This window comes from Mesorhizobium sp. WSM3860 (assembly GCF_002294995.1).
Classification (GTDB): Bacteria; Pseudomonadota; Alphaproteobacteria; order Rhizobiales; family Rhizobiaceae; genus Mesorhizobium.
The window spans coordinates 224,101-277,346 of record NZ_NSGF01000007.1 but is presented as its reverse complement, the minus strand read 5'-3'; the positions used below and the strand labels follow the sequence as shown (position 1 = coordinate 277,346).

Sequence of the window (53,246 nt, the reverse complement as noted above, 5' to 3'; positions counted from 1 at the left end):
CTCCCGCCCGGCCATGCGCCGGGCAAACTCCGCCCGCTGCTGATGCGACCGCAGCAGGCTCCACAGGATCTCGTCCGTCTCGATCGCCTGCGCCTCCATGACCGCGTCGGCGGTGAAAGCATGCCCGGTATGGCACCGATAACGCAGCATGTCACCGTCTTCGATCTCCCACAGCGGCCCGTGGCATTCGGGACATGTAAACACCGACAGTTCGCCAAGTCGATCTCCGTCTTTCATGGTCGAATGCTCCTGCGCGGCGATGGCCGCTTCCAACCGCACGCCGGACGGCGCCGGCAAGGTTTGGCCCGCCGGCTCGGCCGCCAGCTTCGTCAACAAGCCGCCGAGTTTGGCGGCGGGTTCGCAATGATCGATGTCGACATAACCCAGCGCGCTTTCGACCATGGAAGGCACCAGCGCATCCTTGGGATGCTGGATCACCGCGAGCCCGCCGACCGCCTTGATCGCTCTCAGGCCGGCAGTGCCGTCGGAAAGCGAGCCCGACAGCAGCACGCCGACGACGCTTGCGCCGAAGGTCAGCGCCGCCGAGCGGAACAGTGGGTCAATCGCCGGCCGGGCGAGGTTTTCGCGCGGGCCGCGGCGCAGCATCATGTGATCGTCATGTAGAAGAAGATGGAAGCCGGGCGGCGCCACATAGATGTTGCCGGCCTTGTAGGACTCGCCGTTCTTGGCGACGGAGGCTTTCAGCGCTCCCGCACGGTCGAGGATTTCCGGCAGATAACTGACCTGGCCAACATGGACGACGACGAACACGGCCGCCGGCAGATCCGCAGGCAAGTCGCTCACGATCTTCTTCAGCGGCTCGATGCCGCCCGCCGAGGCCCCCATGACGATGATGAAGCGATTGCGCGCCTTAGCTTGCCGCGAACTCGTCTCGGCCTCGCGGGCAGGTGAGATTCGGTTTCCAAAGTCGGCCATGGCACCCCTGACGGGTCGCCCCCCGGCCCATAACACAATGGGCGAAGGCAGGACTCTGTTCCATGGCGGGGCGCAATCGAGAATGATGGCCCCAACGAAAGCGACGATCACCAGAACCGGCAACAGCACCACCATTAGCCGAACGGCGTGATGAATGCCGCCTCTGCTTCCCCGGGGACGCCGCAAGACCGGTCCGCCTTTCCGGCTATCGTGCGAGCCGCACGGTGGAACCTTCCGGGCCCTCTCCCGCGCGAAATTTGACGGAACAAGAGCGTCAAGCATTTGTTCTCTGAGATCAGGTTCGGCGGTGGGCCCCGCAACCAAGGAGAGATTGCCATGAAGGTCGCCAACTGCATGACAAAGGATGTCGCCGTCGCCAATCCCGAACAGTCAATCCGCGAGGTGGCGCAGATGATGGGCCAGCTTGATGCTGGCGTGGTGCCTGTCGGTGAAAATGACCGGCTGATCGGGATGATCACCGACCGGGACATGGTCATTCGCGGGATCGCTCTGGGCAAAGGTCCCGATACCACGGTGCGCGACGTCATGAGCCAAGAGGTCAAATACTGCTTCGATGACGACGACGTCGAGCATGTGCTCGCTAACATGGGAGACTTGCAGGTGCGTCGGCTCCCGGTTCTCAACCGAGACAAACGGCTCGTCGGCATCGTCTCCCTTGGAGACCTCGCGAGAAAGGGCGAAACAACGGAGGCTGGACAGGCTTTGAGCGGCATTTCCGCGCCGGGCGGCGAGCATTCGCAAGCCGTCCATTGACGATGGCGATATCGAGGTTTGTTTGACCGTCGGTTGATGCCCGCCAGGCACGACTGGGCTGCGGCGTCCACATCGCGGCTTCGCAGCCTGCTAACGACCGGTTGCGATGATCCCTCTCAGGTTTGCGCTATGCGCCAACGCTGTCTGGCCAACGCGCCTAATCTCTAGGCAGAGGGTCGCGTGTAGTATCGCGTTCATCCGGCCTTGGCTTGACCGTCACCTCTCCGTCTTTCCGACGTCCGGCTTCATAACCCGCCTGAGGTCGGCCCGGCTTCCGCTGCTCACCGAATAGGCGCGCGTGATTTCGGCGCCGAACAGAAAGATCTGAGCCGAGTAGTAGACCCATAGCAGCACCACCATCAGCGCGCCGGCGGCGCCATAGGAAGTCGCGATCGAACTGCTGCCGATGTACCAGCCGATCAGCGACTTGCCGATGGTGAAGAGAAGCGCGGTGACCAGCGCACCGACAGCGACATCGCGCCATTTGAGACTGCGGTCCGGCAGGACCTTGTAGATCGCCGCGAAGAGCAGCGCGATCAACGCGAACGAAACGATCGTGTTGATCGAACTCACGATCAGTTCGCCGAACGGCAGGTGTTGGTTGATGACATCGGCCAACACCGAGATAGCCGTGCTCGCCGCGAGCGACACGAGGAGCATGAAGCCGAGCGCGGCGACGAGACCAAGGCTTGCCGCCCTCGCCCGCACCAAACGCGAGAGCGACATGGCCCTTGGCTCGACCTTCCAGATCTCGTTCAGCGACTGCTGCATCTCGCCAAAGACGCCGGAAGCTGTGATCAGGAGGGTCACCAGCCCGATAATGGTGGCAAGCGCGCCGGACCACGGACGCGAAGCGGTCTCGATCGTCGCCTTCAAGAGGTCGGCGCTCTGCGGACCCATCACGCCCGATATTTGGGCTGAGAGCGCGAGCTGGGCGGCGTCCTTGCCGACGACGAGACCTGCGACCGCCACCACGATGAGAAGGATCGGCGCAAGAGAGGTGGTGGCATAGAAGGCAATCGCCGCCCCATGGCTCAGCGCGTTGTCATCCATATAACCGCTGACGCTTTCCTTCAGCAGAAGCCAGGCTTCTTGAAGCCAGCCAGTCTTCGATTTCCTGTCTTCTGCCATGCGCTCGACACCGAACTGAAGCGGGCCGGGTGGGACAAGAGCTCGACTGCCTTTTCGTTGGCCAGGATGTGAAGCCGGAAAAACCACCCTGTTCTCTTTGCCACCTGGTCCGGCTGACGCGGCCCGCAGAGGTCAATGGCGGCGCGGGCGGGAGGTTCCGATCTATTCGCTTGCGGGGTCTTCTTGGACATCGCACTGGATTTTCACGCCGCCGATGCCGCCGTGAACGCGACTGCGCCATCAGGTCGAAGCTGGCGCTTGCTGAAGGCTAAAAGAATGCCCGGCCAAAGCCGGGCACGAGACTTTGTAGGAGCCGATGATGGGACATCCGGCCTCGCTAAATGTATGCGCACCTTATGACGGGCTCATGAAGGCCGCGGTCCTCCAGGAACAAACCCCGGCTTGGCGCGTATTGGCTGAACAGCCGGGTTGAGATGGGGGCACAATGTCAAGTCGCAAGAAGCGTCATATCCAAAATGCATTCTCGCTCTACGGAGACCTGATGCTGGCACCGGCCGTCGTCGCCATGCGCCTTCCGATAATCGCTTTAGATGCAGGCAGCCGTGCCCCGAAAGGGATTGAGGCGATGCTAGCGGTCAACGAGAAGGCGTTTGCTTTCGCCGAAGGCACGGCCGCTGCGCAATTGGTTATCTTACGATCGGCTTTAAGGTTTTGGCCTGAAGTTCTATCCGGCCGGAGCCCGTCTTTTCTAAGCGGCGGTGCTATTAAGGACTCTATGGTCGCAGCACTGAAACCTGCCGGCCGCCGGGTTCGGACAAATTTCAACCGGCTCTCCAAACTGGGCTGATTGGGGCCAGATTGATGTTCCGGGCCGAGGCGGTCGCGGAGCGCCGGAAATTCGAGCTTCTGATGGCGATAGCAATCGAGGCAGCCGGCCGTGACAGACTTGCCCACGTCGATCAGCTCTTGGGGTGTCCAGCCGGTCATGTTGGGAAACTCAAGGCGAACTCGGCCTTTTGGCTGAATTCTAATTTATTAGCAGATGCGCATATATTCCCTCGCCGGCATCGTGTTTCCTATAGCCCCTGCCGGCCAAGGCCCGGTAGCCACCCCTATAGCCACCCAAGGCTACCGGGCCACCTACCCGTCATATAGGCGCCCTGGGCTGCCCTGCAACGCTGCGTTGCCTCGCTTTGGGCCAGCGAAATGGAAGACCCGGAACAAACGCTCGTCGCTCCAAGTTCGGGCGCTCTGTAGAGCGATCATGAAGACATACCGAGTTGAAGAGATGGCTGGGGACCAGGTGGTGGCTTATCATGTTGCCAATGCCCGTACGCCTTGGGAGGCTCAGAAATTTACCGGCAACTGGCGAGACGGGATGAACATTTCTGGGTGCGGGTGACCGATGAAGGAAACCGCGCGATTTACAAATATGCCTTCAGGCCTGACGCACCGAACCTTTGAGGTTCCGTTCGGTCGGGCTTGGGAAAGGGAGGCGGCGCATTCGGATCGGGGCAATCGACGTTTGGCACCTTTCCGCAGGGTGATGCGGGATCATCGCCGGCACCAGCATATCGCTCCACGAGTTTTGCGAACCCGTAGGCAAAGGCGGCGAGAAGCGCCAGGACAACCGCTATCCGAACGGCCATTGGAGATTATACCCCGGTCGGCCTGCGGATAGTAATCACTACTGCTATCTCGGCGAGAACGCGTGCTCACCTGAGGAGCTCGAACGGGCTCCGAGGGAAACGCCCCCGCGCGGCGCGGTGAACCTCGGCCGGAGAGACACGCCGCGCGACCCAACCGGGACGACTGGTAGAATGTCCCCCTCCTCCGATACGGCAAAAGTCCGAGAGGCTGACGCTTTGGTCCCCATGCTGAAACCTAAGCCTCCCTGCATCATTTGATAGAGCCGGTTAGGAAGTGCGTCACCTTCCTGGTCGGTAGCAGCTAGAAAGATGCCCGCCATTTCCTGCCTGAAATGACGGGCATCGTCTTTATCGGGACGCCGCGCCGTTCACGATCGAGACGACGATCACGGCCGTGACAGCGGACAGGCGGTCACGCTTGACCAGGACGGGCTTTTCATAGGTGCGCTTCATGGCGAATCCCCCTTGCTGAAGTTGGCCCGCCCATCTGGCTGAGGCAGCAACCGACCGTCATTTACAAAAGATGGAGGTCTGGAAGTAGCGATGAAAGGGCCGACGCACGAGGAAGCGGCGCTGATCGAAGACAGGCCATGCGAAAGAAAAGCCCGCCGACTAAAGCCGACGGGCCATCTTCCCTCAAAACTGTGCGCCCCTTTCCCAGATGGTCCGCCCGATTCCGGGAACCCCGCACAAGCGTTTCCTAATACAGTCGCACCCAAACGGCTGTAGCCCAGCGGCAACAATGACGAATATTCACAAGGGGCGGGCGGCAGGCAGTCCAGTCCGTTCAGATCGTCGTTACCTACCTAAAGGCAGCCTGGATAGCGAAACGAGTTCATTCTCGTCCACAATGCCCGCCATGAAGTTGGCGATGATGCGAGAGGCCAGCGCCTCACGCTGCTCGGTAGTTTGGCCATCATATTTCAAGCGGTTGAAAACCCGGGCCAGAAATTCCAGCTCTTCCGGATCGAAGATTTCCGCTTCCAGTGCTCTTTGGCGGATCGCCATGGCTGTGGACTCCTATTCGTGCCTGGCTCTGCCGGCAGGCTTGCGCATGCGAACCCCAATGCGAAACTCGATTTGATTCAATATGGAGCAGCCGTAAGCGTTCCCTTAGCGTGCTCTAAAAGAACGGCCCGCCCCTGATGAGAGCCAGGGAACGGGCCTGCGGAGAATGGGAGGCTCCGCCCGGCGGCTGTGCACACGATCGGGAGGGAATTGCGCCGCCGCGCCCCAAACCTCTTCGAATGCGAGGTGTTCCGCGATGGGGAACATTTTCTTGATGATCCGTTTGTCTCAGGCAGATTCAGGGATGGATCACGCGCTTGACGATCTTGGTCGCATCCTGAGGCCCCGCAAACCACTCTGCGGGATCGCTACGGCGCCTGTTCGTTGACGCCTTCGCAGGCTGACAATTACTCTGTTCCATTTCAGGACGGAAAATGCTGGCACCAGCCTTGCAAATAAGATGATGCCGGTACCCCTCCCGGGTCGGCACTCGTCGGGCTTGGGATTGGGCTATGGGGCGGCGAGCCCGGCGAGTTCTCCAACTTGCCGCGTTCTTAAATCTGGGACGGCGTGGCGAACACAGGGGGATCCTTCAGTCCCGTCGGCGGAGAGAGATCCGGTACCCGCCATACACTCCCCCGGGTGGCGGTACCTTCGCGACGCCGCATTCGCACATTGCGGATACGCGCCAACAAGGTTCAGTGGACCAGAAAGCCCGTCGCGCAATGGCGCAAGCGCGACGGGCTTCTGTTGCTTACGGAGTAGAGCGGCCGCATCCTGAATGGGAGAAAACGAGGGGCGGTCGCATGATACCACAACCCAGCCGAACCTTTTGGGTTCCGTCAGCCTACTCGAATATTAGCGCCAGCTTGTAGCCAATAATCTTGGCTGCACTGATCCGGCTCCTTCTCCTTTTGAATGCGTTCCGGCCATATTAGCAGGGGTGTATGCTCCATGGTCAGCCGGTGCCGTGTTTCGATTCCGAGCCCCCGCCGGTTAGGCCCGGCTCAACGCTGGCCTCCTCGGCCAGAGGGCCGGGCCGCTCCGAGCTCCGGGCATCGGCGCGACATGTACGCCTTTTGGGGAACTACTTTCTTTGCAGACAGCAATTAAAGTAAATTCCAGGAAAGGAGTGCTAAAATGCCGAATGAGAGCACAAGGCTTATTGAAAAGGATTCCGAAAAGCTTGTTTCAGAGGCCAAGGCGCGCCGCGATTTTCTCAAGCAGGCTGGACGCTTTGCTGCGGTAACGCCTCCGGCCATTACATTGCTCCTCGGTACAAGCTTGAACTCCAGGGCGATTGCCAAATCGGGAGGAACACGCCCGGGCAATGGATGGGGTGACAAGAACCACGTTCACGTCGGCCCCAAGCCAAAGTTTCTTAAATCCGGCAACGGAGGGTCGCGGGGGGACAGCTATGGCGGCGGAGCCCACGGGGGCTCGAGGTCCGGCGATCCCAACTAGTGTTGGTCACGCGCGACTTCTTCCACTCGACTGAGGTCGGACAGGCCGGCGCATTGGTCCCTACGCTGAAACAACTTGCCCAATGCATAATTTGGTAGGGCCGGCGAGGAAATGCGTCACCTTCTTCGTCGGCAGCAGAGAGATAGATGCCCGCCATTCCCCGGAATGACGGGCATCTGTTGCGTCTTTGCAGGGTAAAGCGCTCTCCCAGTGCTGCATCGCCTGGAGTATCATTCAAACAAGCTCTTCCGAACGCGCTCATTTTGCTCGGAGCCCGTCAACGAATTTCCGGTTTGGTGGACTTGTTCCAGCCGAGGGCACCAGGCTCGCTTCAGCGCACCTTCTCAAGTTCTTCCAACAGCTGGTCAGCGTCAGTCACACCGCGTCCGAAAAGGCTCATAACTTTGATCGCAATGTTTTCGCGCTCATCCTCGCGTTCGATCTTGTGACTTGAGCAGTAGTCACTCACCGCCTTGGCCAGAATGTTGACCTCGGCAGGTTCAACTATACCGTATCGCGCACTCTTGGGCGGAACAGCATTGTGATCGCTTCCACACATCCGTTTACCCCCACCCCGATACGCCACAACGGGTAGAAGATACACCCAAAAAAAGTCAGCTACGAGTCAATTAGATCCGACTGAGGTCCCGGGCAAAATGGCCGATTGCGCTACTGGGCAGCGGCGTGAGGCCACTCAGGCGCCCACCCAACTCTTGTCCGGCGTCATTGCGTGGTCTGTGAACGTCGTCCCGGCACGAGCCTATCGGCTTGGTTCGCGCATAATATTATAGAGGAGCAGGCCGGCCAGTAACGACACGACTGCGCTAAGCATATCATGGCCGGTCAGCCCTGATGAATATGCGAAAGTTGATGCCAGCTCGGCCATCGTTCCACCCAAGGCGTGCGGGATTGCCTGAGGAGAACTTTTAGACGCCGCTAAAGTTCCTAGTGAGCGCTGGCGGGCTGTCTCCTCATGCCGCGAAGGTCTTTCGGGTCGTATCGGGTGCAGTGTGAACGGCGTCAGAGACGGCACATCTTCGGCCGAAGATCCCATTCCCAAGCGGAGGAACGCTAGACCCGTTGCCGTGACCCGCCAAAGTTAGACAACGGGCCTAGCTATCGGTTCGCTTCTCAAGTCGGTGACACTATCGCCGCAAACCGAACCCAACTCCAACGCCCAGGGCAAAGCCCGCCCAGTCATCTACGCAGTTCATTAGCAGGCCCGCAGTAACAAATGTTAATGGTGCTCTGCCTGCATACACATTTGCAACCGTTTCACGAGGCTCGAGAGCGCACCTCGATCCCGCCCGCCCAACGTGAAGGCAAAGGCAAGATAAAGCTTACCGGGAGGTTCCCCGCGTAGCTGAGGACAGCCGTGACCGTGGGCCGATTGCTTGGAGCCGTCGTCGCGCTGCCTGGCAAAGTGCGGAGGAAAAGCTCACGCAAGCGACCTTGGCCCGTCGCAGCGCCCAGGGGATCCGCGCAACGGGCCAAGTAACCCGGCCTTCGGCTTTGTTGAGGCCGGTCCTCCCATCCTCCGCCGTGGCGGGCGGAGTGACGTCAATCCCGCACGAGCAAGCAGCCCGTTTTCGATAACTTTTGTTAGTCCCGTCTAAAATTGCCGCTCGCCACGCCTGGAACATTCCTGGCCGGCCGCTGTTATCCCCTGCCGGAGAAACAAGCGATGGCAGACGACAAGAGCAAGCGTGGCGCCGGTGACCGCAACCGGGTATCAGCGGACGCGGACTACGAAGTCCGGCATTTCGCCAACAAGGTCGGTCTGACGGTTCAACAGGTTCGCGATCTCATCAAACAGCACGGCAACGACCGGAAGACCTTGGAACGCGAGGCCGAGAAGCTTCGAGGATGACCAAGATATCGGACCCGGGGCCGCCGACTGTCGGAAAGCGGCAATGGTGGCGAACCGGACATGCGGGCAGAGCGGCAATCGCCGTGATCTCGGCCAAATCCATCTGGCATGAAGCGAGCGCAGCACGAGCCGCTTGAACTGGACGCAAAATAGCCTCGTCAATCATCCTCATCGCTTGTGACACGACGATATCGGAAGCGATTGCGGATGTGGGCGTTGAAAAAGCGGCCCTTGGCAAAGGCTGATCGAAATGCCGCAAACGTCTCCGGCGGTACCCCCTCGAACTCATAGCGTTTCCCGCTGGCCACAAACCACACGGAGAGAATCCTGTTGGCCGGATCGTATTCTGTTTTCTTGATCGAGGTGGACGGCATGGCGCACGCACCGCTGGTCTGGCATACTGCGAACGATCCGGCCGGCCTTTTGTTTCCGGAGCTAGTGAATGGGAGCTAAGTCTCGCAACCGACGACGCCGCTCCCAGATGCGGACCGGCAGCGGTAAAGCTAGCGCCGCTTTCCATCGGCATCGAAAAAGCCCGCAGACCGAAGCCTGCGGGCTGAGTTTTCTGGAGGTTGGTGCCTGAGCGCGCAAACCTGGCAACGTGCGCGAACAGGCATTCAATCAACAGAATCGGATCGAGCCTGTTCCCTAAAATTCTGGACCTCGGGCACCGGTCCCAGCGAATGCGGGACAAATGTCGTACGGGCTAACTCAAAGGTCGGGGGAGGAAACATCTTGCGAGAAATTCCTCGCGACCGGCGAGAACGAGTCCCTTCCATCCTCGGGCCATCCGACAGACGGAGAGTTTGCAAAGCTTGCCAGGCAGGCCGGCGGTTTGGCATGTCGATGATCTGATCGCGCTCTCCTTTGTCATTTCGGATGAACGCTGAGGGGTCGCTGATGGAAACAGCGCCGGCGATCTAGCCTCAGCCCAGAGGCAGCACGGTCTGTCGGCTAATTGAAATGGCGCCCCAAATCTACTCGCCGACGGATGAATGCCGAACGTTTTTGGCAGATCGTTTGGCAAAGTCCGCCAACGGCGAAATTCTGGGTCGATGCAAGCAAGTCGACGCAACGGTTACAGCCTCAATGCCCTCTGGATATGCAGCTGTAACGGTCTCCCGCGGCACGAAAGGGACGAGCTACATCGTTCCGCGTACGCGCGCTGAACGCGGCATCGGACTCTCCGGGGTTTATTGCTGGCTGCCTTTGGCTTCAAGCCGTCAATCGGATTTGCCCGAGTTTTCAAGTCCAACAATTGCAGCCAGGATGGCATCGTAGGCGCTCCCGATCTCCTCCTCGATCTCGTGCTCGGAAACACCTACGGCCTTCGCATCTGCAAATAGCTTGGTCGTCAATTCCGCGACGGAAATGATGTCAGCGCCGACGCTGCCGCGCATCACGTTGTCGGTAATCCATTCGCCAAAGAATTCTGCCCCGCGTTCGCTCATAGGCGATGCCGGGCCTTCAGGAAATGAGCCTCTCGAAGCAGGGAATCCCAATCGGTCCCGATTAACTCGATCAGCTCGCGGGCTTGCTCTTCGGTAATGTCTGCCACTCTGGCCAATCGGCCGGCCAGGATTTCAACGGCGCCGTCATGCGAGTCGCCATCGCCGGTGTGCTCTTTCATGGAACCTCCTAACCATCAAACTGCGAAAGGCCGACACGTTCAGCCTTGTACCGAAAAATCCTCTCACTCTGCCCGGCAGGTCTGCCACGGACCGGCCGTTTGCTGATCGGATCGGGACGGCCCGTCAGACCGGATACGAAGACGGCCGACCGATCGAGGACCGCATTCTTCATGAAGGCCCTTTATAAAGGCGGCCGCGGTCAATAGCCCCCAATAATCGGCAGGATCTCGCCGGTGATGTAGCTGGAGCATTGCGGCGAAGCGAGAAATACATAGGCAGGCGCGATCTCTTCCGGCTGGGCTGGCCGTTTCATCGGGGTCTTTGCCCCAAACTGCGAGACCTTCTCCGCTTCCTTCTCCGACGGGTTCAGCGGCGTCCAAACCGGTCCGGGCGCCACCGCATTGACGCGAATGCCTTTGCTGATCAGGTTACCGGAGAGCGCCCGCGTGAAGGCGTGAATGCCGCCCTTGGTCATCGAATAATCGATGAGTTCCTTGGAGCCTTCGATGCCCGTGACCGACCCCGTGTTGATGATAGCCGAACCCGGCTTCATATGCGGAACGGCTTCCTGGGCCATGTGGAAGTACCCGTAAAGATTGGTCTTCAGCGTGGTGTCGAAGTGCTCCTCGGTGAGGTCGGCGAAATCGGCCGAGTGAACCTGGAAGGCAGCGTTGTTGACGAGCACGTCGAGCCTGCCGAAGGCCTTCAGCGTCTGCTCCACCGCTTTGCGGCAGAAGGTCCGCCTGGCAACGTCGCCGCTCATGATGATGCAGCGCCTGCCTTCAGCCTCAACTGCCTGCTTTGTCGCCTTCGCGTCGCGGTCCTCGCTGAGATAGACAATGGCGATATCGGCCCCTTCCCGGGCGAACAACACGGCAACTGAGCGGCCGATGCCGGAATCGCCGCCGGTGATCAGCGCCACCTTGCCTTCCAACTTGTTCGATCCCTGCCAGAACGGCGCGTCGTAGAGCGGCGCGGGCTCGATCGCCCATTCCTCGCCGGGTTTCGGATGATGCTGCTTCGGGAACGGCGGCACTGGGTATTTCCGCGCGCCGGCCTGCATGGCGCCTTGTGATTTGGATTTGCCGTTCGGCTTGGCGCGATCGGTCGCGTCGACTTTGCGCTGCACGCTCCGCTGCTTGCTGGCCGCCTGCTCGGAGGTGGATTTGGCCCGCGTGGCCGATTTCATCGGTGTGGCGGAGTCGGTCATCCTGGCGGATTTCGTCGGCATCGGTGTCTCCTTCGCTTTCGAGGAACAACGCATGCGAACAGAAAAGGTTGGCGTCGCTCCGAAGCCGCCGGTCTCAATCCGGAACCTTGGTCGCGACATCCGTGGGGACCTCAACCACGGCTACCACAATCGTCCGGCGCTGCTCACCCCGACGGCGATCAGTAAGGTGCTCGTCTTTTTTGACCGCTCTTGCTCGGCTGGATGCAACTACCCGGCAGCAGTTTCGTTTTGTGCGATCTCAACCAGGCGGTAGCACCATGAAATCCTTTCGGAACAACAATCCTTTGGCGGCGGCGCCGACCGCGCACCTCTTCGTCGGGCCCGCCCGGCCCGTGTGCGAATGGCTAGGACGGTGAAAAGCCTTGAGCAGATTCCTGCCGCTCACCATCCATTTCGTCAACGGCGGCACGATGGTGGTTTCCTCGATCGCTGACGCCAAGAAGGCGCTGGGCCGGACATGGAAGAGCAAGGACTCACCAGCCTATCGCAAGGCGGCCCGGCTGGTGGAAGACGCGACTAACGGGATTTGCCGTCCAGCGATCGCCTTTGCCGCCTTCAAGAAGGCGGCCGCCGAGCAGGGTCTTCTGGAGCATGCCGGGCCAAGCGCCGCGCTCAGCATGCTCGACCAACTTTCGTCCCGCAACGGCAAAGGCCCGCCGAAGTAACGTTCGCCCGCAGCCTCGGCTCGTCGTCTCGTCTGAGCTTCGTGAACATTCAAAAAATTTCGCGGGAACATCGGTCGATCCCGTCGGTTTTGTTTGGTCAAGGAAGTCGAACGAAGGAGACGTCGATGGCAAAGAAAAGTTCGTCCGGCGCGGCGAACGGCTTGGAAAGCCTGTTCGTGGATGGCCTGAAAGACCTTTATTATGCAGAAAAGAAGATTCTGAAGACGCTGCCGAAGATGGCCAAGGCGGCGCAGTCAGAGGAAGTGGGCGCAGCCTTCGAAAAGCATCGCACCGAGACCGAAGCTCAGGTCGACCGGCTCGAGCAGGTTTTCGAAATGCTGGGCAAGCCGGCACGCGGCAAGACGTGTCCCGCGATCGACGGCATCATCGAAGAAGGTTCGGAGGTCCTCGAGGAATACAAGGACGAGCCGGCGCTCGACGCGGGCCTTGTGGCTGCCGCCCAGGCGGTGGAGCATTATGAAATAGCGCGCTACGGCACGCTGATTGCCTGGGCGGAGCAACTGGGCCTGAAAGACGCCCTCCCCTTGCTGCGCGACACCCTCAAGGAAGAATCCGCTACCGACGAGACACTTAGCAAGCTCGGCGAAAGCGGTGCGAACAAGCGGGCCATGCAGGCGGCCGCGTAAGGCGCCTGATAAAACGCTCGATTCGCATGCCAAAAGTCGACTTGGCGACGCGGCCTCGGTCTGTTTGACCGAGGCCGCGATCAATGACAGGGACCCGCTTCCTCGCAAAGCGTGGCCATTCAGGCGAAGCTCGATGAGCTCATTCGATCAGGCCGCGCAAAAAACGACTTCATCGGCATCGAGCATCTCACGGAGGCGGAGGCACAAGAATTCAGAAACAAGCCAAGACGGCCAAGAAAGGAACGACCCCACCTCACGCCCAAAGCCGCCCTGCTTAAAGCAGGTCTTCCGAAATCGGGACTGGTTTCGAGACCAAGGCATGCGCGAGGCGCGTTAGTCGCCGCGATGCTTGTTGTGTCCGCTTTCCTGATTCTTGCCGCGAAGGATGTTGCGGTCATCTGGGTCGACGAGGTCGGGCGTGTCGCTCCTCAGGTCCGAACCTTTCCGCCGCGCATCGCGCTCCGCGGCCGACTGCTTCAGCTCCGCCTTGGCGTCGAATTCCTTGGGCGCGTTCTTGGTGTTCTCACGTTCTTCCAGCATGCGCACTTGCTGTTCATGGGTTCTGCGTCCGGTCATCGGTTCCTCCTGTTCTTTTGTCGGTAACGGCAGTTGGACTCGATCGTTCCGAACATGCGCACGGCGTTTTGGTGTCTGAAAATGTCAGCGCGCGAGATGAACCGTAATCACGCAGAAAATCGAACCGCGAGGTGTCGAGGAGGTGATCCGGTTGATCGAGGAACGCACCTGAGGAGCCGCAATTCCTGCCGCTAAGCGTTTAAAGATCGACCGGCTGGAGCGACCTCCCGGCGGGGCCGTGGATGAGCGATCCGTCTGCCGCGAAGATCGTCGTTGTAACACGCGGCAACGCAAGCTCCGCCAGAGGAACATTGGCAGATCGTGGCCGTTCTCAGCTCGAAGGAGACGACCCATGAGTGCAACCAAGGAGTTCTTTCGAAGCTGGCTCGAGGAGAACGTCGGGAACTTGCCTGCCGACACGCAAGTCAGCGTTCCGGTGCTTGTGCGACAGTTCGAGCAGGATGCCGACGCCGCGGGCTACGGGCACGAGGTTCGCGAGGAGGAAATCGGCAATATCGAAGATGCAATCGAACGGGCGCTCGGCAAGACGGGCGAGCAGGAGGACCGGACGGAATCCAATTCCCGGGAAGAGAGCTCGCTTGCCCCGGTCATTGAAGCTCTGGAGGAGTCGGAACCGGCGCAGGCGGAAGACCATGGGGCTCCGGTCTGACCAACTGCCGCACGGGATGGCCGGAACAAAGAGACAGCCCGCCTGTTGGGTTGCTTCTGAACAGATCGAACGTGACCCGCCGACGCGGCAGGCAGGCCGGGAAAGGTATTTGAGCCAATGACGAAGCAATCTGCAAAGGACGGTCCGTCCAAGCTGCGATCGGACAGTGACCGGGAGAGCGAGCAAGGCACAAAGCGAACAGACAAGCGTCTGCCGCAGGAAGATCCTGTCGAGGGCGCTCGCGACACGGTGGAGCGCGAGCTTGAACGGCAAGATCGGCCGGCCGGCGCCAAGGGAGCAGAGCGCGAGCGCAAGGCGCTCCAGGAACAGGTCAATGAGGAGACGGAGCTGCCTCAGAAGGGCTCGGCCTGAAAGCTCCTGCCTTGGGAAGCCAGCGCATCGGCATCCGCCACTTTGGTCAACAGCGGGTTGCGCCATGGCTTCCGTACCAGCAAGGGATCATGCCTGACATCGCCACGTTCAACTGCGTGATGCTCCTCCTCGGCGCGGCAGCGGCCGGGCTCGCCCTCTACAATGGCCTGCGGGCGCGGCGGGCGTTGCGCGGCCGCCGTTTTGGACGCTTCGTCGAAGTCGGCGGAGCGCGGCTGCACCTGATCGAGGACGGCCAGGGCATGCCGCTGCTGCTGTTGCATGGCAACGGTTCTTCGGCCGAAGATTTCACGACAAGCGGCATCTTTGAGAAAGCGGCCGCAAACTATCGTGTTCTGGCTTTCGACAGACCAGGCTTCGGCAGGAGCTCGCGCCCGATCGGCAGGATCTGGTCGGCCGCCGCGCAGGCCGATCTGATCGATGCCGCGGCCGCGAAACTCGGAACTGGACGCTATATTGTTCTTGGCCACTCTTGGGGTGCCGCCGTTGCGCTCGAGATGGCGCGACGGCGCCCTGGGCGCGTTGCCGGTCTCGTGCTTGTCTCCGGCTACCACTATCCATCGCCGAGGTTCGAACTCGCCCTGTCGGGATTGCCGATCTTGCCTTTGATCGGAACGGCCTTCCGCCACACCGTGCTGCCGCCGCTGGTCAGGCTTGGCTGGGCTTGGTCAATGCGAAAGATATTTGGCCCGGCGACGATCTCGGCCGCATTCACCGCAACGACGAGGGAGTTGGCGAGCCGCCCCTCGCAACTGCGGTCCATCGCGGCCGAGTCGCTCTTGATGTGGGTGGCAGGGGCGTTTGCGACGCCTCGGCACAAGGACATTTCCGTTCCTGTTGGGATCATCGCCGGCGCCGGCGATCAGCTTTTCGATGCGCCGGCCGAGGCGTTTCGGCTGCACGCGGATCTCGGGAACTCGGTAGTCGGTATCGTCCCCGATGCCGGGCATATGGTGCACCTGACAGCCCCACAAGTGGTGCTCGCCATGATCGACAAGATCGCCGCTCTTTCGACCGCCGAGGACGCGAAGCTGAGCGACCGATAAGCGCCCGGTGCCGAAACCGGCCAACCGACAGTGCGGTGCAACTGGCCTCCGGCGGGGAACCTTCCGATCGGCGCCGGCTTATCTTCATGTTCGAAGCAGCAGCGGTGAGAGGAAAGCATTGCGCAGCATTGCTTGGCGGAAACTGCTTTTACTGCAGGTGCTTGCGCTGACACTTGCTTCCTGCTCCTCGTCTGAAACCATCGAGCAGCAATCGAAGCTTGCCGCCTCGACCGCGGAGGCGGCGGTGCGGGTGACCGATGCCTGGCTTTCCGGCGCCGCGCCGTCCCACTACGCATCCTCTGCCTTGCGATCCTTCGCCGAGACACTCGCCGGTTCCGGCCGACAGGTGGAATCGGCCTCCCCGTCCGATCCTGCGAAACGAGACAAGCTAAAGGCGGCGGTCAGCCGGCTGTCCACCGCGGCAAGCGGAGCCGAGACCGCGGTCGAGGCGGAACAGCAGGCGCAGGCCAGCCGGGCACGCAACGAGCTTCGCGCCGCACAGGTGGATCTCGCCACGGCCTATCGCGACTATTTCGCGCCGCAGCGATGAAGAAGCTGCTGGAGATTTCGCTTGGCGTCGTGACCAGTGTCGGTGGCTTCCTGGAGGTGGGTTCGATGGCGACGGCGGCGCAGGCCGGCGCCCTGTTCGGCTTCCAACTCATCTGGGCGATCGTGCTCGGCACCATCTGCATCATCTTCCTGGTCGAGATGGCCGGTCGCTTCGCCGCCGTCAGCCATCACACCATCGCCGACGGCATCCGGGAACGCTTCGGCTTCAACGCTTTCCTTTGGCCGCTGCTTGCAGTCCTGCTGGTCAACTTCCTGGTGCTCTCGGCAGAAATAGGCGGGGTTGCCATTGCTGCCGAGCTTGCCACCGGAATCGGCTTTCAATGGTGGGCATTTCCAGTGGCTTTCCTCGCCTGGCTGCTGCTGTGGAAAGGCACGTTCGGCCTCATCGAGAAAGGCGTATCGATGCTTGGCCTGATCACGCTCTGCTTCGTCGTCGCGGCGGTGATGCTGAAGCCCGAGTGGAAACAGGTGGCGGTCGGTGCCGTGCCCAGCCTGCCGCAACACGATACGGCAAACTACTGGTTCATGGCCGTCAGCATCCTCGGCGCTTCCATCTCGCCCTACCTTTTCATGTTCTATTCCTCGGGCGCGGTCGAGGATCAATGGGACAAGAGCTATCTCGGCACCAATCGGGCGATTGCCGGTCTGGGCATGAGCTTCGGAGGAACGATCTCCGTGGCCGTGCTGATCGTGGCCGCGCTTGTGCTCGGCGCCCATGGCGTGAACCAGGTGGACGACTACAACCAGCTCCCGCTGATGCTGATCCCGGTATTCGGCTTCTGGGGCTTCGTCCTTTTCGCCGCATCGCTCGGCATCGCCTGTTTCGGAGCCGCTCTGGAAGTGGCGCTGCAGCAGGCTTATCTCGTCGCGCAAGGGTTCGGCTGGACCTGGGGCGAGGACCTCAAGCCGCGCGACGATCCCGGTTTCAGCCTGGTCTACACGCTCACGCTCTTTCTTGCCGCCGTTCCGATAGCGCTTGGTCTCGACCCGCTGAGGCTCACCATCTTCTCAATGGCGTTGACCGCCGCCAGTCTGCCGCTGACGGTCGTTCCGTTCCTATTCCTGCTGAATGACGAGCGCTATGTCGGCCAGAACCGGAACGGCGTGATCTCTAATGCCGCCGTGATCTTCGTTATCGCGCTCGGCTTCGTGCTGGCCGTAGTGGCTATTCCCCTGCAGATATTCGGAGGCACCTGATGCAACTGCTGCGCGACATCCTGGACAAGCAGGTCGTCGACCGCGAGCAGGTCAAGATCGGCAAGGTCGATGGACTGGTCGCCGAGCTGAGGCAGGGCAAGCCGCCGAGGGTCGTTGCGGTCGAGCTTGGCTCGATTGCGCTGGCCCGACGGCTAGGCGCTCGGCCTGGGCGATGGACTGCGCGGCTGGCGGCAAGGCTGAGCGGGAAGAAGCAGGCACGGCCGCATCGCATCGCCTGGAACAAGGTGCGCGACATCGGCGTCGACATAGAATTCGATATCGACGTGCGCAGGACCAAAATCTTGGCCTGGCAGAGCTGGCTGCGCGACCACATCGTCGGCCGAATCCCGGGAGCCTGAAGATGGTGAATGTGAATCTCGAGCATCTGGCCGGCCGGCGCGTTCTCACGCAGGGCGGCAGGTGCATCGGCCATATCGAGGAGGTCATCGCCGAGCAGGACGGCGACGACCTCGTCGTCACCGAATTCCATGTCGGCATCTTCGCTGCTTTTGAACGCCTATCGGCCTCGACCATCGGCACCGCATTGCTCGACTTCTTCGCGCTGCGCCGCCGCAAGCGCCTCTATCGCATACCGTGGGACAAGCTCGATATTTCCAATCCGGCGCAACCGCGGCTGCTCTGTTCGGATGACGAGCTTGCCGGCTTCGAAGGCGTCGATCGGGGTAAGTAGCTGCTTACAAAAAATCCTGGTCACGGGAGGGAACATCGCGGCGGGCGCGAAGTTGGAAGAGGCAAGGAGGAGCCCGCGCCATGAACAGTGTCATCTATCTTATCGGTCTTATCGTGGTTGTGCTCGCGATACTCTCCTTCCTCGGCTTTCACTAGGAGGCGTCATGCAGCGCGAAAATAATCAGGGCCGCGAGCCGGCCGACTTCGCCAAGGCGAAGAGCGAAGTTTCCGATCGAGTTAAGAAGGAAACCCAAAGCGCCGGAGAGGCGCTCCACGATGCCCGCGACGAGGTTGCTCGCAGGGCAGTCGACTACGCGTCGGAAGCACAGGAGGCCCTGTCCGACCGAGCCGAGGAAACACAGCGGGACATCGGATCGAGCCTGGCGGCATTCGGCGGTGCTCTGCGTGCGGCGAGCGACCATCTGGCCAACAGCGACCAGAGCTCGGCCTCGAATTTCATGCGGGATGCGGCAGGCGGACTGGAAAGGCTGTCCTCCTCGTTGAAGGAAAAGCCTTTCGGCGAGGTGCTTGAGGACATTCAGAACTTCGGCCGCCAAAATCCCGGCACTCTGATCGCGGGCTCGGTACTGGCAGGACTGGCGCTCGGAAGATTCATAAAGGCTTCTCCCCCGGAAACGCGCCGCGCAGGGCAGAGCGCAGCGGCGCCGCGGAAGACTGGTAGGGAAACGAGCGGGCAGACTGGTGCGCAGACGAGCGAGCCATGGGACGACGCGACGTCCAATTGGGGGGTCGACGGCGGCGCTCCCAGGAAGGCAGCGGAGCTAAAGAAATGAACACTCAAGACAACCAAAGCCTCGGCACTCTGGTCGCCGATCTGGCGCAGCAGGTGAGCACACTGGTGCAAACGGAGGCCAGGCTCCTGCGGGCGGAAATATTGGAGAGCGTGACTAAGGCCGAAGCTGGCGCAGTCGAGGTTCTGGGCGGGGCAGTATGTCTCCTCGCCGCACTGATAGTGCTGCTGCAAGCGCTCGTCATTGCCCTGACCCACCTCGGCCTAGGCGCCGGGTGGTCCGCTTTGCTCGTCGGAGTGGCCGTTGCCGTGCTGGGTGTCATCCTCTTGCGGACCGGCATGGCAAGCATGTCGCCCTCCGAGTTGGCGCCGGACCGTACGCAGGAGCAACTCAAGCGTGACGCGAACGTAATCAAGGAACAAGCAAGATGAGCGACAAATCCGCAGCCGAACTCGAACGCGAGGCTGAGGCCACGCGCGCAAGGGTGGTGGCGACCGCCGAGTCCATTCGCGGCAAAATGACGCCTGGCCAGCTCTTCGATGAGTTTACCGGTATGTTCAGTGGCGGTGCAGGCTCTGACATGCTCCACAACCTGAAGGCTCAGGTGCGAGATAATCCTCTGCCACTCACCGTAATCGGCGCCGGTCTGGCTTGGCTGATGCTGGGCAGCGGCGCTTCCGCCGCAACCGCCGCGCCCGTCTACACGACGCGTCGCGGTTCCGACCGACATGACGGCTCATCCACCGCTGGAATGGAAGCCATGACCTCGGACACCTATGCCTCTGTCGGCGACTTGGCCAGTGGTGCGGCCGGCACCGTCTCGGGAATGGCCAGCAGTGCGGCCGGTACCATGTCCGACATGGCGAGCAGCGCAGCCGGCACCGTGTCCGGCATGGCGAGCGGCGCGGCGGAGACGCTGACGAACTCGGCGACAGCCACGGCCGACATGGCGGCGAAGGCCAATCGTTCCGCGCAGCAGTTGATGGAGGATCAGCCTCTTGCAGTTGCTGCTGTCGGCCTCGCGATCGGAGCAGCGATCGGCGCTATGCTGCCCCACACGCAACTCGAAGACGAGCGGCTCGGCGGCTATCGCGAACAGCTTCGCGAAAGAGCCGAGGGCGCGCTCGAAAAGGGCGTTGACCAAGTAAAGCAGGTTGCAGCCGAAGCCTACCAGGCAGCCAGCGACGAAGCAGGACGGCAGGCGTCGAGCGAAGGCACGCTCGCTGACAAGGTCAGCGACGTCGTCAAGTCCGCCGCCGACAAAGCCGATGAGGCGGTGCACCGGAAGCTGTCCGATACCGAACCGTCTACAACGAACAAGTCCTGATCTGAACGATCGGCTCGGTTCCAACACTGGCGTTCGAGGAACAATTCGCGTCAGGCAGGTCTGGCGAGCCATTCGAGTCCGGCCCCTCGAATGGCTGCGGGTAAAAGCAGACCGGCCTCGCTACCTTCGGCTCGCTCGTCGGCGATCCTCTTTAGCTTTTTGCCGATGACTCGGCTGAACTTCCCCCGCTGCAGACCTCGTAAATCCTCGCCAGGATTCCTGCAGCATCGCCACCAACGCACACCGACTGCACTGGACGCTGATCCCATTCGTTCGGTGAATACCTGGCGGCGCCCAGCCTCTGCACGGTCAAACCTGCCGCCGGGCCGTCCTCCACCACCACGATCGAACCGGATCGGGTGGTGAATAAGTGCGGGTCGGTCAAATAGACGGCGGCGCTGCAGTCGTGCACAAGCATACCCGCTTCGCCCCATTGCAGGTAGAAGTCGATGTAGCCTTGGGAGAGTGCGGCAACCATTTGCATGGCGGCATCGGCACGTGCCGAGACCACGGCGAGATCCTGTCGCGTCATCACTGTTCGATTTGTGAGATTGAGCGGAACCGCGGTCACTTTCCACGAGGCTGCAAACACTCGATCGGCTGCCTTCGGATCCGCGTAGATATTGGCCTCGGCAACGGGCGACACATTGCCAGGGATTTCGAACGCGCCACCCATGACGACGACGTCCTGCACGAGATCTGCTATCGCCGGATCGGCCTCCAGTGCCCGCGCCAAGTTGGTGAGGCCGCCGACAGCAAGCAACCGCACCTGACGCGGGTTCTGCCGGATGGTATCGACAATGAATCGCGCGGCAGTGTCCTTCTCCTCCCCCGCTTCCTGGGCAATGGGATAACCCCCCAGTCCGTTTGCGCCATGAACATGGACAGGATAGGGGTGCGGCGCCCCGGACCAGGCTAGCGGAACGGGAGCACCGGCGTGAACGGGCGCTTTGATCCCCCAAGCCTCGGCGAGGAACCTGGCATTGCGCGTCGTGACCGATATCGATGCGTTGCCGAAGACGGTGGTGATGCCGAGCAGATCGATGTTCGGATGACGATGCAGGTAAAGCAGCGCGAGGGCATCATCTACGCCAGGATCGGTATCAAAAAGAATTCTCTGCTTTGTCATGTCTCTATGGTCACGCTGTTTCCCACACTGCCGCTAATCGACTTGGCCAGCGTTCGTCGAGACGCGAGGCTGACAAGATCGTGGCTCCGAGTGTCACCACCGAAGAGTATCGTGAATATGTCGCCGGGTGACGCGCTTGGCGTGTTTCTCGTCGGCGCCGGTCTCCTCGCTGCCCGGTGGCGACCACGAGACAAGAGATCGCTGTCCTCGAAGGCGCTGCGGTCCGCCCAAGACATGATACGGCGCTCCCGCCACTCAGCGGAGGAGCCCGTCGCTCTCAAAGTCTTCCCAGCCGCGCAACTCGGAGTGCGCCTCGCCCTGGCTGTCGTGGGTTGCGGCCCCGCCACGGCTCTTTTGCGAGCGCTTAAGCGCCGCCTTTGCAGCCGCTCGGCGTCGATTCTCGGCGGCTGTCGCAGCGTCTTCCTCGCGCCAGACAGCAACCAGGTCACGGTCGAGCACATCCTCGATCAGGCGCGGGTCGAAAACGTGGAAGGTGATCTTCCTCGCGCGCCCACGCAGTTTCACCGTCCTCGTCCCGGCGCTCTGCAAGCGGCCGTCCTTGAGCCAGCGGTGACGCTCGCCCGCCGAGATCGTCAGAATGTCCTCGACCTCGCGAGGGATGACGGGCAGGTCTTCGATGTCCTGCATGGCTTGGGACACGATCGCTGATGCGGCCTCAGCATCGGCATGGGAGCCCTCCGGCAGGCGCAAGGTAAGCACCCGGGACTCGGTATGGAGCAGCTTTCTCAAGCCCGTCGGAAGGCGAGCGCGCATTTCAAGAAAAAGGCCCCTCGCCCGCACCGACGATCCAAGCGTCGCCGCCGGGGATAGCGGCCACTCTGCAACCAGCCTTGCAGTCGGATCGGTTTTTCGGCGCGCGGGCATCCCCTTTAGGTAGGAGTCCTGCCCAGCGAACTCAACGCGAAGCGAGCCTGCACCGGTCTGCAGCAATCTCGCCATTGCATCGGGCAGATCGCCGGGCAGGTGCCATTCGACGCTCTGGACAGCGGCGAAATGGAGCGAATTGCCAAACAGGGAGTTAGGCTGCCTAGAGCCGGGTGATTTCAGGTCGAATCGGCCTGAAATCTGAATCCGGCTCTAAATCAAAGAGATAGAGCATGATGTCGTCCGAAAAACCGCTTCACACTTTTCGGCATCATGCTCTAGACGGGAGAGACACAATGAATCCCACAGCCGCCCCAAAGGACCAGGGTTACGCCACCCCGACCACGCCGGCGGCGGAAGGGCTCGCCCCTGCCCTGGCGCGGAACATCGAGGCACTGGTCGAGAGGCGGAAGCGCGATGCCAAGGCAGCATCATTGGAGCAGCGCGCGGCGGCGGCAATCAGCAGGTTCGCCGGCAGCATGATGTTCGTCTACATCCACTTGGTCTTCTTCGGCGCCTGGATCGTCCTAAATTCCAGGGTCGCGAACTTTGTAAAGCCTTGGGATCCTTCTCTGGTTATCCTGGCCATGTTCGCCTCGGTTGAGGCGATCTTTCTCTCAACCTTCGTACTGATCAACCAGAACCGCATGGCCGCCGAGGATGATGCGCGGGCAGACCTCGATCTGCAGGTGAGCCTGCTCAACGAGCATGAGACGACCAAGCTCATCAAACTGGTCGAGGAGATCGCGAAGCGCCTGGATGTTCCGACGGAATCGGACCAAGAATTGAAGGAGCTGAAGCGCGACGTGGCGCCTGAAGCGGTCTTAGACAAGATCGAGGAGGCAGCGGGTCAAGCGGCGGTCAGTTGACCATCGGTATGCGTGGGACGCCTGCGGAAGCTGCTGATCTTCTGCTGCGCGAGATGCCGAGCGGCTGATGGAGCTGGAGGTGGGCACGGCCATCGGAGGCGGCTATGGCGAGTGGATCGGCTTCTTGAATCGCATTCGGGATACTGTTTCGTAACCTTTTGGGAAATAACGATTATGTTCGTCCCTGATGGTCATCGTTTTACAGGAAAGCAATACGCTAGCAGTTGGCTCGCCAACCCATTTCCTTCGTGACAATTTCAAAAATTTCGAAGCAGTACGGTCCTAATGAACGTGAGAGGGATTGCGCTGGCTTTGTATTCCCGCCGGCCATGCGGAGCAGTTTCGCACCCGGGGGCAGCGTAGTCTCGATGGGCCGGGCGGTCAGGTTTGCCGCAAGAACGCGGACTGTGTCGCCAAGCCGAAAAGCGACGGCCGCTACCCCGGAGTGATCAACAGCCAGATGGTGGCGTTCCGCACCGGCTGCCGCAGCGAGTTCGGCATGAACGGCCTGCAAAGGCCGTTGCGAGCCGTCCTCATTCAAGAGCCCGAAGGGTCCAGTCGGTGCTGCCAATATCAACCGCTCGGCGGCGGTCTCAGCGGCCTGGGCCGCGACTCCGACGGCAAAAGCCGCACCGAACAATGCCCGCTGACGCGGGTCGGTGCCGGCGGCGGGCACCCGGTTAAGTCCGGGATTGGCTGCGACCGCCTCACCATAGGGATTGTGCCGCAAGCCAATTGTGCAAGGCCCAAGCCAGATCGGCTTTCCGGGACACAATTGCCGTGCTGTCTCCATGACGGCAGGATAAACGGTGAGGGTTTCCATGACCGACTGCTCATCGGCGGCATGCACGATGGCGCTGTTGCCGAAGAAGACGAAATCGGCATTGCCGGTCGGCGGGTTGCGGTTGAATTCGGTGAATAGGGAGGGCGTGCCAGCCCCTATCGGGCAAGCGGGACCGACAGCCCGCAATGCCTGCACGATCTCGTCAATCGGTCGCTCAGAGTTCGGCAAATGGTTCGAGGGGCGTGTCTTGAATTCGCGCCGTGGTGAAACCAGAATGGCACTCGGTTCGACGGCCGCCAAGCGAACCATAGCTGCAAGGGCCTGGGCCTCGGCCCCAGGGTGGATCGCAGCAAAGATTGCCTCGACCGCCAGCCGGGCGCCAAGCGCGCTCGCAAGATCGGCCGCCTTTTCCAGCACGCGTTGATCATGCCCGCGCGCGTTGTCGAAGCGCAGTAGGATCTCCGGCACCGGGCCAAGCGAAGCCGCGCCGGCGATGGCTGCCGGCAGTTCGTCGGGATCGACGAACAGCGCTATCGACGGCATCCGTCCGGAAGGTCCGCCAAGGGTCAGGGTTGATGTATTGCTGACAGCCGGTCCAGGCGCCGATGTCTCGGCGCGCACAGAAACCGTGACGCGCTGTATGTCCCCCACACCTTTGCCGATAACATAGGGTCGGGGCTTGGAGAGCGGCCGCACATAAGTCTTGAACGAGGCGTCGGTCCAGTTGCGCTGGTCCTCCATCTCGAAGGCATCGCCTTGCATGGCGACGGTGCAGACCATGCCGGGTGCCGGCTCGTGCGTCAGCGCTGAAATGTCCAAGGCAGGCTGGTCCGGGCTGATCAATTTCGGAAATGTCCTCTCCTCGATGCTTCCGTCGCTATGCCGGATGGTCAGCCTTTTGCCCGCCGCCTCTGAAGGATGAAGCACCACGAAACCGGTGCGGTTGGTGGGAAACTCGGTGAGTGCCACGCCATCCGCTTGCAAGATCAGCTCGCCCGACGCGTCGCCACGAATCTTCATCCGATAGGCGAAACGTCCCTGCGGGCCGGCGCAGAGTCCGTCATAGCGAAGCTCGAACGACGTGCCGTCCTCGGAAATGCGCATGTTGGAAAGCTCGGCCTTGTAAGTCCCCCAGGACGCATCGCGCGCGAGATAGTTGATCGCCCGAACCACCTCCACGCCGGCAAAAGAGATCGTCCGCAGATTGCCGTCCTCGAGAACGGCTGTCAGCGGCCCGGCGGCAAGAACTCTCCGTTGCGGAAGCGGCTCGTCGGTGCCGTAAAGCGCAAGGAGATCGGCACCGGCGCTCATGCCACCGCCTGCTTGGAATTCTCGTCCACCCTGTAGGTGACGACGGTCTTGCGGCTCACCATGTCACGCGTGCTGGCATCGAAGCTCAGATAGTGAGCCGAAGCGAGGTGCAGGTCGAAGGCAGCCCGATCGCGATAGATCTCGTACAGGAATATCTGGGACGGCTTTTGCGTGCCTAACGGCGTCAGCACATCGAAGCGCAGACATCCCGGCTCGAGTTCCACCGACAGGGACGCGTTCTCCGAAACGAGCCGGTAGAATTCGGGAAAGGTCCCTTCGACAAGATCGAAAACGACGGTGAGGGCAAAGGCCGCTTCGGCAGGCAAAATGCTCACGGCCGCTCTCCGCCATTGGCTAAGCCATGGTTCCAACGCTTAGGTTCGACCGCGCATCGTTCGCTGGCGGCGCGATAGGCGGCATCGACCAGCGCGTATGTCTTGAGATTGTCCTCACCGCTGGTTTCGGGCGGAACGCCGCGCTGCAGGCTGTCGAGGAAATGGCCGCATGCACCGATCACGCCTTGCTGGGCGACATGCCAGGGATAAGCGGTCCAGGACAGGAGCGGCGAGCTTGCGTCTTCGGTCCACGTCGCGCCGTCGCTGGTCACCGTCATGCCGCAACCGGCTTCGAGCGAAATGGCTCCCCTCGGACCTTCGATGACGAGCAGCGTTTCAGGGAAATGATCCGGCAATCGGCGCGACTCGTAGGTGCATTCCACGACCGACACCGCACCGCTTTGATGCCTGAGCAGCATCGTCGCCGTGTCCTCGGCGCGGATGCGCGGATTGCGCTTCTGCGTTTCGCAGGAGATGTGCTCGACCTCGCCGAGGAAGAAGCGGGAAAGGTCCAGCATGTGGATACCGACATCGGCAATCGCGAGCCGCTCCTCGTCATAGAAATAGGGCTGGGTCTTGAAGACGTCGAAGCCGGTCCTGAAGCGTATCCTTGCCCAGCTCGGTGTTCCGATGGCGCCGCTGTCGACTACCTTGCGGACGGCGCGCATCGGCGCCTGAAACCGAAAGTTCTCGTGCACGGCGAGCCACGCATTTGCCCTGTGCGCAGCTTCGACGATCGCGATGCAATCTTCCCACGTCGATGCGAACGGCTTCTGCACGATTGTGGCCAGGCCGCGCGCGAGCGCCATTTCCGCCAACGGTCTGTGCGTGTCGTGGCGCGTCACGATATCGACGACGTCGAGGCGCTCGGCCTCGAGCATCTTTGCGGCGTCCGAATAATACGGCACACGGAATGTCTCGCCGGCCGTGCGCGCCTTGGCGGCATCCACGTCGCAGACGGCGGCAAGCTGGGCGCCCTTGTCGGCGAGGTCGCTCCAGGAATGCAAATGGTTCTGCGCAAAGAAACCGCAGCCGATCACGCCGATGCGCAGGGACCGGTCCATGGCCTCTATCCGGCCACGATGGGGGTTCTAAGTACACCGATGCCGGCGGCCTCGATTTCCACGACGTCGCCAGCCTTCATGAAGATCTGCGGCTTCTGGAAGGCGCCGACGCCCGCCGGCGTTCCGGTCGAGACGAGGTCGCCTGGTTCCAGCGGCACGTAGTGCGAAAGAAAGGAGATCAGCCGCGGCAGCGGGAACAGCCAGTCCGACGTGCTGCCGTTCTGCAAAAGCTTGCCGTTCAGCCTTGTCTTGAGCGCCACGTCGTCCGGCTTGGTCAGTTCATCAGCGGTGACGATGCATGGGCCTATCGGCGCGAAACCCGCGAAATTCTTGCCGATGGTGATCTGGTTGTCCTTGAACTGGACGTCGCGGGCCGAGATGTCGTTGAGCAGCGTATAGCCGAAGATCGCCGGCATCACGTCGGCTTCGGAAGCCTTGTGCAGATGTTTGCCGATCACGGCCGTGAATTCGACCTCATAGTCCATCTGCTCCGTCCGGACCGGCTTTTCGACCCGCACATCGGGCCCGACCACCGATGACGGCAGCTTGGCGAAGAAGAACGGCTCGGTCGGCATCTTGGCATTCGGGTTTTCCTCGGCATGACCTTTGTAGTTGATGCCGGAGCAGAGCACTTTGCCGGGACGAATAGGCGCTTCGAGGATAGTATCGGCAAGCGCATAGCGCGGCGCTTTGGCAAATCCCGCGCGGACTCTCTCCAGCGCCGCCCCGCCGCCTTGCACGACCTCGAGCACCGACGCTGCCAGTCCGGCTTCGGTCAGGCACGCGACCTCTTCGCCGTCCAGAATGCCGGCGTGCTGGCGATGCCCCGCCTGCTTGTGAGAGAAAGTGACGAACTTCATGCGGCCTCCGGGATGAAGACGGCCTTGTGCAGGGCCATCGGATTGTCAGCGAGTGTTTTGAAGACGGTGGGCGCCTCAGACAGCGCGAAGCTGCTGGCGATTTTGGGATAATGGATTTTGCCCGACGCAAGCAGGTCGAGCGCCTCGGGAAAGCAATCGACGGAGGCGCGCGAACCGAGGATCGTGACCTCCTTGCGGGTGAAATCCAGCCCGGGCAGCGTGACTCCTTGTCCTTTCTTGACGAGCCCAAGGATGACGACGCGGCCGCCGGCGGCAACGAGATCGATGGTCTGCTCCATCGCCGGCGCCGCGCCCGTAGCCTCCATCACCACGGGCATGCCTTCGCCGTTCGTGATCTCCATCACCCGTTCAAGCAGCCCTTCACCGCCGGCCACGGGGATTGCGCCCAGATCGGCGGCCGTGGACAGCCGCTCCGCCGACAGATCCGTGGCATAGACCTTTGCGCCATGGGCCCGCGCGACCTCGACGATCGCCAGCCCGATCGGACCCGCGCCAAGGACGAGGACCGTGTCCTCGCTCGTGACCGTGCCGCGCCGGCAGCCCTGCACGCCGATGGCGACGGGCTCGGCGAACGCCGCCTCGAAGTCGGATAGCCCCTCCGGCACGACGTTCAGATTGCCCGCGGGCGCGGTGACGAATTCAGCGAAGCCGCCTTCGCGATGCACCCCGATGATGGTGAGGTTGGCGCAGCAATTGCGTTTGCCGATCCGGCAGGGATAGCAATGGCCGCAACCGATGAAGGGGTCGACGACGACACGCGTCCCGACCTTCGGACCGGCCGCTCCTGGCCCGTAAGCCTCGACGGTGCCGGCGATTTCGTGACAGCCGATCCGCGGATAGGTCACATAGGGGTTCCTGCCGGTAAAGATATAGAGGTCACCGGCGCAAAGGCCCGCGGCCCTGACGCGCACCAGCACTTCGCCCGGTCCAGGGACAGGCTTCGGCGCATCGGCGATGCGGATCGACTGCGGCTGGTCGAAAATGGCGGCCCGCATCATGCCGCCTTTGCGGGGCGTACGACCCTGCCATCGGCATCGAATTCGATCCAGTCGCCGGCCCGCAGCAGATAGGGATCGGCAATGGCCTCGCCGCGAGCCCTGGCCGCGCCGTGATGTTCCATGTAGTCGGCGACGTCCTTGTCGCCATCGAGCATGATGTAGTGGCATGGCAGGACGGTCTCGAGTCCGAGCCACTGGGTCGCCAGCACACCTTCATAGGGGCTCATCTCGCCCGTCAGCATTTCTCCCGGCATCGGATTGAGATGCAGGATCTCCTGCGGATTGGCGATGCCGATGCAGCCGACATTGGGCTTGTAGAGTTCGCCCTGGAGTTTCAGGTCGGAGAAAATGGCGGTATCGCCGTAGTGATAGAAGCGAAGCCCGTCGGCATAGACGATGAAGGCCATCGGCACGCCTGAAATGAAGGAATTGTCCTTCAGCCTGATCTGAGACCAATGATGACACTCCAGCGGCTGGATCTCTATGCCGGCAACCTTGACCCGAATGCCCCAGGTCGTGGCGCGGATCTGGCTGGCCGGGATGCCGCGATCCATCAGCCAGGCCTTCACCTCGCCGCCGCAGACAACCGGACAGCCGTACGTCGCGGCGATTTTGTCGGCATCGCCGAGATGATCGAACGCCGCATGGCTGACGATCACTAGGTCGACATGGTCGAAGTCGGTGGATTTGGTCGCGGCTCCGGGATTCCGGTCGAGGAACGGGTCGCAAAGGATGCGCAGCCCGTTGCTCGTCATGATCTCGTAGGCGGCCACGCCGTGGAAGCGGATGCGGGTGGTGGGTTGAAGCGTCATCTTCAGTTCGTCTTTCTCGTGTCGATTGTGAGCGGCAGGCGAGCGAGCCCGCGCCGGTCGCCGCGTGTCTTCCAGCGAAGCTCTTGCGCCGGTCCGGGTGCGAACCTCGCGCCGGTCTCGATCAGCGTTTCGAGCGTCACCGCCATTTCCATGCGCGCCACGCCTGCGCCGGCGCTCAGATGCGGGCCGGCTCCGAAGGTGAGATGCTTGTTGGGACTGCGATCGAGGCGCATCTCGTCCGGCGCATCGAACACCGACGGGTCCCGGTTCGCAGCGCCGAAACCAAGGGCCACAATATCGCCCCGCCTTACATCGCGACCGTGCAGGCACAAATCATGCGCGGCATTGCGGCCGAAAATCTCGATCGGGGAGGAATAGCGCAGGAACTCCTCCACCGCGGTCGGAACAAGCTCCGGTTCGCTTGCAAGCCGATCCAGCGCCTCCGGGTGCTCGGCCAGCCAGTGCAGCATGACCGAAAGGGCGTCCGCTGTGGTCTCGAAACCCGCGCCGAACACGACGGTCATGAACGAGCGGATCTGAACGTCGTCCAGCCGTTCGCCGTCAATCTCGGCCGCTATCAGCATGCTGATGAAATCGCCCGCCGGCTTGGCGCGCCGCGCGGCGATCAGCGTCTCGATATAGGTGTTGAGTTCGCGGCTTGCCGTGGCTCCAGCGGTCGGGTCTTTCACGTTGAACATGCTGGTAATCCAGCCGACCCACTTGTCCGAGTCTTCCATCGGCACGTCGGTGAAGGCCGCGAGCGAGGTGACCGCAACCGGCACGCAGAATTCGGCAACGGCCTCGGCTTTTCGCGCGGCGGTCATTTTTTCGAAGAGCGACCGGGCCAGCATTTTCACGCGAGGTGTGATGGCGGCAATTCGCTGCGGCGCGAAGACCGGGTTGACCAGGGCGCGATAGCGCGAATGCCGGGGCGGATCGATTTCGATCAGCAGTTGGGGTTCGGTCCGCGGCGTGATCACGGGAATGGCCGTCACGCCGGGAACGCTGGACGTGTAGTCGCGCCAATTGATTGCCGCGCTCCGTACATCGTCGTAGCGGCTCAGCAACCAAAAGCCCCCGTATTTGTTCGAGCGTGCAACCGGACATTCCTGGCGCAAATGCTCGAAAGCCGAGAATGGATCGGCAACGAAAGCCGGATCGTGGATGTCCACCTCGTCCGGGATGTTCGGTTCGTCCGTTGTCACCATTGCGGCCATGGGCGCGACTTCTGGGTTGGCTGGCTTCTATGTTGCCTCCGGCGGCCAGGGAGTGAAACGCCGAAGGCAAGAGGGCGAGAGCCCTCAGGGGGTGGTCGATTACTTGACGCCGAGCGCGGCCGTCACCTTGTCGACATTGTCCTTGGTGACGAGCAGCACGCCGGTGTCGAGCGTGTCCGGGACCGGGCGGCCACCGTCGCTGGCGCCGAGGCCGGCGGACTTCAGTCCGTTGTGGTTGTAGTCGTGCAGGATCTTGACCGCGTAGTAGATGAACAGTTCGCGGTTCTGCACCACTATGCCGTCGACCCAGCCCTCCTTTGCGGTCTTGAAGAAGTCCGGCGTCTGCTCCATCGCCGTCACCTTGATGTCGCCCGGATTCTTGCCGGCCTCGCGCAACGCGGTCACGATGCCGGCGCCCGACTCCGAATCGAAGCCCGCTATGCCGGCGATGTCAGGATGGGCAGCGAGGATCGCGGCCGTCACCTGAGCCGCCTTCTGCGCATCGCCGCCGTCGTCCTCGTTGGAGACGATGTTGTATTTGCCGCCGCCACTGGCCTCGATATAGGCTTTGAAGCCGGCGACTGCCTCACGCATGTTGCCAGCGTTGATGATCGACATCATGGCGAGCTTGCCGCCATTGGGCAGCTTCTCCATCATCTTCTTGGCCTGAGCGACACCGACCTGCGTCCAGTTCGTGCCGATATAGGCGAGACGTCCGGAGTCCGGCAGGTCGCCGTCATCGACGACGGTCGGCACGCCCTGCTCCAGGCACTTCTTGACCGATTCCGTCAGCGACGGATCCCAGCCGCCCACCACGGACACCCCGTTCGGCTTCTGGGCACAGACCTGATCGACCGCGGCGATGAAGCCCGGCAGGTCGAAATCGGTCGGCCCGGCGACAACCACCTTGACGCCGAGCTCCTCGGCGATCTTCTTCATGCCGACATAGTCGTATTGCACGAAGAGCGGCAGGTTAGCCTTGTTGGAAATCCAGTAGTAGGTTTCCTTCGCGTCGGCCGGGCCGAAAGACGACTCCTGCGCGCGCGCCGGTGCCGTCACGGCTGCCGCGAGCGCCGTTATCCCCAAGGCGACCAATGTCGATTTCAGCATAGAGCGCATTCCCGTTTCCTCCTGATTGGGTTCTGTTCCCAGTTTTTGCAGTCCACCGGCCTGGCCGGATTTCCCCTCGGTTCCCGCCGGACTAGCCGCGGCCCGCGGTCTTGAAGCGGTCGAGCGAAACGGCGAACAGCAGGACAAGCCCCACGACCAGTCCCTGCCAGAAGACGCCAACCGCGTTGATGATCATGGCGTTCTCGATCAGCGCGATGAAAAGCACGCCTAGAATGCCGCCCAGAACGGTGCCCTCGCCGCCCTTGAGGCTGGCGCCGCCAAGGACCGTTGCGGTGATGACCTTGAGCTCGATGCCGACGCCGGCATTGACAACGGCGCTGTTGAGCCGCGCCGCCCCGAGCACTCCGGCGATGCCAGCCAGCGCACCCATTATGATGAAGCCGATGAGGATCAGCCTGTCGACGCGGATGCCGGACAGTTGGGCCGCGCGCGGGTTGCCGCCGACGAAATAGAACTGGCGGAAGAAGCGGGTTCGCGCGACCAGCCAGCCGCCGACGAGCACGAGGACCAGCATCGCCCAGAACGGCGACTGGATGCGCAGGATCGGATCGGCGGTGCGGCCATATTCGGCGAAGCTGTCGGAGATCGGCGTGACGCCCGTTCCGGCCGTCACATAGGTCAGGCTGCGGTAGATGGTGAGCGTGCCGAGCGTCGCGATCAGCGCGTTGATGCCGATGCGGGTCACGATCAGCCCGTTGATCAAGCCAGCCACCGCGCCAACCAGAACGCCGACGAGAAGAGCTGCCTCGGCCGGCCAGCCCCACCAGCCGGCAACCACACCGCCCCAGACCCCCGAAAGCGCGAGCGTCGATCCGACGGACAGGTCGAATGTGCCGGCGATCATCAGCAGCATCATGCCGCAGACGAGAATGCCGACGGGTGCCAGATTGAGCAGCACGGCGCGCATGTTCGGCCCGGTCGGGAAGTTATGCGGATAGACAATGGTCATCGCCAGCGCGAGCAGCACGACGAGCACGAACAATGTCAGCTCACGCGAATTGGCCAGGCGGCGCACAATGCGCAGCGGCAGGGCCTCGCGCTGTTCGACCGGGGCCTGCGCTTCGTTCTGGGATATCTGTGCCACGCTCATGCTCCAACCGCTTCCTCGCGTACGTTCGCGACCGACGATGTGAACCGGGTCGCCAGCCGCAGCACCTGCTCTTCGGTCGCCCCCTCGCCCGGCAGTTCCCCGACCGTGCGGCCCTCGGCCATCACGACGATCCGGTCCGCAAGCGCCAGCACCTCGGGCAGCTCGGACGAGACGACGAGAAGCGCCACGCCCTTCTCCGCCAGTCCGCGCAGCAGGCGGTAAATTTCAGAACGAGCGCCGACATCGACGCCGCGCGTCGGCTCGTCGACGATGAGCAGGCGCGGCTCCATGGCCAGCCATTTCGCCAGCAGGACCTTCTGCTGGTTGCCGCCCGAAAGCTCGCCGACGATCTTGCGCACGCTGGGGGTGGCGATGCGCAGCTCTTTGACGAAACCGCCTGCGAGCCGTTCGGCCTTGGTGTTGGAGAAGTTGGCGCCGGACGAGACCTTCGAAAGGACGGTGGCGGCGATGTTGTTGACGAGGTCCATCCCGAGGAAGAGACCCGACGTCTTGCGATCCTCCGGAACCATGCCGATGCCGGCGTGCTTGGCGTCCCACGGGCCCTGAGGGTCGACCGGTGCGCCTCCGATCCGGATGTCGCCGGCTGTGCGGCGCCTGGCGCCAAAAATGGCCTCGCAGAATTCGCTCCGCCCGGAACCGATCAATCCGGCAAGACAAACAACCTCACCGGCGCGCACGGTGATCGAAGCCGACCGCACAAGCGGCGGCGCGGAGACCCCGTCGGCTTCAAAAACGACCGGTCCCGCTTGCCGCGCCGAAGCCGCGCGGGTGAGGTGAACCTCGCGCCCGACCATCAGCCGTATCAACTCGTCCGTCGTCGTCTCGGCAACCTTGCGCGTACCCGCGAGCCGCCCGTCCTTGAGCACCGTGACGGAATCGCAGAGCGCGAAGATCTCGGCCAGGCGGTGGGAGACATAGATGATCGAAACGCCGTCCCTGCCCAGCCGGCGCACGATCTCGAAGAGCTTTTCGGTTTCGGTCAGCGTCAGCGCCGCCGTCGGCTCGTCGAGGATCAGCAGCCTCAGTTCGCGCGACAATGCCTTGGCGATCTCGACGATCTGCGCCTGGGCTGGCGACAGGAATGCCACTTTCATCGCCGGATCGATGGCGACGCCGAGCTGGGTGATGAGAGCGTGCGCTCTTTCGCGCATCAGCCGGATATCGACCTGGCCCAACCATTTTGTCGGCTGACGGCCGGCAAAGATGTTTTCCGCGACCGACAGCTGCGGCACCAGCGAGCCTTCCTGATGGACGATGCCGATGCCCAGCTCGCCCGCGGCCTTCTCGTCGAGGTCGCCGAGTACGGCGTCGTCGAGCCGCACCTCGCCGCTGGTGCGGCTGTAGACGCCGGCAACGATCTTTCCCAGCGTGGACTTGCCGGCACCGTTCTCGCCAAGCAGTGCCCGGATTTCACCGGGCTCGACCGACATCGAGACGTCGTCGAGTGCCCGCACGCCGGGGAACGACTTGCAAAGCTGCGAGATCTGCAGGCGCGGCGCCATGTCGACCTCAAGCGCTGACGAGTGCGGCCGGCATGGCTATGCCTTCGCCTGAAGGTAGTGAGCTTGCTTGGCCTGGATCATCCAGACCATGGTTTCATTCACCGGCGTGGCCACGCCGGTGCGCTTGCCGGCGTCGACGATGGCGCCGTTGATGACCTCGATCTCGGTCTGGCGCCGCGCCTCGACGTCCTGGAGCATCGAGGCCTTGCCGCCCACGGCCTTCTCCAACAACCCCGTTATGGCGGCCCAGCGCTCGTCATAGTCGAGCGAAATGCGCTGCGCTTCGGCAACCGCCACGACTTCCTTCAGGATTGCCGCCATCAGCGACTTGATGCCGTCGAAGGCGACCAGTTCGTGCGACATGAAATGCAATAGGCCGGCGACCGGCAGCGTGCAGGCATTCAGCGCCAGTTTTTTCCACACCTCGTCCAGTATCCGCTCAGACTTGGTGGTTTCGATCTGCGCGGCACGGAAGGTCTCGATCACCTTGTCCAGGCGCGGTGTCGTCTTGCCGCTCAGTTCGCCGATATAGGTCATCCCGACGCCGGGATGCTTCACACTGCCGGGGCCGAGCAACGTGCCGCCATGGTAAGTCAGGCCGACCAGGACCTTTTCTTCGCCCACAATGCCGGCGATGCGCGGCGCGTTACCCCAGCCGTTCTGCAGGCTGAGCACCGCCGTGTCCCCCGAGATCATCGGGGCCGCCGCGCGGACCGCCGCATCGGTGTGATAGCATTTGACGAAATTGATGATCAGGTCGACCGGTCCGACCTTCGAGGGCTCCGTGGTTGCCGGAACGCGGATAACCGGCCGGGAGCCGTCCTTCTCCTCGATCGTGAGGCCGTTGTCGTTGATCGCCTGCACGGCCGGCTTCGAGACGTCGATCAGCGTCACGTCATTGCCTGCTCGGGCAAGATAGCCGCCGAAAATGCCACCCATGGCACCGCCGCCGCCCAGAATGGCGATCCGCATGTCTTTCGCTCCCTGACCCATCACGGGTTGTTTTCGGCAAGGCCGGGGCGCCGCTTCCAGGATCTTGTGGAAACGCGCTTTCGGCGAACGAAGCCGCTCACCGATCCGGCCATGTCTGGTTATGTGGTGGTCATCCTTGCAAGCAGTTGCATGGTTGTCAAGTATGATGGTATGAAAGGTCTATGGTCGACCCTCTCGTTATAGAACGCAAGAAGCTCTTCGAGCACGTGGCCTCGCATCTCGAGGCGCAGATCCTGTCCGGCAAGCTGAAGCCCGGAGACCAGCTGCCGCCCGAGCGCGACCTGCAGACTCGCTTCGGCGTCGGGCGGCCCGCCATCCGCGAGGCGCTGATTTCGCTGCAGAAGGCCGGGCTGGTCGAACTCACCAACGGCGCGCGGGCCAAGGTGCTGATGCCGACCGCCTCGCACATCTTCACAGGCATGGCGCCGGCCGTGCGCCAGATGCTTTCGACCGAGGAGGGACATCGTTATTTCCAGGGCGCGCGCCTGTTCTTCGAAGTCGGGCTGGCGCGCGAGGCCGCCCGGCACGCGACGGCCACGGACCTCGAGGCGCTGGCGGCTGCGCTCGAGGCCAACCGGAAAGCGATCGGCGACCGCGAGCGCTTCACCTCAACCGACATCGCCTTCCACTTCGAACTGGCCAAGATGGCGCGCAATCCAGTCTTCATCGCCCTGCACGACCAGATCTCGGAGTGGCTGAAGGAACAGCGAACGGTGACCCTTGCGGCAAAGGGGCAGGAAAAGACGGCATTCGAGGCGCACAAGGCAATCTATGAAGGCATCGCGGCGCGTGACCCCGATCGCGCCGAGCAGGCCATGCGCACGCATCTCGAGCAGCTTGCCGTCACCTTCTGGCAGCAGCGCACGCACGACTGACAACCATGCGGATCCGCGTCATCGGTGACGGCTTCACCGGCTCGGGCGACATCGGCAGTATATCGGCACGCCCCACGCTCTCGCGCAACCGGAGATCGATGCGGCAGTCACCTCGCTGAGGACCTGCTCGACCGCTGCGGCAGACGTCGTCGCGCAATCCTAGATGAAAATCTAGATCTTGATGACTGCGACGAATTCGCATTGCACCAGGGAAGCGCTGTCCGGTGTCAGCGGCCTAACGTGCCTGGCCGGACGCGACTCGGAATCTGGAAACATCCGCAGCCATTCTTCATTGACGGCGACCCTGTCGCTGCTGTCGCGGAGATAAATATCCACCTTGATGATGTCCTCCGCGCTGCCGCCGGCGGCTTCGATGACGGCACGCATGTTGGCGAACACATTGGCCGACTGAGCGGCCATTCCGGCCGGCAATTCCTGCGTGGTCGGACTGACGCCATGAATCGCCCCCGAGAACACCATGTTGCCGATCCGGCAGGCATTGGGAACTGGATGCCTGTGAGCGAGGCCTACGACGGTGACGCTCCTACGGCGGCTTGCGGCTGTGATTGCCTGCGTGCCTACGTCTGTCGGATTAGCCATTGGCGATCGAGACATCTGTTCTCCTATCATATCACGTGTGTGCTCTATCCATCGCTTGGAGTGCCGCCTTGTTTGATATCTGGAGTGGCTGCAGGACACCGTCCATGCAGGCGTTCCCTCGACGAAAGCTCCTGGCGGGAAACGGACCTACTTCTTGACTGCACCTGGCGCGTCGGCGGGGTTCGCGTAGGTGGTTCCGCTCGGCCCATATCCGGTGATCGCAACGAGGGCTGGCTCGTCCCGCGTCTCCCCAAAATGGTTGGTGTTGGCGGGTTCGGTGTAGATACCTCCCGCCGAAAGCGCGTTGAGCCTGGTCTCATCGTAGGTGTCACCAAACCCCACGTAGAAGATTCCTGACAAGACAGTCACGAAACGGGAGTCGGGATGTGACAGCGGCATGATGCGCTTGTGTGGTTCGAGGCGCAATAAAACCGTGTAAAGTCCAGGTTTCGCGGCATCGCCATAGAGCATCTTTGCGCTCTGCCCCTGGACTTGGGACACCCCGACAGTCTTCGATGCGCTCTCCGAGACAGAGAGTTGCTGGGGCGTAGCAACAATGACCTGCATTGGCCCGCCTGCGGTTTGGGCTTCGGCCATCCCCCCTTGTGTCATGAGGGTCATGGCAAGAACCAAGTACGGGAAAGTTGACGTCATCTGTCACTCCTTGGTCTGGATAGGGAGGCGGTCACGCTCCGCGAGGAGCGGTTCGTTGCGCTACCGCGATCGATGGATCTTCCTCCTTGTCGGCGTGCCCAAGGCTTGACGTAAGCTCGATGCCTTTGGTTTCCGGGAGCAGCAGCGTCGCCACGATCGCGATGCTATAGCCGAGTAGCGCGATCAACCCGATAGCCTCGGCCAAGGTGATCCACTGAGCCAGAATGCCAATACAGGAGACAGCGACGGCGCCCGTGGCCTTGCCGAAGTTGTAGGCAAAACTCTGGCCGCTGCCGCGCACCGCCGTCGGAAACAACTCCGTGAAAAAGGGGCCGAGTGCGGCGTAGTTGCCGATCGTGAAGAAACCGAACGGTATCCCCATAAGGACCAGTTTCCAGCCTGAGAGTGGCAGAAACATATAGGCAATGGTCACCAGCCACGAGCAAACCAGAAACAACTGGAATGTACGGCGCCGACCGAGCACGTCAGACAGGTATGCGCTTGCTAGGAAACCAAAGAACGAGCCGCCTGTGACCAGAAATACGTAGTAACCGGCTGCACTTGGCGAGATGTGACGGACCGTTTTCACAAACGTCGGCAGCCAGTTGACGATTGCTCCGCCGACACCAACGACGCCGAACGCCAGCAAGGATGCCAGAATTGTCACATGCAGCACACCAGGTTGGAAGATCGCTCCGAGACTAGGGGCGCGGCCAGTCGCCTTTATCGCGGCGCGAGTCCGTTGATAGACTTCCGGCTCCCCGATCGTTCGACGCAGGTACAGCACCAGAAAGCCGGGCAGCACGCCAATCATCAGCAGCGCTCGCCATCCGTATTCCTCCGGGATGTGGGCGAGGATGATGCCCGCCAATATGGCGGCCGCGCTCCAGCCGATGCCGAATCCGCTCTGGACGGTGCCAACGGCCTTACCGCGATGTTCGGCGCGGATGATCTCGCCCATGAGGACCGCACCGGCCGCCCACTCGCCGCCGAAGCCCAGCCCCTGCATGATGCGCAAGACCATCAGCTGCTGGAAGTCCTGGGCAAACCCGGCAAGGAAAGTGAAGGCGCAGAACCAAAGGATCGTGAACTGCATGATGCGGGCACGGCCGAAACGGTCGGCCAGATAACCGCAGAGCCACCCTCCGATCGCCGCGGAGAGCAGCGTCGCGGTTGCCAGATAGCCGGCCTGCGCCGTCGTCATTCCCCAGGCCGCGATCAGGATCGGCAGCACGAAGCTGAAGAGCTGCGCATCCATCGCGTCGACTGCCCAGCCGGCGAAACAGCCCCAGAAGGTGTTCCGCTCACGCGTCGTCAACTCCCTGTACCAAGTGAACATCTTTTCCTCCCGTTTTCTCGATGCGATGCGACGCCGGCTAGACAACCAGTGGCGTAAGTCCTCCGTCCATGGTCAGCGAAGCGCCCGTCACGTAGGAGGATCTTGCGCTGGCGAGGAAAAGCGCGGCATCGGCCACCTCTTCAGGATTGGCGTAGCGCCGCAGCGGAATCCGCTGCTCGTTCAGCCGCAGCAGTTCTTCCGGCGTCTTGCCAGTCACCCTGGATTCGACTTCAAGCGACAATTGCAGGCGCTCGGTCATGGTGGCGGCCGGGTTGATCACGTTCACCCTTACGCCTGCATGCCCCCACGCCGCTGCCAGCCCCGCCGAGGCGAGCATCAGCGCCGCGTTGGCGGCGCCTCCCGGCAAATGCATGGGTGACGCGATCTTGCCCCCGGTGCCGACTATGTTGACAATCGTGCCGGCGCCCCGCGCCACCATCAGCGGCAGGACGTAGTCGGTGACGTTCATGTAGGTGAAGAACTTCGCGTCCATCGCGACACGCCATTTCTCCGGCGTCAGTTCGTCGGGGGCAACTCTCCTGGCGCCGCCGGCCGAATTGACCAGCGACGCGATCGGCCCCACCTGCTCCTCGAGCGCGGCGACCATGTCCTTTGCCGCAAGTCCGTCCGACAGATCGGCGGCGAAACTCGTTGCCGACAGACCCTCCGCAGCCAGCTTTTTCTTGGCGTTCTCAAGGTTCTCCGGGCTGCGTGACACAATCACCACGCGGGCCCCTTCCCTGGCAAAGGCGCGTGCGCAGGCCAGCCCTATTCCCTTGCTGCCCCCGGTTATCAGGACAATCTTCCCGTCGAGCTCGAGGTTCATTTCAGTGATCCTGTTTCTGGGCCGCCCGCAGTGTGGACATTGATCGGGGTTCCCCCCGCGAAGGCTACGATCTGGTCGAACGCATTGCCGTACGCGAACTCGTAGTTGTCGCGCTCGACATAGCCGAGATGCGGCGTGCACAGGGCGTTCGGAAGCCTGAGCAGGGCGTCGTCCGGATTGGTGAGCGGCTCGCGTTCGAACACGTCGACAGCCGCCTTTCCGGGCCGGCCACTCTTCAGCGCCGCCACCAAAGCCCCGGGCTGGATCAACTCGGCACGGCTGGTGTTCACAAGCAAAGCGGTCGGCTTCATCATGGCCAGGTCGTCAGGACCAATTACGCCGGTGGTCTCGGCATTCAGCCGCAAATGCAAGCTGAGAACATCCGACAGCCTGAACAGTGACGGCTTGTCCTGCGCCACGTTGAAACCCTCGGCTTTAGCGCGATCCAACGAGCCCTGGCGCCCCCAGACCAGCACTTCCATGCCGAAGGCCTTGCCGATCCGCGCGACCATCGAGCCCAAACGGCCGAAACCATAAATGCCGAGGACGCGGCCGCGCAGTCCGAGGCCTATGGTGGTCTGCCAACGGCCTTGCCGCAGCGACGCGCTCTCGAAAGGAATGTTGCGCATCGCCGCAAGAATCAACCCCCAGGTGAATTCCACGGTCGAATAAGACGGACGCGAAGTCAGAGCGGACGAAACGACGACGCCATGCTTGTCGCAGGCCGCCAGATCGATGTGCGGGATGTGGCCGTTCTGGCTGATGAGCTTCAGCTCGGGAAGGCGGCTCAACAAAGCTTCATCGATCCTGGTGCGCTCGCGCATCAGCACCAGGACGTCCGCCTCCGCCAGGCGGTCTGCCAGGATGTCGACATCCTCGACGATATCGGTCCAGATCGTGACGTCGTGGCCGTCCAGCCTGGAGAAGCAGTCCAGCGTGCGGACCACGTCCTGGTAGTCGTTGATGATGGCGACGCGAAGCTTTCTCACGGGGTGACCTATCGCTTCATGCATTGCCCGGCAGATCCGCAACGGAAATACCGGCTTCGATTGCTTCGCACTTGACCTCTTCAAGCGCCGACTTTTTCAGCGCCTTTGCCAGAACTTCGGTGGCCCGGGCAATCGGGATGAAGCAGACGCCGGTTTCGTCCGCAACGACGATATCGCCCGGAGCAACGCGCACGCCGGCGACCTGGATTTCGCCGTTGATCTCCACGGTCTCGATGCGCCATTTGCCGGTGACAGGCGTTATTTCAGTGGCCCAAAGCGGATATCCGACCCGCCGCGAATGCCCGAGGTCGCGAACGCCTCCGGCCACGATTGCTCCGGCCTCGCCCTGCCGTTTTCCGGTCTGGGCCGAAATTCCGCCCATGTTGGAAACGCCGGCAACGCCCTCGATCACCACAACATCGCCCGGCAGCGCCAGGTTGTGGGCCTCGAACTCCGCCATCCGGTTGACGTGGTTTTTCGCCGTCTCGTAGACATGCTCGCGTTGCAGGATGTTGCGCACCGTAAGCGCCGGACCGACGATCGACACCGAAGGCAGGGTCGGCTTCAGAACCGATGCGCCAACCGAGCCGGTGATACCGAGCTCGTCCATGATGTCCGAGATGACGCTGGTGGCGTCGCCGATCCGCTTGAACCCGTCGATCAGTTCCTTCGGCGGGCGCGGTACCCGCATCAGTCGAATGCGGTCGGGACTGATCTTGCCGGTGAGCTTCGGCAGCACATCCGCGAGAGCCATATCATTCATGCCTTGTCCTCCGGTCAGCGGCATCAGGATCGCTTGCCGCCATCAATGCGTCCAATTTAGAATCGACCACTGTATCATTTACTGGATGAATAACGTGCGTCTTGATCTGAACCTGATTGCCGTCCTTGAGGCCATCATGCTGGAGAGGAACGTGACACGTGCGGCCTCGAGCCTGGCGATGAGCCAGCCGGCGGTCAGCAATGCGTTGCGTCGAGCCCGCCGCCTCACTAAAGATCAACTCTTCCTCAAGACCGCAACGGGGGTCCAGCCCACCGCTCGTATGGTCGCGATGTGGCCCGACCTTCATCGCTCGCTCACGGCAATTCGCGCTTCTTTCACGCCCGACGACTTCGATCCCGCGTCGGATGCGACCAGTTTTCGCATTGCCGTCACCGACAGTCTCGCGATGGAAGGCGTCAGCGAAATTACGCTGAAATTGCAGGCCGCGTCGCCGCGCGCCCGCGTTTCCTTTGCGGTGCATACCCATGAAGGCTCGCTGGAAGGAATCGATCGCGGCACCCTCGACTGCGCCGTGGGCATGTTTGCCTCGCTGCCAAGAGAAATGCATGTGCAGAGCCTGCGGACGGATCGCTATGTCTGCGTCATGCGCGGCGGGCATGAACTGGCCGATTGCCTGACGCTCGATCGATTCACCGCCGCGGCGCACGTCTTGGCGACCCCGTCCGGTCTGGAACGCGGCTTGGTGGATGGCTGGCTCAGTCTGACGGGACGGGCAAGGATGATCACCGTCGTGGTCAATCACTTTGCCGACGCACTGAAGATTGTCTCGCGTAGCGACCTCATCACCTGCGTGCCGCTCGGCTTCTTCAATGGACCGTGGCGAACCATTGCGGATGGACGTGACTTGGTGGTGTGCGAGCTGCCGTTCGAAACGGAGAAGCTGCTCTACAAGCTGATCTGGCACGAACGATTGCAGCAGCACCCCGCCCACCAATGGTTTCGGGCGCTGGTGACGCACGCCTGCGGTTCGTCCCTCGATGGCCAGTTGGTTGGAGAAGCGCCGCTCGTGGGAACGACATGATCTTATGGCGGAAGCGACATCCAGGATGTCGCTGGCGCAGATGGATCCGGCTTCGCCCCCGGCACCCGTTCTAACCGTTCAGGGGCACATATGAGTAGAGGTTCACGGCGTCGCGCCGGACACGGCCGAGCCCAGGAAACGATATGTGGGCGCCGCCTACGATATAGCCGCTGTCGGCCGCGTCGGCGAAGGCGCGCTCGTGCACGCGCTCGGCTTCTGATGCGTCGGCGTCATACTGGATCGTGACGGAAGGGTCCTTGAATTGTACCGCGGCGACATGCACGACGTCGCCCCACAGGACGATCTTCTCGCCCTTGCTCTCGACCACATACATTGTATGTCCGGGTGTGTGGCCATAGGCGGTTTGTGCGCGCACGCCAGGCACGAGATCGGTGTTGCCATCGAAAACGGCGAGCTTGCCGGCTTGCAGATATGGCCCGATCGATGCCATGGCGGCCTGAAAAAACCGCTTCGCTTCAACGGGAGCCGCGTGCATGTTTGCCTCGCTCAGCCAGTAGTCGGTGTCGCGCTTTTCGACGCGCACGATCGCGTTGGGAAAGGCTCTCTGGCCGTCGACCATGAGACCGCCGACGTGGTCGGTGTGCAGATGCGTGAGATAGATCTCGTCGATCTGCTCCGGCCGATAGCCTGATGCGCTGAGATTGCTTAGCAGGTGGCCGGTGCCTGGCCCTAACAGGGAGCCGGCACCAGCATCGATCAGCACCAGCCTGGCTCCGGTATTGACGAGAAAGGAATTGTGCGACGTCTCGACGACATCGGCGAGGTAGTTGCGTTTGAGTGCTTCCTCGATCCGCGCCGGGTCGCCCTGCAGCAACTTCGTCGCGGGGAGCATATTGCTGCCATCGGACAGCGCCGTTACCTCAAAATCGCCGAGCGTCAAACGATGGAACCCAGGCGCCTGGCTTTTGGCCATGGGTGCGCCCGCGAACAACGGCGTCGCCAGGCCGCAGGCCAGACAAAAGCAGCCGGCGGCCAAAAATGCGCGGCGGCTGGGATTGACGGTGTCGCCGCTGGTCAGCCGGGGCTCGGCACCTCCGGTGCCGTCGAACAAGTGATCGAGAATCTTGCGGGGGGCGTCCATCCCAGAGCTCCATGTGCTTTTCGTCGAGGCCTCGGCCCGCGTCCGTCCGCTCGTTCTCGTCGCAGAGAAACATTTGCGCCGAGGCCGGTTTGCGTGCATAGCGTTACCGAGATGGGTTACGCCGTCCAATTCAGAGTTCGACGTCAGCATCATCACCCGGTTGAATAACGACTGCGCGGATGATCATCACCCACCTAAAGCTCGTTATCGCCTGTTCCTTCAGTTCGCCGGCTCAGATCCGTGATTCCCAAGCTGTTCCGGCATTGGGAGAAATTACATTTCCACCGGCTGGGCGTTGACCTGATCTTTGTTGAACCGCGGCAGCAGCCCGGTGCACAGAACCAGCATGACGACAATTGCGAACTGACATGCGATGACCGTGCCGAAGGCGTGCGAAATGCTTGCCGGCTCCAGTGCCAAGTAGAGCGTTCCCAGGGTTGCGACCCCGAGCGCCAGACCCGACTGCTGTAGGGTGATGAGAACGCCGCTGCCGACGCCCGCCAGATGCTTGGGGACATCGGCAAGCACGGCTCGGAACAAGCCCGAAAACAACATCGATTGTCCGGCCCCGATCACGACCAGCGGCACAGCAAATTCGATGAGGCTCACCCTTGGCCAACTGGACACGGTGATTGCGATCAACGCGACCAGTCCAAGCGCCTGCAGGAGACCGCCGGCCGCGAGCGCCCCACGGCCGAAGCGGCCGATGATGCGCGGGCTGACCACTGAACCGATGAAGAACATCGCCGCCATCGGCAGGATGGCGAGGCCGCTTTCGAGTGGGTTGGCGCCGAGTCCGTTCTGGACGGTGAGCGCGAAAACGAACATGAAGGCGCCGAAGCCGACGCTGAACAGCGTGATCATGGCCAGGCCGCGCGACATCGAGGGCAGCTTGAGCAGCGACGGCGGCAGCAACGGCACCTCGCCGCGCGCCTCGGCAGCCCTTTCGACGATCGCCGTCGCGACGGCAAGCAAGACGGCTGCAGCCAGCATTGTCCACGTCCATGCCGGCCAGCCGAGCGAGTGGCCTTCGGTCAGCGGCACCAGCAGAGCCGTCAGCGTGGCGGCGAAAAGTACAGTGCCGGCGACGTCGATGCCGGCGGGGTGCGGCGAGCGGTTGGCTGGCACGACCGCCCGCGAGGCGAAGAACACGACGATGCCGAGCGGGATGTTGATCAGGAAGATCGGCCGCCAGGACGTGCCGAACAGATTAGCGCTGACCAGCAGTCCGCCGGCGAGTTGGCCGACAACCGCGGCGATGCCCGACGTCGCGCCATAAAGCGCGATGGCCCGGGTCTTGCGTTCGCCTTCCAGGGTGGCTTGGAACGTGGCAAGCACCTGCGGAACGAGCATCGCCGCCATTGCGCCCTGGACCAGGCGGGCGGCGACAAGGAGATCGATGGTGGGTGCCAGACCACAGGCGAGAGACGCGAGGATAAACCCGAAGAGCCCGACCAAAAACAGGCTATGCCGTCCAAAACGATCGCCCAGCCTGCCGCCGAGAACGAGCATGGCGGCGTAAGCTACACCATAGACGGAGACCACCAGCTCAAGTGCGGCCGGCGTCGCCTGCAGCGAGGTGGCGATGGTCGGCAGTGCCACGTTGACGATGAAAAAGTCGGCGATCGGCAGAAAGGCGCCGGCGAGCAGCACGTATACGCCAATCCCGTGCAGTCCGCCGGCGCGGGCCATGGAACGAGGTGTGTGCCAAGCTTGCCCGGCGGCGGTTGTCGAGTTGGTCATCCGAACCTCCAGATGTGTATCGCAACATAGTTATGTATTTATAATGATTATGCTCATATACATAGACGTTCGAAGTCTGTAAACTGCACCCCTATGGAAACCGACTCGGAATCGTCCGCACGCAAAGCTCCCCCGGCTGTTCGCTGGGCGGACCTGGCCGATCTGATCCTCATCATTGCCCGTGAGATTCAGTTTCGCGGATACCGGGACGAGAAAGCGCTGTCGCTGTCGCAATCGGAGGGCATGGTGATGCGCCACCTGGTTGCGCACGCTTCCGCAACCCCCAGCCAGATCGCGACGGCGACCGGGCTGCAGCGCACCAACGTTTCCACCGTGCTGCGCGACCTGGAAGGCAAGGGGCTGATCGAGCGCCATGTCGACCCGCACGATCGCCGGGGCGTCAGCGTCCATCGCACCCGGCGGGGAGCCCACAATTACGCGCTGGTGCGCAAGGAGTGGGCAACTGCCGTATCCGAGGCCGCCGGCGGCCACACACGCAATCTCAATGCCGCGCTTGAGCTTCTCAGATCCATCGAAGCCGGCCTGACCGCAACGCGACCGATAGAGAGCGACGGTCCGGGGCGAGTTTCCGCCCGCCGCCGGAACGTCTAGTGCCGAACAGCGAGAGAGAAGCAACCTCGACCGCGACTCAATAGCGGCCAACCCCTGTATCTCGTAAATCGCCCACGCCGGCCAAATACGGAAACGATGAATCGCGGGATTCGCCTGTTTAGAACCGGCCCGACCTGAAGGCGGAGAGCAATGTGCTGTCCTTTCCGTGAATCACGTCGGCGACTAGTCGGGCAGTAATCGGTGCGAGCGTGAGTCCGAGGTGACCGTGGCCGAAGGCGTAGATCACGTCCGGCGATTTTGTCGAGGGTCCGATCACAGGGCGCGAGTCCGGCAGCGACGGCCGGAAGCCCAGCCATTGCGACGATGGCTGGCCGAGATCGGGGAAGAACTGCCGCACGCCGCGATCGAGCAGCGCCAGCCGGCGCAGATTGGCCGGGGCTTTGAGCCCACCCAGCTCGACGGTGCCGGCAACCCTTAGCCTGCCATCCATCGGCGTCATGTAGAAACCGAGATCGACCGGGCAGACCGGGCGGTTGAGCAAAGGTGTCGTGGTCGGAAACTCGAGATGATAGCCGCGCTCGGTCTCTAGCGGGATCCGGTCGCCGGCCTGGGCAGCGAGCGGCCGCGACCGCGCGCCCGCCGCAATCACCACTTTTTGCGCCGTGACGGCGAGGCCCGGGCCGCCCAGCCGCACGCCGCCTGCACCTGTTGCGAGGCCGGTGACGCTCGCGCGCTTGAATTGAGCGCCCCTGGCGGCAGCGGCTGCCGCCAGCCGCGCCATCACCGCCTTGGGATCGCTGACATTGATCGAATCCGGGAAATAGAGGCCCTGGGCCTCAAACGCCGCCAGCCGCGGCTCCAGCGCGGCCACCTGCTCGGCGGTCAGAACCTGCTGATGAACGCCGAGCTCGGCGCGCAAAGCCCGTCCACCCTCGGAGGCGGCAAAATCGCTGTCGTGGCGATAGACGTAGAGGCAGCCGTTGCGGCGAATCAGATCCTGAAGGCCGGCCTCCTGCACCGTTTCGCCCCAGGCCGGCAGCGCTTCGGCGAGCAGGCCGGCGAGCGCCAGTGCATTGGCGCGGGTCGCCGCCGGCAGCGACTGGCGGACAAAACGGATCAGCCATGGCGCGAGCTGGAAAAGCGCTGCCCAGCGCAGCGAGAATGGGCTGTCGGGATCGAGCAGCAGCTTCGGCAACGCGCGCAGCACGCCGGGATTGCCGACCGGCATGCAGGCATATTCGGCGATCGTGCCGGCATTGCCGAACGAAGCGCCCGAGCCGGGCTCGTTCGGGTCGATGAGCAGGACCTCGCGGCCCTCGCCGGCAAGGCGCAAAGCGGTCGCCAGCCCGACGACGCCGGCGCCGATAATGGCGATCTCGACCGATTTCGGCGCGGAGGCCATGGTCTTAGACAAAGCCAGGCAGTTGCAGATGGCCGGCGGCGAGCAGCTCGGCCATGGTGGTGAGCGCCGAGCGCAGGTCCTCTTGGGATCGCGCCGCGCCGACATTGATGCGCACGCCGTGCTGGACCGGCTCGCGGCCGACGGCGAAGGCATCGCCGGGCAGCACGGCGACGCCGCGCTCCAGGCAGGTGCGGGCAAAGCCCGCCCCGCGCCAGGGTTCCGGCAGGCGCAGCCAGGCATGCGTCGAGATTGGGTTGCTTTGGATGTCGAAGCGGCCGAGAATTTCGCTCAGGATCGCCTGGCGCTGGCGCAGCTCCTGTTTCTGGATGTCGATGATACGGGCGGCTGCGCCTTCCTCGATCAGCTTGGCGCCGATCAGTGCCGTCAACGGGCTGATACTCCAGCAGTTGATGCGCAGCGCCGCGGCGACCTGGCCGGCGATCGGGCGCGGGGCGATGACGAAACCGAGGCGCAGGCCGGGCGCGAGGCATTTTGACAGCGCGCCGAGGTGGACCGTCAGCTCCGGCTCGAGGTTGGCGAAGGAGGGCGGCGGATCGTCGGCCAACGGCCGGTAGACGTCGTCCTCGATGATCAGCACATTGTGGCGCCGCGCCACCGCCGCCAATTCACGCCGGCGCTCGTCGCTGAGCGTGATCGTTGTCGGATTGTGCAGCGTCGGCACCAGGAAAACGGCGCGCGGGCGAAGCTGCGCGCAAGCCGCCTCGAAGGCGTCCGGACGCATGCCGCCGCGATCCATGGCAACGCCGCGCAAGTCTAACCCGTGGACCCGGCACAGCGCGTTGATGCCCTGATAGGTCACCTCGTCGGCAAGTATCACCTCGCCATCCCTGGTCACGGCACCCAGAACGCAGTCGAGGCCGTGCTGGGCGCCGGCGGCGAGCACGACACGGCCGGGGTCGCCATCGCCGGCGACCGTTTTGAACCAATCGGCGACCGCGACGCGGCCCCAAAGCGGTCCCTCCGGCGGATGATAATCCTGCAGCGAGGCGTAGTGGCGATCCTTGGAAAGGCGCGGCATCAGCGCCGCGACCGCGTCGAGATAGGCTGAAGTGGGCGGCCGGTTGACCGAGAGGTCGATGATGCCACTCTGGTCGCTCGGCGCCGACACGAAGCCTGGCCGCTCGACGATGTCGCGGGCGGCGACCGTCGTGCCGCGTCCGGGACGCGCCTCGAGCAGGCCTTGCTCCTGCAGGGTGGACAGCGCCCGCGTCACGGTCGTGACATTGATGCCCAGGGCGCGGGCGATCTCGCGCTGCGGCGGCAGCCGGTCGCCCACGGCAAGCGTGCCCGCGGCGATGCGTTCGGCGATCGCGTCGGCAAGACGGCGATAGACCGGGCTTTCATCCTCGGTGAGGCGAAGATCTTCGAGCATAGGGGATTCGCACTGCGGCTGACGTCTCACTTGTCGGGCATCTAGCATAAGACAACGATCCCGACAATAGAAGTTGTATGACGTCAATTCGGGAAAAAGTTCTCGCACAATGGTGCATTTTTGAGCTTGACGGGGGAAGTTATCCGCATTTATGGTCGCCTTTAATCTAATTGTATGACCATACAAGTCGGACAGCGCGTAGTTCGGCGGGCCGTACCCGGGAGGACGAGGCATGGGCCGCAAGCCATTTACCGAATCGCTCGCTGGCAGCCGGGGTTGCGCGCGATGAGCGCCAGCCAAGCCGTTGCGCCGGCCAACGGAGCTGCTACTGCGCGTCCCGCGCAGGCGAGCGGGCCAGGCTTCGTCGAATTCGCCGAGGTCGAGAAATCCTATGACGGGCGGACCTTCGCGGTGACGCGGATGAACCTCGCCGTCGCGCGCGGCGAGTTCCTGACGCTGCTTGGGCCGTCCGGTTCCGGCAAGACCACGACGCTCAACATGCTCGCCGGCTTCGAACGACCGACGCATGGCACGATCACGCTCGAGGGTCGGCCGGTCGACCGATTGCCGCCCTACCAGCGCAACATCGGCATGGTGTTCCAGAACTATGCGCTCTTTCCCCATATGACGGTCGAGGAGAATGTCGGCTTTCCGCTTTCCGTTCGCCAGGTGAGCAAGGCCGACATCGCGGCCCGCGTCGGCCGGGCTCTCGACATGGTGCGGCTGAAGCAATTCGGCGACCGCCGCCCAAGCCAGCTTTCCGGCGGCCAGCAGCAGCGCGTGGCGCTGGCCCGGGCGCTGGTGTTCCAGCCGAGCCTGGTGCTGATGGACGAGCCGCTCGGCGCGCTCGACAAAAAGCTGCGCGAGCACATGCAGCTCGAGATCAAGCAGATCCACACGATGCTCGGCGTCACCATCGTCTATGTCACACATGACCAGAGCGAGGCGCTGACGATGTCCGACCGCGTCGCGGTCTTCAATCAGGGCGGCATTGCCCAGTTCGGCTCGCCTGACGATCTCTACAACACCCCGCAAAGCTCATTTGTGGCGGGCTTCATTGGGGAGAACAACACGCTGGAAGGCGTGGTCGACCGCGTTTCGGGGGAGCAATGCCGTGTCCAGTTGAACGGCGGCGGTGAGATCACCGCGCTGGCGGTTGGCGTGACGCAAGGCAGCGCCTGCCACGTCGCCGTCCGGCCCGAGCGGCTGAGCCTGTCGGCCGCCGCCAATGTCGGCAACGCGCTGTCGGCGACCGTCGATGGGCGCATCTATCTCGGCGATCATCTGCGCCTTCTGGCCAGGCTCCCAAACGACCAGGTGCTGACCGTCAAGGTCGGTCCCGAAGCAACGATGGCGAATGGCGAAACCGTGACGGTCTCCTGCGCGCCCAACGATTGCCGCGCCTTTCCGGCCGATGCCGGAACGGGCGGCGCCACTTCAAAACAGGGGAGAACGAAATGACACAGTTGAGAACACGCTTACTCGCGCTCGCGGCCGCCACGGCCTGCATGACCGGCGCCGCCTTCGCCGAGGAGCTGTCGATCATGGCGAGCGGCGGCGCCTGGCAGGACGCTCAGCGCAAGGCCTGGTTCGAGCCCTTCGCCAAGGAAACCGGCGCCAAGATTCTCGAGCAGGAATATCTCGGCGATCTCGGCAAGGTCAAAGCCATGGTCGAGACGGGCAACGTGCCGATCGACCTGGTGACGGTGGAGACCGCGACCGTGTTGCAGGGCTGCGACGCGGGCATCCTCGAACGGCTCGACTATGCCAAGATCGCGCCGCGGGACAAGTTCATCGAGGGCTCGGCGCTCGATTGCGGTGTCGGGCTCGACGCTTACGGCGACATCCTCGCCTATGACCCGACCGTGCTCAAGGAAGCGCCGACCTCGGTTCTCGACCTCTTTGACACGACGAAATTCCCGGGCAAGCGCGCCATGCGCAAGTTCCCGGCGCAGAACCTCGAATGGGCGCTGATGGCCGATGGCGTCACACCGGCCGACGTCTACAAGGTGCTGGCAACGCCGGAAGGCGTCGACCGCGCCTTCAAGAAACTCGACACGATCAAGCAGGACATCGTCTGGTGGGATGCCGGCGCGCAGCCGGCGCAGCTTCTCGCCTCCAAGGAAGTGGTGATGACCACCGCCTGGAACGGCCGCATCCAGAACGCAATCGACACCGACAAGAAGCCGTTCAAGATCGTCTGGAACAACCAGATCCTCGAATACGACATGATCGCCATTCCGAAGGGCGCACGCAATCCGGAGCTTGCCTACAAGTACCTCGCTTACATCAGCGAGCCTAAGAACAACGCCAAGCTCGCCAGCTACATCACCTACGGGCCGGTGCGCACCGACGCGGCGTCCTTCGTAGCCGCCGACGCGCTGCCGAAGCTGCCCAACGCTCCCGATCATCTCTCCGGCGCCTATCTCGTCGCCGATACCGAGTTCTGGGGCGACTATGGCGAGGACCTCGTCAAGCGCTTCAACGCCTGGCTGGCCCAGTAGGAAGGCGGATGTCGGCGCTCCAGCCCAGCGAACTCGACCGGCCGACGCTGGCCCGCGACCGGTCAGCCGCCGATGCGGATCTCAAATCCGTGTCGGCGGCGCTCCGGCGCGCCGAATTCGGCGACCGGATGCGCTCGCTGCTGCTGGCGGCGCCGCTACTGGTCCTTCTGGCGCTGAGCTTCGGCATTCCGATCGTGCTGCTTCTGTCGCGAGCGGTCTATGATCCGACCATCGCGGATGCCTTGCCCAAGACGACCGCGGCCCTGACCGGCTGGAACGGCCAAGGCCTGCCGGGCGACGATGCGTTCGTTGCACTCGCGGCGGACCTCAAGGACAATCAGGCCAAAGGCACGGCCTATGAGCTTGCCAAGAGCCTGAACGCCCGCCTGCCGGGCGCGCGCAGCCAGGTGCTGAAGACGGTGCGCAAGCTCGAAAGCGCCGACGGCCAGGCCGCGCTCGGGGCCATCAAATCGGTGCCGTTCTGGTCGGCGCCATCGACCTGGCCGACGATCCAGAACGGCACACGCAGCCTCACTTCGTTTTATTTGCTCAGCGCGCTCGACCTGCGCTGGAACGCCGATGGCGGCATCGAACGGGTGCCGCCGGAACAGGCGATCTTCATCCAGGTGTTCCTGCGCACCTTCTTCGTCGCGGCGTCGGTGACGCTGGCAACGCTGATCCTCGGCTTTCCGCTCGCCTATCTCATCGCCAACGTGCCGAAGGGCCTGGCGGCCATCCTGATCGTCGCCGTGCTTCTGCCTTTCTGGACCTCGATCCTGGTGCGCACCGCAGCCTGGACGGTGCTGTTGCAGAAATTCGGGCTGGTCAATGATTTCCTGCTTTTTATCGGCGTCACCGGCGACCGGCTCGACCTGATGTACAGCCGTATCGGCCTGATCATCGCCATGACCCATATCCAGCTGCCGTTCACGTTGCTGCCGATCTACAGCGTCATGCGCACCATCCCGCCGTCGCAGATGAAGGCCGCCTATTCGCTGGGCGCCAGGCCCTTTACCGCCTTCCGCCGCATCTACATTCCGCAGGTGTTCCCGGGCGTGATGGCCGGATGTATGCTCACCTTCATCCTGTGCCTCGGCTATTACATAACTCCGGCGCTGATCGGCGGGGCGAGCGATCAGCTGATCAGCAATTTCATCGCCAACTACGTCAATGTCGAACTGAATTGGGAGATGGCGGCGGCGCTGTCCTTCATCCTTCTCGTCTTCACGCTGGCGCTGTTCGGCATCTTTGCCCGTGTCCTCGGCCTCGACCGCCTGAAGTTGGTTTAGCCCATGCTGCTGTCTCCTTACCCGACCGCCGGCGAACGCATCCGCATCACGCTGCTGTGGCTATGGTGCGGGCTGGTCATCCTGTTCCTGCTGGTGCCGATCCTCATCCCGGTGCCACTCTCCTTCAACAGCGGCGCCTTCTTCATATTCCCGCTCGAAGGCCTTTCGACGCGTTGGTATGAGGTGGTGCTGGGCACGCAGCGCTGGCGGTCGGCGATCGGCAACAGCCTGATCGTTGCCTTCGGCACGACGTTGATCGCCACGACGCTCGGCACGCTGACGGCGATTGCGCTGTCCGACGAAAAATTTCCCGGGCGGCGCATCATCATGCCGCTGCTGCTGTCGCCGCTGATCGTGCCGGTGGTGATCACCGCGGTCGGCTCGTATCTGTTCTACGCCCGCGTCGGGCTCGCCAGCACCTATGCCGGCATCATCCTGGCGCATACCGCCCTGGCCAGCCCATTCGTGGTGGTGACGGTGGGCGCCAGCCTCACCGGTTTCGACCGCAATCTGCTGCGGGCCGCGGCGATCTCCGGCGCAAAACCCCTGACATCGTTCTTCCGCGTCATGCTGCCGCTGATCCTGCCCGGCGTGCTGTCGGGCGCGGCCTTCGCCTTCGTCACTTCCTTCGACGAAGTTGTCGTCGTGCAGTTCCTGGCCAGCGCCGGCCAGCGCACCATGCCGCTCGAAATGTTCATCGGCTTGCGAGAAAGATTGAGCCCGGCGATCACCGCGGCGGCGACGCTGATGATGGCGCTGTCGATCGTGCTTCTGGTGATCGCCAATCTCCTGGCGCGACGCGGTCGAACGGCCCCCAATGCATGAAGCGTCGCTGCTGTCGCAGCGCAATGAGGGTGAACGGACGCGACTGGATTATAGCGATCTTCAACCGAGCTGACGCGCTATTGGCCAAGGTTACCGCTGATGCTCGGCGCATGGCAGAGA

Annotated in this window: 58 protein-coding genes and 1 pseudogene; 26 read left to right on the top strand and 33 right to left on the bottom strand. The window is 62.7% G+C overall.

What is annotated here, in order from left to right:
* Positions 1 to 936 (bottom strand): chemotaxis protein CheB (locus CK220_RS14770; protein WP_095812205.1); only part of this gene is annotated, 936 nt, incomplete at its 3' end.
* Between the two features lie 336 nt (positions 937 to 1,272).
* Between CK220_RS14770 and CK220_RS14765 the strand changes: the two genes are divergently transcribed.
* Positions 1,273 to 1,710: a CBS domain-containing protein gene (locus CK220_RS14765; protein WP_095812204.1), complete on the top strand. Its 438-nt coding sequence runs from the start codon at positions 1,273 to 1,275 to the stop codon at positions 1,708 to 1,710.
* A gap of 216 nt (positions 1,711 to 1,926) precedes the next feature.
* Here the strand turns inward: CK220_RS14765 and CK220_RS14760 are convergent, their stop codons facing one another.
* Positions 1,927 to 2,841, bottom strand: a complete 915-nt coding sequence (locus CK220_RS14760) for a YihY/virulence factor BrkB family protein (RefSeq protein ID WP_095812203.1) — start codon at positions 2,839 to 2,841, stop codon at positions 1,927 to 1,929.
* 445 nt (positions 2,842 to 3,286) lie between these two features.
* On the opposite strand from CK220_RS14760, the gene CK220_RS14755 reads away from it, so the two are divergent.
* On the top strand, positions 3,287 to 3,649 hold the full coding sequence (locus CK220_RS14755; RefSeq protein ID WP_095812202.1) for a hypothetical protein: 363 nt from the start codon (positions 3,287 to 3,289) through the stop codon (positions 3,647 to 3,649).
* A gap of 1,150 nt (positions 3,650 to 4,799) precedes the next feature.
* Here the strand turns inward: CK220_RS14755 and CK220_RS32275 are convergent.
* Both CK220_RS32275 and CK220_RS14745 read right to left on the bottom strand, forming a co-directional pair.
* Positions 4,800 to 4,904 (bottom strand): putative RiPP precursor, encoded by a 105-nt coding sequence (locus tag CK220_RS32275; RefSeq protein WP_210201429.1) that lies wholly within the window; start codon positions 4,902 to 4,904, stop codon positions 4,800 to 4,802.
* 345 nt (positions 4,905 to 5,249) lie between these two features.
* On the bottom strand, positions 5,250 to 5,459 hold the full coding sequence (locus CK220_RS14745; protein WP_095812200.1) for a hypothetical protein: 210 nt from the start codon (positions 5,457 to 5,459) through the stop codon (positions 5,250 to 5,252).
* A 1,140-nt stretch (positions 5,460 to 6,599) separates the two neighbouring features.
* Here CK220_RS14745 and CK220_RS14740 point away from each other — a divergent pair.
* Positions 6,600 to 6,923, top strand: a complete 324-nt coding sequence (locus CK220_RS14740) for a hypothetical protein (protein ID WP_245429202.1) — start codon at positions 6,600 to 6,602, stop codon at positions 6,921 to 6,923.
* 331 nt (positions 6,924 to 7,254) lie between these two features.
* Here the strand turns inward: CK220_RS14740 and CK220_RS14735 are convergent, their stop codons facing one another.
* Complete coding sequence (locus CK220_RS14735) at positions 7,255 to 7,482, bottom strand: hypothetical protein (RefSeq protein ID WP_095812199.1); 228 nt, start codon at positions 7,480 to 7,482, stop codon at positions 7,255 to 7,257.
* Positions 7,483 to 8,607: 1,125 nt separating this feature from the next.
* On the opposite strand from CK220_RS14735, the gene CK220_RS14730 reads away from it, so the two are divergent.
* Positions 8,608 to 8,793 carry a DUF3606 domain-containing protein gene (locus CK220_RS14730; protein ID WP_095812198.1) on the top strand — a complete coding sequence of 62 codons (186 nt, stop codon included), beginning with the start codon at positions 8,608 to 8,610 and terminating at the stop codon, positions 8,791 to 8,793.
* 158 nt (positions 8,794 to 8,951) lie between these two features.
* Here the strand turns inward: CK220_RS14730 and CK220_RS14725 are convergent, their stop codons facing one another.
* The 4 genes from CK220_RS14725 to CK220_RS14705 form a co-directional block, all read right to left on the bottom strand.
* Positions 8,952 to 9,167 carry a KTSC domain-containing protein gene (locus CK220_RS14725; protein ID WP_095812197.1) on the bottom strand — a complete coding sequence of 72 codons (216 nt, stop codon included), beginning with the start codon at positions 9,165 to 9,167 and terminating at the stop codon, positions 8,952 to 8,954.
* 849 nt (positions 9,168 to 10,016) lie between these two features.
* Positions 10,017 to 10,244, bottom strand: coding sequence for a DUF768 domain-containing protein (locus CK220_RS14715; protein WP_095812196.1), 228 nt, complete (start codon positions 10,242 to 10,244; stop codon positions 10,017 to 10,019).
* A complete protein-coding gene (locus CK220_RS14710) occupies positions 10,241 to 10,423 on the bottom strand; it encodes a hypothetical protein (RefSeq protein WP_095812195.1) in 183 nt (60 codons plus the stop codon). Before CK220_RS14710 ends, CK220_RS14715 begins: the two co-directional genes overlap by 4 nt.
* Before the next feature lie 200 nt (positions 10,424 to 10,623).
* On the bottom strand, positions 10,624 to 11,613 hold the full coding sequence (locus CK220_RS14705; RefSeq protein WP_095812194.1) for an SDR family oxidoreductase: 990 nt from the start codon (positions 11,611 to 11,613) through the stop codon (positions 10,624 to 10,626).
* Between CK220_RS14705 and CK220_RS14700 the strand changes: the two genes are divergently transcribed.
* The 4 genes and pseudogenes from CK220_RS14700 to CK220_RS14685 form a co-directional block, all read left to right on the top strand.
* Positions 11,591 to 11,908 carry a hypothetical protein gene (locus tag CK220_RS14700; protein WP_176479078.1) on the top strand — a complete coding sequence of 106 codons (318 nt, stop codon included), beginning with the start codon at positions 11,591 to 11,593 and terminating at the stop codon, positions 11,906 to 11,908. The genes CK220_RS14705 and CK220_RS14700 overlap by 23 nt on opposite strands.
* A 109-nt stretch (positions 11,909 to 12,017) precedes the next feature.
* Positions 12,018 to 12,320, top strand: a complete 303-nt coding sequence (locus CK220_RS14695) for a DUF982 domain-containing protein (RefSeq protein WP_245429201.1) — start codon at positions 12,018 to 12,020, stop codon at positions 12,318 to 12,320.
* 125 nt (positions 12,321 to 12,445) lie between these two features.
* Entirely contained in the window at positions 12,446 to 12,967 is a 522-nt protein-coding gene (locus tag CK220_RS14690; RefSeq protein WP_095812192.1) for a ferritin-like domain-containing protein, read from the top strand.
* Between the two features lie 111 nt (positions 12,968 to 13,078).
* A pseudogene (locus tag CK220_RS14685) lies at positions 13,079 to 13,189 on the top strand (low affinity iron permease family protein); the annotation flags it as partial.
* A 111-nt stretch (positions 13,190 to 13,300) separates the two neighbouring features.
* On the opposite strand, the gene CK220_RS14680 reads toward CK220_RS14685, so the two are convergent.
* Entirely contained in the window at positions 13,301 to 13,543 is a 243-nt protein-coding gene (locus tag CK220_RS14680; RefSeq protein ID WP_095812191.1) for a hypothetical protein, read from the bottom strand.
* Between the two features lie 352 nt (positions 13,544 to 13,895).
* On the opposite strand from CK220_RS14680, the gene CK220_RS14675 reads away from it, so the two are divergent.
* The 10 genes from CK220_RS14675 (at position 13,896) to CK220_RS14630 (ending at position 20,185) form a co-directional block, all read left to right on the top strand.
* Positions 13,896 to 14,213: a hypothetical protein gene (locus CK220_RS14675; protein ID WP_095812190.1), complete on the top strand. Its 318-nt coding sequence runs from the start codon at positions 13,896 to 13,898 to the stop codon at positions 14,211 to 14,213.
* A gap of 117 nt (positions 14,214 to 14,330) precedes the next feature.
* On the top strand, positions 14,331 to 14,585 hold the full coding sequence (locus tag CK220_RS14670; protein WP_095812189.1) for a hypothetical protein: 255 nt from the start codon (positions 14,331 to 14,333) through the stop codon (positions 14,583 to 14,585).
* Positions 14,586 to 14,674: 89 nt separating this feature from the next.
* Positions 14,675 to 15,649 carry an alpha/beta hydrolase gene (locus tag CK220_RS14665; RefSeq protein WP_095812188.1) on the top strand — a complete coding sequence of 325 codons (975 nt, stop codon included), beginning with the start codon at positions 14,675 to 14,677 and terminating at the stop codon, positions 15,647 to 15,649.
* Positions 15,650 to 15,767: 118 nt separating this feature from the next.
* Positions 15,768 to 16,199 (top strand): hypothetical protein, encoded by a 432-nt coding sequence (locus CK220_RS14660; protein ID WP_141245147.1) that lies wholly within the window; start codon positions 15,768 to 15,770, stop codon positions 16,197 to 16,199.
* A complete protein-coding gene (locus CK220_RS14655) occupies positions 16,196 to 17,416 on the top strand; it encodes a divalent metal cation transporter (protein ID WP_095812186.1) in 1,221 nt (406 codons plus the stop codon). Before CK220_RS14660 ends, CK220_RS14655 begins: the two co-directional genes overlap by 4 nt.
* A complete protein-coding gene (locus CK220_RS14650) occupies positions 17,416 to 17,775 on the top strand; it encodes a hypothetical protein (protein ID WP_095812185.1) in 360 nt (119 codons plus the stop codon). Before CK220_RS14655 ends, CK220_RS14650 begins: the two co-directional genes overlap by 1 nt.
* Positions 17,776 to 17,777: 2 nt before the next feature.
* Positions 17,778 to 18,107 carry a hypothetical protein gene (locus CK220_RS14645; protein ID WP_095812184.1) on the top strand — a complete coding sequence of 110 codons (330 nt, stop codon included), beginning with the start codon at positions 17,778 to 17,780 and terminating at the stop codon, positions 18,105 to 18,107.
* Positions 18,108 to 18,270: 163 nt separating this feature from the next.
* Positions 18,271 to 18,900 (top strand): hypothetical protein, encoded by a 630-nt coding sequence (locus tag CK220_RS14640; protein WP_245429199.1) that lies wholly within the window; start codon positions 18,271 to 18,273, stop codon positions 18,898 to 18,900.
* Positions 18,897 to 19,289, top strand: a complete 393-nt coding sequence (locus CK220_RS14635; protein ID WP_095812183.1) for a phage holin family protein — start codon at positions 18,897 to 18,899, stop codon at positions 19,287 to 19,289. Before CK220_RS14640 ends, CK220_RS14635 begins: the two co-directional genes overlap by 4 nt.
* Positions 19,286 to 20,185 (top strand): DUF3618 domain-containing protein, encoded by a 900-nt coding sequence (locus CK220_RS14630; protein ID WP_095812182.1) that lies wholly within the window; start codon positions 19,286 to 19,288, stop codon positions 20,183 to 20,185. The genes CK220_RS14635 and CK220_RS14630 overlap by 4 nt, the downstream gene beginning before the upstream one ends.
* Before the next feature lie 151 nt (positions 20,186 to 20,336).
* On the opposite strand, the gene CK220_RS14625 is transcribed toward CK220_RS14630, so the two are convergent.
* Together CK220_RS14625 and CK220_RS14620 are read right to left on the bottom strand one after the other, a co-directional pair.
* Positions 20,337 to 21,314, bottom strand: a complete 978-nt coding sequence (locus tag CK220_RS14625) for a nucleoside hydrolase (RefSeq protein WP_095812181.1) — start codon at positions 21,312 to 21,314, stop codon at positions 20,337 to 20,339.
* A gap of 255 nt (positions 21,315 to 21,569) precedes the next feature.
* Positions 21,570 to 22,199, bottom strand: a complete 630-nt coding sequence (locus CK220_RS14620) for a hypothetical protein (RefSeq protein ID WP_095812242.1) — start codon at positions 22,197 to 22,199, stop codon at positions 21,570 to 21,572.
* A 296-nt stretch (positions 22,200 to 22,495) separates the two neighbouring features.
* Here CK220_RS14620 and CK220_RS14615 point away from each other — a divergent pair, with 296 nt between their 5' ends.
* The gene (locus tag CK220_RS14615; protein WP_095812180.1) at positions 22,496 to 23,068 is read left to right on the top strand and encodes a DUF1003 domain-containing protein; all 573 of its coding nucleotides are present in this window, start codon (positions 22,496 to 22,498) and stop codon (positions 23,066 to 23,068) included.
* Between the two features lie 217 nt (positions 23,069 to 23,285).
* Here the strand turns inward: CK220_RS14615 and CK220_RS14610 are convergent, their stop codons facing one another.
* From CK220_RS14610 to CK220_RS14560, 11 genes are all read right to left on the bottom strand, one after another.
* On the bottom strand, positions 23,286 to 25,163 hold the full coding sequence (locus tag CK220_RS14610; protein WP_095812179.1) for a hypothetical protein: 1,878 nt from the start codon (positions 25,161 to 25,163) through the stop codon (positions 23,286 to 23,288).
* Positions 25,160 to 25,498 (bottom strand): antibiotic biosynthesis monooxygenase, encoded by a 339-nt coding sequence (locus CK220_RS14605; protein ID WP_245429197.1) that lies wholly within the window; start codon positions 25,496 to 25,498, stop codon positions 25,160 to 25,162. The genes CK220_RS14610 and CK220_RS14605 overlap by 4 nt, the downstream gene beginning before the upstream one ends.
* Positions 25,495 to 26,562, bottom strand: coding sequence for a Gfo/Idh/MocA family oxidoreductase (locus tag CK220_RS14600; protein ID WP_095812178.1), 1,068 nt, complete (start codon positions 26,560 to 26,562; stop codon positions 25,495 to 25,497). The genes CK220_RS14605 and CK220_RS14600 overlap by 4 nt, the downstream gene beginning before the upstream one ends.
* A 5-nt stretch (positions 26,563 to 26,567) precedes the next feature.
* On the bottom strand, positions 26,568 to 27,422 hold the full coding sequence (locus tag CK220_RS14595) for a fumarylacetoacetate hydrolase family protein (RefSeq protein ID WP_095812177.1): 855 nt from the start codon (positions 27,420 to 27,422) through the stop codon (positions 26,568 to 26,570).
* Complete coding sequence (locus CK220_RS14590) at positions 27,419 to 28,441, bottom strand: zinc-binding alcohol dehydrogenase family protein (RefSeq protein ID WP_245429195.1); 1,023 nt, start codon at positions 28,439 to 28,441, stop codon at positions 27,419 to 27,421. The genes CK220_RS14595 and CK220_RS14590 overlap by 4 nt, the downstream gene beginning before the upstream one ends.
* Positions 28,438 to 29,253 (bottom strand): MBL fold metallo-hydrolase, encoded by an 816-nt coding sequence (locus CK220_RS14585; protein WP_095812176.1) that lies wholly within the window; start codon positions 29,251 to 29,253, stop codon positions 28,438 to 28,440. The genes CK220_RS14590 and CK220_RS14585 overlap by 4 nt, the downstream gene beginning before the upstream one ends.
* Positions 29,254 to 29,255: 2 nt before the next feature.
* A complete protein-coding gene (locus CK220_RS14580; RefSeq protein WP_095812175.1) occupies positions 29,256 to 30,470 on the bottom strand; it encodes a cytochrome P450 in 1,215 nt (404 codons plus the stop codon).
* Positions 30,471 to 30,569: 99 nt separating this feature from the next.
* The gene (locus CK220_RS14575; RefSeq protein ID WP_095812174.1) at positions 30,570 to 31,589 is read right to left on the bottom strand and encodes a substrate-binding domain-containing protein; all 1,020 of its coding nucleotides are present in this window, start codon (positions 31,587 to 31,589) and stop codon (positions 30,570 to 30,572) included.
* An 82-nt stretch (positions 31,590 to 31,671) separates the two neighbouring features.
* On the bottom strand, positions 31,672 to 32,685 hold the full coding sequence (locus CK220_RS14570) for an ABC transporter permease (protein ID WP_245429193.1): 1,014 nt from the start codon (positions 32,683 to 32,685) through the stop codon (positions 31,672 to 31,674).
* Positions 32,686 to 32,687: 2 nt separating this feature from the next.
* Entirely contained in the window at positions 32,688 to 34,214 is a 1,527-nt protein-coding gene (locus tag CK220_RS14565) for a sugar ABC transporter ATP-binding protein (RefSeq protein WP_095812172.1), read from the bottom strand.
* A 36-nt stretch (positions 34,215 to 34,250) separates the two neighbouring features.
* Positions 34,251 to 35,186: a 2-dehydropantoate 2-reductase gene (locus CK220_RS14560; protein ID WP_095812239.1), complete on the bottom strand. Its 936-nt coding sequence runs from the start codon at positions 35,184 to 35,186 to the stop codon at positions 34,251 to 34,253.
* Positions 35,187 to 35,368: 182 nt separating this feature from the next.
* On the opposite strand from CK220_RS14560, the gene nanR reads away from it, so the two are divergent.
* A complete protein-coding gene (gene nanR, locus CK220_RS14555) occupies positions 35,369 to 36,082 on the top strand; it encodes a transcriptional regulator NanR (protein WP_095812171.1) in 714 nt (237 codons plus the stop codon).
* 171 nt (positions 36,083 to 36,253) lie between these two features.
* Here nanR and CK220_RS14550 read toward each other — a convergent pair whose 3' ends face one another.
* The 6 genes from CK220_RS14550 to CK220_RS14525 all read right to left on the bottom strand — a co-directional run bounded on the left by CK220_RS14550 (position 36,254) and on the right by CK220_RS14525 (position 41,253).
* Positions 36,254 to 36,682 carry a RidA family protein gene (locus tag CK220_RS14550; protein ID WP_095812170.1) on the bottom strand — a complete coding sequence of 143 codons (429 nt, stop codon included), beginning with the start codon at positions 36,680 to 36,682 and terminating at the stop codon, positions 36,254 to 36,256.
* A 147-nt stretch (positions 36,683 to 36,829) separates the two neighbouring features.
* Positions 36,830 to 37,336, bottom strand: a complete 507-nt coding sequence (locus CK220_RS14545; protein ID WP_141245146.1) for a cupin domain-containing protein — start codon at positions 37,334 to 37,336, stop codon at positions 36,830 to 36,832.
* 31 nt (positions 37,337 to 37,367) lie between these two features.
* Positions 37,368 to 38,675 carry an MFS transporter gene (locus CK220_RS14540; RefSeq protein WP_095812168.1) on the bottom strand — a complete coding sequence of 436 codons (1,308 nt, stop codon included), beginning with the start codon at positions 38,673 to 38,675 and terminating at the stop codon, positions 37,368 to 37,370.
* A 37-nt stretch (positions 38,676 to 38,712) separates the two neighbouring features.
* Positions 38,713 to 39,501 (bottom strand): SDR family oxidoreductase, encoded by a 789-nt coding sequence (locus tag CK220_RS14535; RefSeq protein WP_095812167.1) that lies wholly within the window; start codon positions 39,499 to 39,501, stop codon positions 38,713 to 38,715.
* A complete protein-coding gene (locus tag CK220_RS14530) occupies positions 39,498 to 40,490 on the bottom strand; it encodes a D-2-hydroxyacid dehydrogenase family protein (RefSeq protein ID WP_245429191.1) in 993 nt (330 codons plus the stop codon). Before CK220_RS14530 ends, CK220_RS14535 begins: the two co-directional genes overlap by 4 nt.
* A 16-nt stretch (positions 40,491 to 40,506) precedes the next feature.
* Entirely contained in the window at positions 40,507 to 41,253 is a 747-nt protein-coding gene (locus CK220_RS14525; RefSeq protein ID WP_095812238.1) for an RraA family protein, read from the bottom strand.
* Between the two features lie 94 nt (positions 41,254 to 41,347).
* On the opposite strand from CK220_RS14525, the gene CK220_RS14520 reads away from it, so the two are divergent.
* Complete coding sequence (locus CK220_RS14520) at positions 41,348 to 42,295, top strand: LysR family transcriptional regulator (RefSeq protein ID WP_245429189.1); 948 nt, start codon at positions 41,348 to 41,350, stop codon at positions 42,293 to 42,295.
* 70 nt (positions 42,296 to 42,365) lie between these two features.
* On the opposite strand, the gene CK220_RS14515 is transcribed toward CK220_RS14520, so the two are convergent.
* On the bottom strand, positions 42,366 to 43,397 hold the full coding sequence (locus CK220_RS14515; RefSeq protein WP_095812165.1) for an MBL fold metallo-hydrolase: 1,032 nt from the start codon (positions 43,395 to 43,397) through the stop codon (positions 42,366 to 42,368).
* A 273-nt stretch (positions 43,398 to 43,670) separates the two neighbouring features.
* Positions 43,671 to 45,140 carry an MFS transporter gene (locus tag CK220_RS14510; protein WP_245429187.1) on the bottom strand — a complete coding sequence of 490 codons (1,470 nt, stop codon included), beginning with the start codon at positions 45,138 to 45,140 and terminating at the stop codon, positions 43,671 to 43,673.
* A gap of 93 nt (positions 45,141 to 45,233) precedes the next feature.
* Between CK220_RS14510 and CK220_RS14505 the strand changes: the two genes are divergently transcribed.
* Positions 45,234 to 45,752 carry a MarR family transcriptional regulator gene (locus CK220_RS14505; protein ID WP_095812163.1) on the top strand — a complete coding sequence of 173 codons (519 nt, stop codon included), beginning with the start codon at positions 45,234 to 45,236 and terminating at the stop codon, positions 45,750 to 45,752.
* Between the two features lie 118 nt (positions 45,753 to 45,870).
* On the opposite strand, the gene CK220_RS14500 is transcribed toward CK220_RS14505, so the two are convergent.
* Both CK220_RS14500 and CK220_RS14495 read right to left on the bottom strand, forming a co-directional pair.
* Positions 45,871 to 47,115 (bottom strand): FAD-dependent oxidoreductase, encoded by a 1,245-nt coding sequence (locus tag CK220_RS14500; RefSeq protein WP_095812162.1) that lies wholly within the window; start codon positions 47,113 to 47,115, stop codon positions 45,871 to 45,873.
* Between the two features lie 4 nt (positions 47,116 to 47,119).
* Positions 47,120 to 48,508, bottom strand: coding sequence for a PLP-dependent aminotransferase family protein (locus CK220_RS14495; RefSeq protein ID WP_095812161.1), 1,389 nt, complete (start codon positions 48,506 to 48,508; stop codon positions 47,120 to 47,122).
* Between the two features lie 285 nt (positions 48,509 to 48,793).
* Here CK220_RS14495 and CK220_RS14490 point away from each other — a divergent pair, with 285 nt between their 5' ends.
* Genes CK220_RS14490 through CK220_RS14475 form a run of 4 tightly spaced genes read left to right on the top strand, consistent with a single transcriptional unit; the run spans position 48,794 to position 53,126 of the window.
* Positions 48,794 to 49,969 (top strand): ABC transporter ATP-binding protein, encoded by a 1,176-nt coding sequence (locus tag CK220_RS14490; RefSeq protein WP_095812160.1) that lies wholly within the window; start codon positions 48,794 to 48,796, stop codon positions 49,967 to 49,969.
* The gene (locus CK220_RS14485) at positions 49,966 to 51,012 is read left to right on the top strand and encodes an ABC transporter substrate-binding protein (RefSeq protein ID WP_095812159.1); all 1,047 of its coding nucleotides are present in this window, start codon (positions 49,966 to 49,968) and stop codon (positions 51,010 to 51,012) included. Before CK220_RS14490 ends, CK220_RS14485 begins: the two co-directional genes overlap by 4 nt.
* An 8-nt stretch (positions 51,013 to 51,020) precedes the next feature.
* Positions 51,021 to 52,301 (top strand): ABC transporter permease, encoded by a 1,281-nt coding sequence (locus CK220_RS14480; protein WP_095812158.1) that lies wholly within the window; start codon positions 51,021 to 51,023, stop codon positions 52,299 to 52,301.
* Positions 52,302 to 52,304: 3 nt separating this feature from the next.
* A complete protein-coding gene (locus CK220_RS14475; protein ID WP_095812157.1) occupies positions 52,305 to 53,126 on the top strand; it encodes an ABC transporter permease in 822 nt (273 codons plus the stop codon).
* The last annotated feature ends 120 nt before the right edge of the window (positions 53,127 to 53,246 follow it).

What these genes read in the sequence shown, in the direction of transcription:
- CK220_RS14670 (WP_095812189.1), top strand. Translation starts at nt 14,331, where the DNA reads ATGACGAAGCAATCTGCAAAGGACGGTCCGTCCAAGCTGCGATCGGAC.
- CK220_RS14730 (WP_095812198.1), top strand. Translation starts at nt 8,608, where the DNA reads ATGGCAGACGACAAGAGCAAGCGTGGCGCCGGTGACCGCAACCGGGTA.
- CK220_RS14735 (WP_095812199.1), bottom strand. Translation starts at nt 7,482, where the DNA reads ATGTGTGGAAGCGATCACAATGCTGTTCCGCCCAAGAGTGCGCGATAC.
- CK220_RS14710 (WP_095812195.1), bottom strand. Translation starts at nt 10,423, where the DNA reads ATGAAAGAGCACACCGGCGATGGCGACTCGCATGACGGCGCCGTTGAA.
- CK220_RS14525 (WP_095812238.1), bottom strand. Translation starts at nt 41,253, where the DNA reads ATGAATGATATGGCTCTCGCGGATGTGCTGCCGAAGCTCACCGGCAAG.
- CK220_RS14550 (WP_095812170.1), bottom strand. Translation starts at nt 36,682, where the DNA reads ATGGCTAATCCGACAGACGTAGGCACGCAGGCAATCACAGCCGCAAGC.
- CK220_RS14615 (WP_095812180.1), top strand. Translation starts at nt 22,496, where the DNA reads ATGAATCCCACAGCCGCCCCAAAGGACCAGGGTTACGCCACCCCGACC.
- CK220_RS14705 (WP_095812194.1), bottom strand. Translation starts at nt 11,613, where the DNA reads ATGAAATCGGCCACGCGGGCCAAATCCACCTCCGAGCAGGCGGCCAGC.
- CK220_RS14715 (WP_095812196.1), bottom strand. Translation starts at nt 10,244, where the DNA reads ATGAGCGAACGCGGGGCAGAATTCTTTGGCGAATGGATTACCGACAAC.
- CK220_RS14480 (WP_095812158.1), top strand. Translation starts at nt 51,021, where the DNA reads ATGTCGGCGCTCCAGCCCAGCGAACTCGACCGGCCGACGCTGGCCCGC.
- CK220_RS14490 (WP_095812160.1), top strand. Translation starts at nt 48,794, where the DNA reads ATGAGCGCCAGCCAAGCCGTTGCGCCGGCCAACGGAGCTGCTACTGCG.
- CK220_RS14610 (WP_095812179.1), bottom strand. Translation starts at nt 25,163, where the DNA reads ATGAGCGCCGGTGCCGATCTCCTTGCGCTTTACGGCACCGACGAGCCG.
- CK220_RS14765 (WP_095812204.1), top strand. Translation starts at nt 1,273, where the DNA reads ATGAAGGTCGCCAACTGCATGACAAAGGATGTCGCCGTCGCCAATCCC.
- CK220_RS14755 (WP_095812202.1), top strand. Translation starts at nt 3,287, where the DNA reads ATGTCAAGTCGCAAGAAGCGTCATATCCAAAATGCATTCTCGCTCTAC.
- CK220_RS14665 (WP_095812188.1), top strand. Translation starts at nt 14,675, where the DNA reads ATGCCTGACATCGCCACGTTCAACTGCGTGATGCTCCTCCTCGGCGCG.
- CK220_RS14585 (WP_095812176.1), bottom strand. Translation starts at nt 29,253, where the DNA reads ATGACGCTTCAACCCACCACCCGCATCCGCTTCCACGGCGTGGCCGCC.
- CK220_RS14620 (WP_095812242.1), bottom strand. Translation starts at nt 22,199, where the DNA reads ATGCCCGCGCGCCGAAAAACCGATCCGACTGCAAGGCTGGTTGCAGAG.
- CK220_RS32275 (WP_210201429.1), bottom strand. Translation starts at nt 4,904, where the DNA reads ATGAAGCGCACCTATGAAAAGCCCGTCCTGGTCAAGCGTGACCGCCTG.
- CK220_RS14655 (WP_095812186.1), top strand. Translation starts at nt 16,196, where the DNA reads ATGAAGAAGCTGCTGGAGATTTCGCTTGGCGTCGTGACCAGTGTCGGT.
- CK220_RS14510 (WP_245429187.1), bottom strand. Translation starts at nt 45,140, where the DNA reads ATGACCAACTCGACAACCGCCGCCGGGCAAGCTTGGCACACACCTCGT.
- CK220_RS14680 (WP_095812191.1), bottom strand. Translation starts at nt 13,543, where the DNA reads ATGACCGGACGCAGAACCCATGAACAGCAAGTGCGCATGCTGGAAGAA.
- CK220_RS14745 (WP_095812200.1), bottom strand. Translation starts at nt 5,459, where the DNA reads ATGGCGATCCGCCAAAGAGCACTGGAAGCGGAAATCTTCGATCCGGAA.
- CK220_RS14590 (WP_245429195.1), bottom strand. Translation starts at nt 28,441, where the DNA reads ATGATGCGGGCCGCCATTTTCGACCAGCCGCAGTCGATCCGCATCGCC.
- CK220_RS14640 (WP_245429199.1), top strand. Translation starts at nt 18,271, where the DNA reads ATGCAGCGCGAAAATAATCAGGGCCGCGAGCCGGCCGACTTCGCCAAG.
- CK220_RS14725 (WP_095812197.1), bottom strand. Translation starts at nt 9,167, where the DNA reads ATGCCGTCCACCTCGATCAAGAAAACAGAATACGATCCGGCCAACAGG.
- CK220_RS14740 (WP_245429202.1), top strand. Translation starts at nt 6,600, where the DNA reads ATGCCGAATGAGAGCACAAGGCTTATTGAAAAGGATTCCGAAAAGCTT.
- CK220_RS14635 (WP_095812183.1), top strand. Translation starts at nt 18,897, where the DNA reads ATGAACACTCAAGACAACCAAAGCCTCGGCACTCTGGTCGCCGATCTG.
- CK220_RS14540 (WP_095812168.1), bottom strand. Translation starts at nt 38,675, where the DNA reads ATGTTCACTTGGTACAGGGAGTTGACGACGCGTGAGCGGAACACCTTC.
- CK220_RS14580 (WP_095812175.1), bottom strand. Translation starts at nt 30,470, where the DNA reads ATGGCCGCAATGGTGACAACGGACGAACCGAACATCCCGGACGAGGTG.
- CK220_RS14675 (WP_095812190.1), top strand. Translation starts at nt 13,896, where the DNA reads ATGAGTGCAACCAAGGAGTTCTTTCGAAGCTGGCTCGAGGAGAACGTC.
- CK220_RS14515 (WP_095812165.1), bottom strand. Translation starts at nt 43,397, where the DNA reads ATGGACGCCCCCCGCAAGATTCTCGATCACTTGTTCGACGGCACCGGA.
- CK220_RS14575 (WP_095812174.1), bottom strand. Translation starts at nt 31,589, where the DNA reads ATGCGCTCTATGCTGAAATCGACATTGGTCGCCTTGGGGATAACGGCG.
- CK220_RS14475 (WP_095812157.1), top strand. Translation starts at nt 52,305, where the DNA reads ATGCTGCTGTCTCCTTACCCGACCGCCGGCGAACGCATCCGCATCACG.
- CK220_RS14565 (WP_095812172.1), bottom strand. Translation starts at nt 34,214, where the DNA reads ATGGCGCCGCGCCTGCAGATCTCGCAGCTTTGCAAGTCGTTCCCCGGC.
- CK220_RS14535 (WP_095812167.1), bottom strand. Translation starts at nt 39,501, where the DNA reads ATGAACCTCGAGCTCGACGGGAAGATTGTCCTGATAACCGGGGGCAGC.
- CK220_RS14600 (WP_095812178.1), bottom strand. Translation starts at nt 26,562, where the DNA reads ATGGACCGGTCCCTGCGCATCGGCGTGATCGGCTGCGGTTTCTTTGCG.
- CK220_RS14630 (WP_095812182.1), top strand. Translation starts at nt 19,286, where the DNA reads ATGAGCGACAAATCCGCAGCCGAACTCGAACGCGAGGCTGAGGCCACG.
- CK220_RS14625 (WP_095812181.1), bottom strand. Translation starts at nt 21,314, where the DNA reads ATGACAAAGCAGAGAATTCTTTTTGATACCGATCCTGGCGTAGATGAT.
- CK220_RS14645 (WP_095812184.1), top strand. Translation starts at nt 17,778, where the DNA reads ATGGTGAATGTGAATCTCGAGCATCTGGCCGGCCGGCGCGTTCTCACG.
- CK220_RS14500 (WP_095812162.1), bottom strand. Translation starts at nt 47,115, where the DNA reads ATGGCCTCCGCGCCGAAATCGGTCGAGATCGCCATTATCGGCGCCGGC.
- CK220_RS14545 (WP_141245146.1), bottom strand. Translation starts at nt 37,336, where the DNA reads ATGACGTCAACTTTCCCGTACTTGGTTCTTGCCATGACCCTCATGACA.
- CK220_RS14690 (WP_095812192.1), top strand. Translation starts at nt 12,446, where the DNA reads ATGGCAAAGAAAAGTTCGTCCGGCGCGGCGAACGGCTTGGAAAGCCTG.
- CK220_RS14650 (WP_095812185.1), top strand. Translation starts at nt 17,416, where the DNA reads ATGCAACTGCTGCGCGACATCCTGGACAAGCAGGTCGTCGACCGCGAG.
- CK220_RS14495 (WP_095812161.1), bottom strand. Translation starts at nt 48,508, where the DNA reads ATGCTCGAAGATCTTCGCCTCACCGAGGATGAAAGCCCGGTCTATCGC.
- CK220_RS14595 (WP_095812177.1), bottom strand. Translation starts at nt 27,422, where the DNA reads ATGAAGTTCGTCACTTTCTCTCACAAGCAGGCGGGGCATCGCCAGCAC.
- CK220_RS14560 (WP_095812239.1), bottom strand. Translation starts at nt 35,186, where the DNA reads ATGCGGATCGCCATTCTGGGCGGCGGCGGTGCCATGGGTGGCATTTTC.
- CK220_RS14485 (WP_095812159.1), top strand. Translation starts at nt 49,966, where the DNA reads ATGACACAGTTGAGAACACGCTTACTCGCGCTCGCGGCCGCCACGGCC.
- CK220_RS14505 (WP_095812163.1), top strand. Translation starts at nt 45,234, where the DNA reads ATGGAAACCGACTCGGAATCGTCCGCACGCAAAGCTCCCCCGGCTGTT.
- CK220_RS14760 (WP_095812203.1), bottom strand. Translation starts at nt 2,841, where the DNA reads ATGGCAGAAGACAGGAAATCGAAGACTGGCTGGCTTCAAGAAGCCTGG.
- nanR (WP_095812171.1), top strand. Translation starts at nt 35,369, where the DNA reads ATGGTCGACCCTCTCGTTATAGAACGCAAGAAGCTCTTCGAGCACGTG.